Source organism: Neoalteromonas arenosi (assembly GCF_030362855.1).
GTDB lineage: Bacteria > Pseudomonadota > Gammaproteobacteria > Enterobacterales > Alteromonadaceae > Alteromonas_E > Alteromonas_E arenosi.
Window position 1 is genome coordinate 1 of the sequence record NZ_JAUCBP010000012.1, and the last position, 57,671, is coordinate 57,671.

Genomic DNA, 57,671 nt, shown 5'->3' on the forward strand with positions numbered 1-57,671 from the left:
TTAGGCTTAACTCTGCATACATTTGCTTCAGCCGACGATTCTCTTCTTCTAGCTCTTTGAGTCGCTTAACGTCTGATGCTTCCATACCGCCGTACTTTTCTCGCCATTTATAAAATGTCGACTGGCCTATGCCGTATTGACGGCAGATCTCCTGAACAGACAAACCAGCTTCTGCTTCTTTCAAAATCGCCACAATCTGGCTTTCAGTTTTTCTTTTAGTCATCGCAAAACTCCTTTCAAATAGTTTAAAAGAAATTCTACGAGTAAGCTGTTTCATTTTAGGGGGTAGTTACAAACTGCCAATGATGACTAGGATTATTCCTAACCAGTTCCTAAATTCCATATAGTCCTCTATTGTCGCAACGAGAAAATGAGTTTTATTGATTAGGAGCCCTTTGGTCGGTCCTTGTATTCATACGTACCCGTTCTCACTAACTCTACACTATTTGCGTTTAATTCGGCTGAAATCCAAAAGTACTCGGCTTCGAGACTTGAAAAAATGTTTTCTCTTGTAATTCCCTCGAAGTAATCAGATTTGCCCATTGTTTTGCCGATACTCACAGGATTGGAACTAGGGCCATATTCACCCTTTTGAAACGGGCGCAACTCAATACTGATGGCTTGGATCCCAGAAATTCGCACCTCTACAACTTCGTACTTCAAACGGTGTTGAATATCGACTAACTCTACCGCGGTGAAACTCAGTGATTCACGGTCGTATTTAAAATTTTTGTAGTCGACTTCAGGAAAACCCAACGTTATTCGATTCTCAGACATTAGTGGTTAACCTAAGGCCGCGATAGGTGGGCCATCTCAAAATATGTAAATGGCGGTGCCGCATGCGTATATTTGTTCAAGCAGATAAGCTTACTCAGTTTGTTATACATCAGTTTTATTCCTTAGCCACTTTAGGTACAAACCAGCGAGCATGAGAATAGGAAAGGTTAAAATCAAAAGCCAGGAATAAAAGTTTAAAACCTTGGTAAACCAGCCCTGGCCAATTTTCAATTTAAGTGCGGTAAATGTGGCAATAATTAAACCGGGCAATAGCACAACTAAGTTCAAGGTTTGTTGCACGAGAGTAGACGAAACCTCACCAGCAATAATTTTTGGATCTAAAGCCTCAGCGTTGGCTGACACAGAAACAACGTACGCTCCAAGCGCGAACACGAAACTAATAAATGATGCAAAATAAAATAGTGATGGTGCTAATGCAATCATACTGACAATACCAAAGGCGTTGGCTTTCCCCATGCTAAAACAGACCTCCAGACTTAAAGCCTAAATAACCACCAACACAGTAAAAAATAGGTGAAAAAAATAAAGGCGCTAACCCGCCAATATTTGCACCGCTACCAGTATGTGTTAGGACTAAAAATGTTGAGTAGAGAATAAGCAGGATTGAAATTACAAGGAGGCCAATAGTCATACCCTTTAAGGACTTTAAATCTGGACGCAAAGTCAAAATAGCAGAGATACTGGCGAGTAAAAATGGAGCGCCTAGCATCATTAAAAACGCGGCTATTAATTCTCTATAGACTTCATCAGGGATTGCAAAGGCTGATACTGCAAAAGCCAATATTGTTAAAACAATACCTAGTGATCCGAACTTTATTGCAAAGTGTTTTCGCGGCTTGCTTATTTCCATAATCCTGCAATTCCTTTTAATTCTAAGATGTAAGGGAATGACCCAGCGAACCGACTGCTGACGCTTGCTCAGTTTGTTACAACCGATTTTTCATCCGGCATCTAAACCAAATGTAACATTCAAAGAGCGCTAGACCTGAATAACTAATAATAATGACATTACCCATTTCTAGTAATTCAGGCCTTCCGCAAGCCCCACCTGGGCCGGCTATGCCTTCCATAAAAAGAACGTACATGAAAAGAGGTATGTAGGCTAACGAAAAGCCAATTAACGTTGTAACCCAAAGTCGTGACTGTTCGCTGAAGAACCGCAGAGAAAGAGCAACTAGAAATAGTATGATGCCCACAGCCACATCTCTAGCGAAGAGTATTTTATGCTCATCACTTAATCCAACTGGTGGTACAAAGCACGCCAAACTGTCCGCTGACAACAAAAGCGTAAATACGAAAAGGCAAATTTTTAGATGAACGTTCATGCTAATTGATAAGACCCCGATAGGGGGTAATTGCTTGGGCGCGAGAAATTGGGATCCGCATACGCGCAGTTGTCCCTGTGAGCGGAGCGAGTGAGCTTGTTCAGTGTGTTAGGTTTTCTGTTTAACATAACTGACTCCGTAAAAGACAATTGCGCCGACTAAACCACTATACAAGCATATTTTATGTAGAGTGGAAACTGAGATAATACCTAGTAAATCATTGTTTGAGATGAAAGGGTAAAACGGCCGCATATCCGAATGCATTACACTATCAATCACAACATGGCTGAAACAGCCAATAAAGGCACTGACAAAAGCCACTATCCATGAAATGTTAATAGCTGAGGTAAAGTCCAATTTAAGTACTTTAAGGCCTAATTCAGAAAGGTATTTACCACTTAACCCGGCGAAAACTGTTAATAAGGATGCGCCAACGTACGTATGCGAAAATCCATGCAAGTGCCCTTCTCCGGAGAGCAATACAATAAGTGGCTGGATATCCATCACGATTTGCGCCCAGCCAAACACCATAAGACTGAAGCTACCTTGTAGTAGTGACTTTATGAGGATCCCCGGCCCCATATGAAATGGTGTAAAAGGCATAAACGTCCTAGTTGAAACCTATCATCCCGATAAGGGTCGATTACTTGAATGCGAAATTCGCGAAGCCGCATGCGGGGCATTGTCCCAATGGGCGGAGCGAATGAGCTTGAGCGGTGTGTAATGTTTCATTGCTGTTCATTTCGCTGTTCTCTTCTTTGTCTTATATAAGAAGAAAAAAGTAGAAATGTAAATGCAATTGAAAAAAAGCCGCTTAAATATTTTTGAAAATCAGTGAGTACTTTAATAACTTCAATTTTGTGAGTTAGCGTTTCGTGTTGCGCCTCAATGTATGAACGAATCTTGGGGTTTTCCCCGGCAGTTAGCATGATTTCTTCGTATTCTAACAGGCGCTTTGCAGACTCATCTTGAGTAGGCCCCAAGACATCAGCAACGTAAAATAAAATCAAAGCCAATAGTAATGCCCATGTGAAGGGACTTTTGTATAAAAAATTAACTGTGTTCATTTTTCTTCCATGTAATATCACGCTCTAGTCAGCCGAGCCGTTGTTTGGCGTGAGCTGCATATGATTGTTATGTTTCGTGCTTATTATAACTCCTGCTAATGTCATTGAAGCGTAATAAAAAGCTTCTAAAACATTGGTTGAAAAGAGGCTAGTTAAACCAACAGCAAGTGTAACAAGAAGAATTTGCAAATGATTTATTCCAAGGTTTTTGAATCCAAAAAATGAAATCAATGCAAATGCAAACCCCAAATACAACTTGTAATTAAGCGCTTGTTGCATGTTATCGGAACGCTCATCTGAATTAAGATAACTCTCTCTTAGTTCTTCCAAATACTGCATTTCCTCGCCAGTCAAATATCCTTTTTGGGTGATGTCTTGATATTGACGTTGATAGGATGACGCCATCTCCGTTGGAGCAGTAATGGTCAATTCGCGAGAAAATAACGAAAGAAATATCAGAGCCAAACAAACAACACTGAATCGTAGTTTATTCATATGGAGACATAGCGCTCCGATAATGGGTCGTTGCTTGCATGCGAAAATCGCGAAGCCGTATGCGCGGAATTGCTCCAGCGAGCGGGGTGGGTGTGTTAATTGGTTTGTTAGGTGGCATGCGGAGTTACCCATAAAGCCTGCTTTTTTGATAAGTACATTACCCAAGCTCCAACAATGAAGTCTACCGTTGCGCAGAATGGTGCCCACCATGTCGGTGCAACGGTTTCCGTAAACTTAAGAAAATGCAAAACATCGTAGACACCGTGCAGCGCAATAGCGAAACCAACAACGAACAACGATTTAAAAGCCCCATAGAAAGCCACAATGACAAAAATACAAGCAATACCGATTTCTCTTACAACCGAATGGCCAACCATGACTGCGGACACGATGTAAAAGCTAGCGATACAGATAAGAATTAAAGGGTAGAAGCTCTTATCTTTATCGAATTGAGTGACTTTGGCTGAGATTATGAGAACCAAAGAGAGCACAATTCCAATAAAGGCAGCCAGCATAAAATTTTCCTCTACCACTTAACGACCCTATAAGGGCCAGTCGTTTGCATGCGAGAATCGCGGAGCCGCATGCGAGAAACTTTACCAACAAACGGAATGAGTGAGCTTGATCGGTTTGTTAGGTATCGCCTTACACACGGACTATACAATCTCCCGAAGCAAAGATAATTGACTTACCATCAAATTTTACTTCTTCCCAATTTTCAGGTTTTGATGACTCGTTGTCATAAGCCACTTTAAAACACTGATGGATACTTCCTGTTTCAGGTAGCTTGTTAATCAGTGAGCCACCATTAATACCAAATTCTTCGCACAGTTTGATTTGTTTAATAGCATTTTCTATCTGATTTATTTCACCTATGTGCTTAGCTTCTGCTTCAAGCGAGTCAAAAGCTTTTACATCTTTAAGCTGTTTAAGGTGCAGTTCTAAAACTTTGATAGCTGGATTGTCCATGGTGGTACCTAACGCCCCGCATGAAGGGCAGCTAGCTGTGGGCTAAAATCGCATGAAGCGCGAGCCCACAGGTAGATGTCCGCGCGAGCGAAGCGAGTTTTGATGCGATTGTTAGGAGACATTACTATGCACATCCTTGTTTTTTTGACCTATGTAAGTTGCTAGCAATAAACATATAACCGTTACTGGCAACATTAAGAAATCAAATGAAGAGTAAAACAACTCTTTCATTACCGCGAACATTATTAAAGAGCTTACACATAGGCTGACAATGTAAACAGCAAAAGAATGTAAATAAGGCTTTGAATTTACACCTCGTGAGAATAGCCACAAAACAACAAACAAAACCATCTGTCCGACGATGTCAGGACCAATGTATTTTATGAATTCGTTTGAATCAATTCCCAAAAAAGAAACAACTTCTAAGTAGGCGACTATCGCAAAAACGGCTGCAATAATGTGAATGAATGCGAATCCAAAAATCCTTTTTAGTTGCATGATTCCCCTGTCTCCTAACCCCCCGATAAGGGGCAATTGCTTGCATGCGAGAATCGCGGAGCCGCATGCGAGGAATTGTCCCAGCGAGCGGAGCGAGTGAGCTTGATCGGTTTGTTAGTAGGCAACTTTTCTACCGCAAATTTTGTAAACATAACTACTCACAGCAAAATAAATTAAAGAAAACAAACTAAAGCTAAGCCATGAACCGTAGATTAATCCATACCCTTCTTTACTGTTTTCGAAAAACCAGTCAATCAAAACCATAGTTGGCACTATCATAGAAGTTAGTATTAAACCTAACCCAATAAAAGCCTGAAGTTTAAATCTAAGTGTTGAATCTTCACCCAATAAAGCCTTTGCATCAGTCCAAAAAACCATGCATGTACTGATACTGACGATTAGAACACCTAAATGCATAGGCAGATTCATCTGATGCGGCAACTGAATCTCATTAAACCATAAAACGATAACCGCAACTGATAACGCAAATACAATCGATGACAGAGTTAAAGTTACTTTCTTCGTCCTAGACATCCGCTTGCCTACTAACACCCCGATAAGGGGCAATTGCTTGCACGCGAGAATATCGGATCCGCGAGCGAGGAATTGTCCCAGCGAGCGAAGCGAGTTAGCTTGATCGGTTTGTTATATGCCAACTACCTCTACCCCTGATTTTTCATTTAAGTTCATCATAGTCGCAAACTGTACAACCTCATCCAGTGACTCATTTGGATGACTTGTCGTAGTAACCCGTTTTGGGCTTGAGCCATCACCAATAGCTAATTCGTCAATTACATCCTCTATTTTTTCGCAGTCTTCACCGACCACGCAAAAGAGTTCATAACCTTGTTCCAGTAAACTCAAAATTAAATCATCCGTCTCCGAACTGTATTTATTCTTGGAAACTAAAACCACCTTCGAATGTTTCATGGCATATAACACCCCGATAAGGGGCAATTGCTTGCATGCGAGAATTTCGTAGCCGCATGCGAGTAATTGTCCCAGCGAGCGGAGCGAGTGAGCTTGATCGGTTTGTTATGTGACTGCCCGACTACACTACGGAACATAAATTAATCCAACTTCATAGTTGAAGCCTGAGTTTAATGGATAAACACGACCGCTTAAAATCAGGTCACTCACTCCCTCTTCCGAAGTACATAAATCAACAATTAAGTCCCAGTATTCACCTTGCCATTGGTAACATGAACGCTCCCAACATTCCTCACTCAACGGGATTAAACAGCAACCATAATCATCCACATTTTGTCTGTTTAAGTCAGCTAAATCGCTAGATTGAAGAGAAACGTTTGAAGAGGTGCCCAGTAACTCAAAATTACCTTTGGTCAATTGAATGACGATACTGGAAATATCATCTTTCCAGAAACTTGGTATCGAGTGTTCTTTTCCTAGGTCTCTTAATGGCAAGTCCATGTTTAAACATCCTTAAGTCACATAACACCCCGATAAGGGGCAATTGCTTGCATGCGAGAATATCAGATCCGCATGCGAGTAATTGTCCCAGCGAGCGTAGCGAGTGAGCTTGATCGGTTTGTTATATGACACCGTTAAAACAACCTTGCTATTCTTTGCGCAAAACACTTACTGAGCACCGATACTGTCATTGGAACCGCCGCCAAATGAATGTTTATCCGGCTTGTTCTTATCGTCATCTTCGTTTTTGTAGAATAACCAGAGACCTACTGCACCTAACAAAGGGATTAACCAGACAATTAATACTTGCAGACCTTTTTGTATTCGTTCTAAGTCATCCCTTCTACATAAAAAAACGCTGACATAAAGGTTAATGATAAATAGTAGCCCAGCACCAATCCAATAATAAGTCATAGGTTCAACTTCCTTGTGGCATATAACACCCCGATAAGGGGCAATTGCTTGCATGCGAAAATCGCGGAGCCGCATGCGAGGAATTGTCCCAACGAGCGGAGCGAGTGTGCTTGATCGGTTTGTTAGGTTTCATGTGTGTCTATTCCAGAGAAATCGTACTTAACTCTATTTTTTTGGTTGATTGGAAAGGAAATTAGTATTTTTCCATTCTCCAAAGTATCGCCGTTAATCACGAGAAATGTTGCATTATTTAACGCTTCTAACACCGGTTGAGTTGGCAGGTTGTCTGGCGTGATTTTTAGATCAGAAACCTCAGTTACTTTTCCTTTCTTGCCTATTGAAACTGTTGCTTCAAGTGTTCCTGTAGTTTCACTGACTTCCAATAACTCACTAAATTCAGGAGTTGGAAAATACTGCAATGAGTATCCTTCTGGAACAAAAGTGTAACTAGTTGCCAATACCGTCGTCGAGAAAACAGTCAGCAATAAGAGTAATTTCTTCATGTTACCTCCGTGAAACCTAACACCCCGATAAGGGGCAATTGCTTGCACGCGAAAATTTCGGATCCGCGTGCGAGGAATTGTCCCAGCGAGCGGAGCGAGTGTGCTTGATCGGTTTGTTAGGTGCCATGCAAATTACGCCCTTTGATTTTAAAGTATTGATAACAGGAACCTGTAAATAAAGAAAGCCATAACAAGCCGAAAATAATAAGCGCAGTAAGGACAAGTACTAAGCGTTCATCTTGAGTCGCGCTATGTTTAGAAAATGCGACCAATAGTGGGAATGGTAAGGCCGCTATTATCGATGAAAGAATAGTTATTAAAAATGTTGGCCGCTTAACTGAGTTTTGAATAAAGCCAATGAGTGAATGATAGATAATGAACAAGATTAAAATTACAGGAGCAAAAAACAGCAACGATTGATAGCTCTCAGTTGCTTCTGATTCTGTGCGATATAAATCTAAATCTGTGAAAGCAAACAACAGGATTACTACAATACCTGGGAGGAAACTCCACAAGGAAGAGGCAAAAGCAAAACGTTTACTTGGCACTAACGGTTCCCTCCTGGCACTTAACACCCCGATAAGGGGCAATTGCTTGCACGCGAGAATATCGGATCCGCGTGCGAGGAATTGTCCCAGCGAGCGGAGCGAGTGAGCTTGATCGGTTTGTTAGGTGACATTGTTAATAAAACCTGCATTGTGACATTGGTAAGTTCTGAAGCTCCGGAAGTGAATATATAAAATCTTCGACTTTAGAATTCCCAATATTCCGAAATGACAAGCAAGTTGTTGAAATTGAATCGTCTTTTCTGTGTATTGAAATTTCATGGGTGAAGCTACTAACGCAAATACTGTCTAACCCTCCACTACCTTCATTACCAGCGACAATATCTTGATTAGCTAAATTTAGGAGAGTTGTTTTTTGTGCTTCCGTTAAATTTATTTCCATCGAAAATGAAGGTTTCTCGTCAGAACATACCATCCTTTCAAACGTATTGTTTTGAGAATTAAATGAGTCTGAACCATTTCGGTATGAAACATAATCACCATTCATTGCGCATGACGTTATAGATGTAATGCTTATGAAAAGACAAACTCTAATTCTCATGGTGTCACTTAACACCCCGATAAGGGGCAATTGCTTGCACGCGAGAATATCGGATCCGCGTGCGAGGAATTGTCCCAGCGAGCGAAGCGAGTGAGCTTGATCGGTTTGTTATGTTTCCCCACGCTGAAACCTCCACCATATTCGGCTAATCAGAATGGAAGAAATACTTAGAAGACCGCCAATACTTATCGAAAATATACCTTGCCAGAATAGGTAAGTATTCGAAATATTTTTATGCCCCTCAAGTGCGATATACTGTCCCAACGATACAGTGCCATCCAGCACAAAATATAATCCTAATACTAAGAGTGCGGCAGATAGAACATTTTGTACTTGAAGTGAGTTATCTTGATACTGTCCGATTAGCGAAGCAATTCTTGAACGAAATGCAATCAAGCTTATACCTAGGGCTACCTTTAAAGCAGTGAACAAAACCGAACCAATCCATATTGGGTCGTTCGGCGATGTGTAGTCGGTCAATAGGTATGTAAAAACGCCTGCAAAAAATTCTGGCAGCGGTGAGAAGATGAACCAAGCTCCCATAATAGCAAGAGCTGCTTCTACTAAATTTAAACTTCCTTTCACTAAAACTCCCTAAGAAACATAACACCCCGATAAGGGGCAATTGCTTGCACGCGAGAATTTCGGATCCGCGTGCGAGGAATTGTCCCAGCGAGCGTAGCGAGTGAGCTTGATCGGTTTGTTATACGTCATCTGCTCGCTGTTCCTCTTTACCTTCTTTAATCACGAATGCCCAAAATACATAAGCTGAAACTACAATTTCAATCAACACCAATAAAATAAAAGAAACAGTATCATCAGCAAACGTAAGAGTTGTGCCACCTTTCAGTGTGATTTTTGAATTGTATATACCAAGTCCTGCATGCGCTAGTAGAGCGCCAGCGCCAACTATGGTTACATATTTGACTGAATTTTTTCCCAATTGATTTCTCTATTTCAATTTGACGTATAACAATTGCTTCGATTCCCAAGTGGGGCGATATCTTCCGCCTGTTTGGGGTATAAGTTGTTTTGGGTAGTGTAAAGCATAAGTCTGAAGGTACCAAAAAACCAAAGGCTGTAACACTTACATTTCAAAATGGGGGAATTAAAAACCCTGTTTTGGGGCATAAAAATTGTTGCGTTGCAGTAATTGGAAAAACTGCTTATCCGTACAGTACTGTTTTAGAATTAATTCACATACTGTGAGGGCTTTTTAGGACTCATTTTATGCCTTCGCCCTTTCTGCAATTTGTTCAAGAGCAAATGCAACGTAAGCGTTATGCCAAGCGCACTATCGAAAGTTATCTTACCTGGATGGCCAAGTTTATTCGCTTTGCCAACAATCAACATCCAGCTCAAATCGACAAACCGAGTGAGGTGGTTGAACATTTTCTCAGTAGCTTGGTAACTCAGCAAAATGTCGCTGCAAATACTCAGGCACAGGCACTGAATGCTCTAACTTTCTTATATGCTAAAGTACTCGAAAAGCCGCTTGCTGACGATTTGGGTTTCGTAAAAAGTAAACGCCACAAAAAACTACCAGTAGTACTAACCAAGGCCGAAGTGACTCGCTTGTTGTCGTTTGTCCCAAGTCAGCATCATTTGGCGTCAAGCTTGTTATATGGCAGTGGTTTGCGCTTAATGGAGTGCGTGCGTTTGCGTGTAGGTGACATTGATTTTGAGTTTAAATGCCTGCGGATATGGAACGGCAAGGGCGGAAAGCACCGAGTGGTAACCTTATCAGAAAGTTTGCTAGCACCGCTTAAGTTGCAGGTTGAAAAGGTGCGCCAAGTGCTAGCGCAAGACCTTCATTGCCCTCAATACAGCGGCGTTTGGATGCCTAGTATGCTGCGTAAAAAGTATGCAGGAGCGAACAAAACCTTGTATTGGCAGTATTTGTTTCCAGCGGCAAAGCGCAGCATTGATCCTGAAAGTAAACGCTTGCGGCGTCATCACATCGATGAAAAACAAATTCAGCGCGCAATCCGCGTTGCCGCGCACGATGCAGAGATTGAGAAGAATGTTACACCGCATACCCTAAGGCACACCTTTGCAACGCATTTACTATTGGCTGGGGCTGATATTCGTACTGTGCAAGATCAACTTGGTCACTCGGATGTGCGCACAACACAAATTTATACGTATATTTTGCAGCGCGGTGGCAACGCGGTGATGAGTCCTTTGGGTTAACGCATGCCGGTGTTAGAAAAAGTAGCTATAACCGATCTGATAAACGTTAACGCCGTGATTAATGTCGGCAATATCGGCGTTTGAGAAATGACTCAGGCCGAGGCTAAATTGGTGGCGATAATACCGCAGTCCAAGCTCAACGCGGTCTTCAAATTGCAAATGGCTGCCTAATTGGCGATCCATCCATATATCGCTGTCCATTGCAGCCACCCCAATACCCAAACCAAGATAATAGTCTAAATCTTCTGAGCTGGTTATCGCTTTAAACAGGGGAACGGCACTAATAACACTGATACTGCGATCGCGAAAAGGGTCATCCCAGTGGTATAGGTTGGCTTCAAGATCTAACTCAATACGCCACTCATCTGTTAGCGGCCACTGATACAGTTGTGGTTTACCCAGCGTAAATCGCCAGCTATCTGGATGAAGTTTGTTGATGCCCCGGTCTAGCTCCCAGCGCGAGGCAGCCTCACCCCAGGCTAGCCCCATAGACCAATCGGTAGATGATTGATCTGCTGTAGCATTCGCGCAGGATAAATTCGCTGCGATTAGCAGCAGAAGAATTAAATATGTAGTTCTAGCAGCCCTATGCGTCACGCTCTACAGCCGTGTGCGCTAGGGCAATCAAGGCTTGCTTGTAATCGCTCTCAGGCACTGGTGCCAACGCGGCAATTGCAGCGTCAGCTTCAGTTTCCGCTAATTGGCGGGTATAGCTCAATGCGCCAGTAGCGTTAATTACTCCTAAGATTTTATCGAAATGCTGCATGCCATCACCGTTTTCAATCGCTGAGCGGATGAGCTGCGCATCGTCTGCTTCGCTATTCCACATCGCATATAACAAGGGCAGAGTAGGTTTGCCTTCGGCTAAATCATCACCTACATTCTTACCCATTGTAGCTGCGTCTGCGTCATAATCCAGTACGTCGTCAATCAATTGAAATGCGGTACCCAAATGGCGGCCATAGGTTTGCATCGCTAGCTCAACACTTTCATCTTGTTCAGTAAGCACTGCCGCGAGTTGTGTGGCAGCTTCGAACAAACGTGCCGTCTTGCTATAAATCACGTCTAAATAGCGTTCTTCAGTGGTATCTGGATCGTTGCAGTTCATTAACTGCATCACTTCGCCTTGCGCGATGCGGTTAGTGGCATCAGAAAGAATATCCATCACGCGCATACTTTGTAGACCCACCATCATCTGGAACGCACGCGAATACAAAAAATCACCCACTAACACGCTGGCTTGATTGCCAAATAGCTCATTGGCCGTCTCACGTCCACGGCGCATCGTCGACTCATCTACAACATCATCATGCAGTAGGGTTGCGGTATGAATAAATTCAATGATCGCCGCTAGGCTAATGTGTTCTTGACCTTGTATGCCGAGCGCGCGTGCACTTATAACGGTCAATAACGGGCGCAAGCGTTTACCGCCCGAGTTGACAATGTAGAACCCCAGTTGGTTGATCAGAGCAACATCCGAAGACACTTGCTCCTGGATCAGTGCATTAACGGCTAACATATCGTCGTTAGCCAGTTGTTGAATGGCGTTTTTATCCATGCGTGATACAACAAATCTCGCTTGTATTAAGTGGCAGCAATTTTACAGAAATGTGAGTGGGTATCCAGTTGTGTTTGATGACAAAAAACACTTTTAATGTTAATTTTGTTATACAGGTAAAGTTAGCTAAGTCGCTCAATTCCTGCCCGTCAGATGACTATTTTGTTTGTCCTAAGGGCGGAAAAAAGCCGTTTATTCTCGTTTTTGCAGTAAGTGTTGTAAAAATAGCCATTTTTATCAGAATAAGTCTTGCCAGTAATTCCCAGATCACGTACAATCCGCGCCCTGTTTTTGTAATCAGCGCAATAGAGCGCAGAGCGGAGTAATTTATGTACGCGGTTTTCCAAAGTGGTGGTAAACAACACCGTGTGGCCGAAGGTCAGACCGTTCGTCTTGAAAAAATCGAAGTAGCACCAGGCGAAACGGTTGAGTTCGAAGACATCTTAATGGTAAGCAATGGTGATGACGTTAAAATCGGCACACCTTCAGTAGCGGGTGCTAAGGTAACAGCTGAAGTTGTTACGCACGGTCGTGGCGAAAAAGTAAAAATCGTCAAGTTCCGTCGCCGTAAGCATTCACGTAAGCAAATGGGTCATCGTCAGTGGTTCACTGAAGTGAAGATCACAGGCATTAGCGCATAATAGGAGCACGAACACATGGCACACAAAAAGGCTGGTGGTAGTACCAAAAACGGTCGTGATTCAGAAAGTAAACGCTTAGGTGTTAAGCGTTTCGGTGGTGAATCTGTACTTGCAGGTAACATCATTGTTCGTCAACGTGGTACTCGTTTCCACGCTGGTGACAACATGGGTATCGGCAAAGACCACACTCTATTCGCATTGGCTGACGGTAAAGTTCAGTTTGAAGTGAAAGGTCCAAAGAATCGTAAATACGTAAGCATCGTTGCTGAGTAATATTTGTGATTGATTGAAAAACCCCGCTTCAGGCGGGGTTTTTTTATGCGGTATTTACATACCCAAATAGCAAAGTAAGATGTGGTTAATTACACTTAAAAGCTCCGGCCCTGTAACGCTAGTAGCAGTTGGCGGCACGTGGTAAAGCTAGGCTTTGCAAATCTAAGTTAAGTAACAATAGAGATAATCATGAAGTTTGTAGATGAAGCGGAAATTCGCGTAGAAGCGGGCGATGGTGGTAATGGCACCATTGGTTTTCGCCGTGAAAAGTATATTCCCCGTGGTGGCCCTGATGGTGGTGATGGCGGCGATGGCGGCAGCGTTTTTCTGGTTGCCGATGAGAACTTAAATACGCTGATTGATTATCGCTTTGAGCGTTTCCATCGTGCCGAGCGTGGCCAAAACGGGCAGGGCAGTGACTGTACTGGTCGTGGTGGTGCAGACTTAGAGTTGCGCGTACCCGTTGGTACTCGAGCGACTGATGTCGAAACGGCAGAAGTGTTAGGTGACTTAACCAAACACGGTCAGCGCCTGAAGGTCGCACAAGGTGGCTTTCACGGTTTAGGAAATGCGCGTTTTAAAAGCAGTACAAACCGTGCACCGCGCCAAAAAACCAATGGTACACCGGGCGAAATTCGCAACTTAAAACTTGAGTTGATGTTGCTTGCTGATGTGGGTTTATTGGGTATGCCGAATGCGGGTAAATCGACCTTTATTCGCGCGGTGTCAGCTGCTAAACCAAAAGTGGCTGATTATCCATTTACAACACTAGTGCCTAACTTAGGCGTAGTGCGCATGGATTCGCAAGAGAGTTTTGTAATTGCCGATATCCCAGGGCTAATCGAAGGTGCCGCAGAAGGCGCAGGCTTGGGTATTCAGTTCTTGCGCCACTTAGAGCGTTGTCGGGTGCTCCTGCACTTGGTTGATTTGATGCCTGTTGATGGCAGTGACCCGGTGGATAATGCCCGTGCGATTATCAACGAGCTAGAAAAATACAGCCCTAAGTTGGCCGCCAAGCCACGTTGGTTAGTGTTTAACAAAATCGATTTGCTACTCCCCGAAGAAGCTGAAGAGCTAACCGCGAAAATTAGTGCTGAGTTGGGGTGGGAAGGTGAATATCATCAGATCTCAGCATTCCAAAAACTCGAAACGCAAACCCTGTGTCGCAAAGTCATGGACTTCTTACAAACACTGCCCGCGGAAGATGAGGTAGATGAAGAAGAAACAGACTTTAAATGGGATACCTACCACAAAAACACCATGGAACAGGTGGATTTTGATGACGATGATGACGATTGGGATGACGAAGATGATCACCCTAATGTGGTATATACCAAAGAGTAAAACCATCGTTCAATTCGATAGCGGATGAATGCAATCCGCTATCGAAAATTTCTCCCGACTCGGGTACTATCTGACCCCATCTACAGCAAACAACAGCAATCCGTCGTTATGCGAATTTCTATGATAGCTGCTATGACTCCGGCGCGAGTTATCGGCGCTAACAACGCTATGCCATGGCATCTACCTGCCGATCTTAAGCACTTTAAAGCGGTAACGTTAGGCAAGCCTGTGATCATGGGGCGTAAAACCTACGAGTCGATTGGTCGTGCATTACCGGGCCGTGAAAATATCGTGATCACCAGTCAGGCCGATTACACCTTGCCTGATGCTACCATCGTACATAGCTGCGAAGCGGCAATTGAACACGTTGAGCAGCAAGGTGTTGATGAAGTGATGATCATTGGTGGTGGGCGTATTTATCAAGACTTTTTGCCCCGCGCTAAACGGCTGTATTTAACCTTTATCGATGCTGATGTCTCTGGTGATACCTTTTTCCCCAATTACACCAAGGACGCTTATTGGCGTGAAGTTGCCAGTGAGGAGCGTCCCGCCGATGAGCGCAATCAGTACGATTTGCGTTTTGTGACCTTAGAGCGCGTGTAAAAACGCGCCTGCATACGTATGCTATGCGAATCTTGTTGCGCGAGTGAATTCCCTCGGTAGGATGGTTAACAACTTGTTAACGACTCCTGTTGGGGGTTCAAATGTCGCGTATCAAACCCGTTAGTCTAAGCGTTGCCGCTGCACTATTACTGAGTGCCTGCTCAAAAGCGCCCGAGCCAAATCCCATTGATCAACCGCCTGAGTGGGCGAAAAGTGCTATTTGGTATCAAATCTTTGTTGAACGTTTCAACAATGGCGATACGTCAAACGACCCAACCATAGCCGACTTACAAGGTGGTTATCCGGGCTTTGTACCCGATTCATGGCAAATCACGCCATGGACGCAAAACTGGTACGCACCGGATCCCTACTTTGCAGATGTAAAAGGCAAAATTGATACTGGCGGTTATCCCATCGAGAACTTTGAGACGATGACTAGTCTGCGTCGTTACGGCGGTGATTTACAAGGTGTGATTGAAAAGCTCGACTATATTAAAGCGTTGGGTGTCAATGCGATTTATTTTAATCCACTCAATGACTCGCCATCGCTGCACAAATTTGATGCGCGTCACTGGCGTCATATCGATGTGAACTTTGGTCCCGACCCCGAAGGTGACAAAGCGTTAATTGCACAAGAGGATCCAGCCGATCCCTCTACTTGGGTAATGACCTCAGCTGACCAAATGTTTGTAGAGCTTATTGCTCAAGCGAAGCAGCGCGGTATTCGCGTGATCCTCGATTATTCCTGGAATCATACCGGCAATACCTTCTGGGCGTGGCAAGATGTACTGGAAAACCAGCAAGACTCACAATATGCCGATTGGTATTGGGTCGACCAATTTGATGATCCTGCCACCCCTGAAAACGAGTTTTCTTTCCACGGCTGGTTCGGCGTAGCGCAAATGCCAGAGATTAAAGAGACGGTGCGCGTTGACCACTACGATGGTATCGAAGTCTTTGAGGGGCAACTGTATTCCGAAGCCGCTAAGCAGCATATCTTTGCCGTAACGAAACGCTGGCTTGATCCCAATGGTGATGGCGATCCGTCAGATGGCCTCGACGGGTACCGGTTAGATGTAGCAGCCGAAGTCCCTTTGGGGTTTTGGCGTGAATACCGTGAGTTTGTGCGCTCAATTAATCCTGACGCCTATCTTATTGGCGAAATTTGGTGGGAGCAGTGGCCCAATACATTGATGGATCCGGCGTCCGTATTGCAGGGGGATATCTATGATGCAGTAATGAATTACCGTTGGTATCGCGCAGCGCGGAGTTTTTTTGCGCAGCCAGAAGATAAACTCAGCGCGACAGAGTTAGTTGACCGTCTAAATGAACTCCAACAAGGCTATCCAGAGGCGTTTGGTCTTGCCATGATGAATATGTCAGCCAGCCATGACACGCCGCGTTTGTTAACCTCGTTCTACAATGACAATCGATACAAGTTCAATGCTAAGGCGTTGCCCGATAATGATTATAAAATTGGCAAGCCAGATGAACTGACTTACCAACGAGTAAAAGCCTTCTTGGCCTTTCAGTTTACCCAGCCCGGCGCTCCACAGATTTATGCGGGTGATGAAATGGGCATGTGGGGCAGTGACGATCCGCATAATCGCAAACCGCTGATTTGGCCGGGCATCGACTTTGATGACGAATCAGGTCACCCACATGGCAAGGAGCGCGCACCGGACAAGGTTGAATTTGATGCTGAGCTTCATGCGTTTTATCAATCGTTAACTCAGCTTCGTGCACAAAATCCGGTGTTAGTTGATGGTGCTACAGACTATTATCATGTTGATGACGACAAACAAATCCTAGCCTATGCGCGCACCAATGAAGCGGGTGAGCGAGTGTATGTAGCGTTTAATATGGCGTTTAGCGTCCAGCCAATGCCATTACCTTTGGGATTTATGGCCGATACTAAAATACGTCTATGGCAGTCTGACGCACCAGAGGTACGCGAGTTTGTAACGCAACAACCGATCAGTATGCGCCCCTTTACCGCATCAATCGTGATTATGCCTTAAGACCCAGTGGCGAGTCTTGGTCGCGTAACCTCAAGGCTTGCCAGCCAGTCTCTGGCTTCTTGCTCATTAAAAAAGCACTCACGCTTAAAGTTAGGGGCGGGCTGTGGGGAGACTTTCTTCAAAATGACGTCCGCTTCCAAGCTACTTGAAAAGCAATAGGCTTGAGCGAACATGCCTTGTTGTAAGGCAAAGCTGGTCATTGATTGTAATACCGGAATACTATCGGGCGTCGGTAACCAGTCGTGGGTACATACCAGTGCCGCAAACGGTTGACCGTCAAAATGCCGCAAAATCATTTGTTCAAAATTAACTTTAAAGGCAAGTGATCGCTCTACATTCCAACCATTGTATGCATGAATAATAAGAAGGTGTGACTCAACATCCAGTGTGTACTCACCGTGAGCAATAAATTTAGACGTCGACATGTTTGGCGTGTCCTTCTGCTCTGTTCCCTTACTTACAATTTAGTCATTAATGGCCATATCGCCAGTTTTTCGCCGCTTTATTCGATCAAAGTCTCAGCGGGAACGGCTACTTTACGGTTCTTCCATAGGGTAATACTGTAGGTGTAAGCGTATATTGCACTGAACAGGATCGACGGCGCCACGGTTAGCCATAAGTTCGGCGTGTGATTGAGTACGTTAACTCCAATTACGAAAAGCGATTGAACGGTAATCGGGAGTATTGGCGCAAACATCACACCGGGTAAACACGAGCCGGCTGCTTTTTGCGCCGAATAATCCAGCGCGTGATTCATCGCTTGGCGCATCGCACTGGCTTGGCGTGTTGGGCTGTGCACCGCGCAGAGCACCGGCACCATAAAGGTAAGTGCCAAGCACTTATTGGCAATGCGTTTATTGCTGTATTCCAGCATAAGGGTAAAAAACAAGGTGACCAGCCCACTGTAAGCGCCTTGTACCAAGGCACTTTGCAATGTCATTGAGGGGTCAATATTGGGCCCACTGTTTGCCCAGTAGGCCCATGCGAAGTAAAAAACAAAGGCAACAATGCCTGATAGTATTAAACGTAATGTCGATTTCACGCAGTAGTTTGGTTGAATAACGCTTCCAGATTCAGCCCTTGGTGGCCAAGCATGTCGCGCAACCGGCGCAATGCTTCGACTTGAATTTGTCTAACCCGCTCACGCGTTAGACCAATTTCAGCGCCGACATCTTCTAGCGTTGATGGCTCATACCCCAATAGACCGAAGCGACGCGCTAAAACTTCCCGTTGTTTAGGATTTAATTCGCCTAACCAGCGCACAATGCTTTGTTTGATATCACTGTCTTGCAGGTTTTCTTCAGGGCTGTACTCAGTGTCATCGGCAATGATGTCGAGTAAGGCTTTGTCGCCATCGCCACCTATTGGGGTATCAACTGACGTGATCCGCTCGTTCAACCGTAGCATTTTACTCACTTCTTCGATCGGGCGATCAAGTGCTGTAGCAATTTCTTCTGCGGTTGGCTCGTGGTCGAGTTTTTGTGATAGTTCACGCGCTGTGCGCAAAAATACATTGAGCTCTTTTACCACGTGAATCGGCAAGCGAATAGTACGCGTTTGGTTCATGATGGCGCGCTCAATGGTTTGTCTTATCCACCATGTCGCATAGGTTGAGAAGCGGAAACCGCGCTCTGGGTCGAACTTTTCAACCGCGCGAATAAGACCGAGGTTACCTTCTTCAATCAAATCGAGTAGGGCTAATCCGCGGTTGTTGTAGCGTCGCGCGATTTTAACTACTAGACGCAGGTTGCTCACGATCATACGCTTACGTGAGGCTTCATCACCTTTTAACGCTTTGCGCGCGAAGTAGACTTCTTCTTCTGCGGAAAGTAATGGTGAAAACCCTATTTCACCCAGATATAACTGAGTGGCGTCTAGCGTTTTAGTGAATTCTTCGGTGTTAAGAGAATTGTCGTCGCTGCTTTTCTCGGCGTCAGCCGCTTGGATGTCAGCGTCGTTCGGTTCTGCTACTGCTACGTCTGAATCGACAGCGTCATTATTGACGGTATCAGTGGCGCTTTCAGGTTCGATTACAGCGTTATTAGTTTGTCCCACAACTGCACTCCTAATTGTTTAGATCCGGTTTAGCTCCTCTGTCTCTTAGAATTATTATTTATTGTTATTATTGGCGGGGAAGATAGCGCATCGGGTCAAGTGACTTACCTCGATAGCGAACCTCAAAATGAAGCTTGACCGAATTGGTACCTGTGCTTCCCATGGTGCCTATTTGTTCGCCCGCATCTACCCATTGTTGCTCTTCGACTAGAATGCGGTCGTTGTGTGCATATGCACTTAAAAAAGTATCTGTGTGCTTGATGATCACTAAGCGACCATAACCACGCAATGCTTCACCGGTATACACCACTTTTCCCGACGCAGCGGCAACGATTGGCGTGCCACTGGCATTTTGAATATCTACACCTTTATTACCCGATTCAGCACTACTGAACCGACCAATAATTTCGCCTTCTGCAGGCCACACCCAGCGTTCTACGCTAGTCGGAAATTGGCGTCTAACTTCCTGCCGGTTAACATTTTTTTCACTTTCACCATACGCCTGGTCCGCGGGCGGGTCAACAGGTGTTTGGTCAGAAACTGTACTGGTACGACCAGGTGGCGGTTTAGGTCTGGGGGCAGGGGCTGTTTTGACTACTGGTGGTGCAGTTGGTGCGGTTAGGCGTAACACCTCGCCTGGGTGGATCGTGTAAGGAGCGGAAAGATTATTGAAGCGAGCGATATCGCGATAATCGTTGCCGCTGTACCAAGCGATGGCAAATAGTGTGTCACCGGCTTGAACCTTGTAAGTATCCTGTCCGAAGCGGTCAGGTTCTTCGGCGATAGTCATATCTAAACTCACCACCGGTGCCGGGCCGGTGGGTGAACTACTACAGGCAATAATGCAAGTACTTATGACACATAGCGAAATCCAGCGCTGTATCACTTTGTCCATGCGTTACCTCTTCACTGCCATTGGTTAGGCGCTAACATTATATGACTCAACTATGCAATTGCACCTGCGACCAAGGGCACAAAGCGCACCGATTCGACTTCTTCGGTGATCAGTTCACCATCTTTGCGGTCGATACACAATAGGGTTTGCGCGTCATTACCTACTGGGATGATCAAGCGTCCACCTTCGTTGAGTTGTGCGGTGAGATCTTCGGGCAATGTACTGGCCGCAGCCGTCACAATAATGGCATCAAAAGGGCCCTTGCTCGCCCAACCTTTCCAGCCGTCACCATGCTTCATTGAGATATTGTGTAAATTGAGATGGTTCATGCGGCGTTTTGCTTGGAACTGTAGCGATTTGATGCGTTCTACTGAAAAAACTTGCGCAAATAATTGGGCTAAAATAGCCGTTTGATAACCTGAACCGGTACCGATTTCCAACACGCTATTGGCACTGTTGGGTGCCGCTAATAACAACTCTGTCATACGCGCAACAATGTAGGGTTGGGAAATGGTTTGTCCCTGCCCAATGGGTAAGGCGGTATTCTGGTAGGCTTTGTGCTTTAGCGCCTCCGGTAGAAAGTATTCGCGTGGTGTTCCTGCTATGGCATTTAACACACGGTTGTTGGTGATCCCTTCTTGAACCAATAGTTGGGCCAATGCGTCACCTTTGCGCGTAGTCGATCTCATGGTAAATCTTTTTGTGTTTGTTGTAATTCTTGTTTAGCTATTGTCCGGCTTCAGCGCGTTTTGTTCAACCACTCTTTCATATCATCTAAGCTTTGATAGGCTGTCATATCAACGCTTAACGGTGTGATTGAACAATAGCCTTGCGCAATCGCATAAAAATCAGTGCCTTGGCCGGCGTCTTGTTCATCACCGACTGGCCCATACCAATATATATCGCGTCCAAAAGGGTCTTGGTCTTTGACCATGGTTTCAGCGCGGTGGCGGCGACCTTGCCGGGTAACCTGGATTCCCGCGAGATTTTCCCACGCAACATTGGGTACATTGACGTTTAAAATTTGATTTGCAGGTAGTGGGTGCACGCGCAATTGTTCAACAATATCGAGCACAACTTTAGCCGCTGTTGCAAAATGTTCACCGGTTTTACTGGTTAAGGATACGGCTATTGCCGGTAACCCCATGTAACGACCTTCGGTTGCTGCAGCTACTGTGCCGGAGTAAACCACATCGTCGCCTAAGTTGGGGCCGTGATTAATGCCTGAGATCACCAGCTCAGGATCTTCTTCGAGAAAACTGTTCACACCCAAATGCACACAGTCTGAAGGTGTACCATTGACGGCGTAAAAACCATTACTCATTTTTTGGATCCGCAGCGGCGAATGCAGCGATAGGGCGTTACTTGCGCCACTGCAATTGCGATCCGGCGCAATCACCGTTACGTCATGACGCGTTATCAAGTGTTCATACATGACCTGTATGCCCTCGGCATAAACCCCATCGTCATTACTCAGTAAAATTCTCATTTACTCACCCTCGTCAATGTGGAGTACTTCGCGTAAAACAGCCGTGGCATAACAGCCTGCGGGTAATTCAAACTGCAAGCGGCAGTCGCCATCACTAAACTCATATTGCAAGTGTGCAGGTTTTACCATAACCGCTCGGCGTTCCTGCTTTAAGCCCAATTCAGCTAAACACGTCACAATGTCTTGATAGTCATTTAAGCAAGCGGCTTCAAACGCTAACGCGGCATCGGTAGTTGGCAAAATATCACGACCTACCAGCGGCGCAGTGATCGACACATCACCGCTCGCTAGACGCTTGGCGAGTTCCAAATCATCATCGCTGGCGATAAAAAAGCTGTTGGAGCCACTGAGCTGTAGCGCATCGCCGTGTAAAACTGTATTGAAGTAACCTGCGGCTATGCGCTCACTGACCATTTGATTGAACAGCCAACTGCGTAGTGCTGAAATAGCCATCGAGCGTTTATTGCGATTGCGAATGGCTTCGCCTTGCAGCATGCGCTCGGCCAACATCAGGTTGCCGCCAACGTTCAATCGTCCCTCAGCGTCGCGTCGCACACCAAAGCGCTGCTCGGCGTAATAGTTGGGGGCACCTTGCTCCGCGACTTGCTCTAACCGTCTAGCGATGTCATCAGAGTCGCTGACAGCGCGCAGACGGATGGTAAATTGATTGCCTTTGAGGTTACCGGTGCGCAGTTTTTTGTTATGTCGCACGGTATACATGATGCGCGCTCCGTCGAGCGAAAATTGCTGCCAGTCGGGGTCAGTTTTGCCCGGTAAATGCACGCCAAACCACTGCTGAGTTAAGGCAAACTTGTCTTTGCGCCCAGCGTAAGTGACTGCTCGCAATGGCACATTGCAGAACTTTGCCAGTTGTTCCGCGACGAAAGCGGTATTGAGTTCTTGTTTTTCCAGCCACACATAGATGTGCTCACCTTCGCCAGTCGGTGTATAGCCGAGGTGCTCAGTAACGATAAAGTCGCTGGCGTGCTGCTTGAACCGTCCTCGTCCGAGTGGACTGCCGTGCAGATACTGCCATTGTGAAGTGATTAAGCGAGTCACTTGCGTTGCTCAATAAGCACTACTGCGTGACAAGCAATGCCTTCTTTGCGCCCGGTATAACCGAGCTTTTCGGTCGTAGTCGCTTTGACATTAATGCAATTCATTGAGGTTTTGAGGTCTTGCGCAATGTGGTTGCGCATGGCGTCTATATGCGGTGCCATTTTGGGCGCTTGGGCCACAATGGTAATGTCAGCATTAACCAGCGAGTAGCCGCGCTGTTGTAATAAGCTCACAACGTGGCGCAAAAGATTGCGGCTATCGGCATTTTTATAGGTGCTGTCGGTATCGGGGAAATGACGACCGATATCGCCCATCGCCGCTGCACCTAGCAGTGCATCGCACAGTGCATGCAGCACAACATCACCATCGGAGTGCGCTAATAAACCTTGGTCAAAGTCGATGGTAACTCCACCGAGCACAATAGGCCCTTCACCGCCAAATTTATGTACATCAAAACCATGACCTATGCGCATATTAATCCTCGTTGTGTGCTTTGTCAGAAACGGCCTGCATTGCCGTTAAGTAAAACGCGGCCAAGTCTAAATCCGATGGCGTTGTTACTTTAATATTAGTTGGACTGCCGTTGACCAACTTCACGTTGTGACCCATATGCTCCATAGCGGACGCTTCATCAGTGATGGGGTGACCATCAGCCAGGCCTTGTTCTATTGCCTGGGTGAGTTCACCAAGGCGAAACATTTGCGGTGTTAAGGCATGCCATAACAACTCCCGCGGCACTGTGGTATCAATGCTCGGGCCACTGTTGTGACGCGCTTGCTTCATTGTATCGCGCACCGGGAAAGCCAATATTCCGCCGGCATACGCCTGTTCACGTATGGCGAGGAGTGACTCGATATCTGCAGTGGTTATGCAGGGACGAGCCGCGTCGTGGACCAGCACCCATTGGTCTGCTTGATAACCTTTGTTGGTAAGTGCCTGCAAACCACATAGAACGCTATTTACTCGCTCGGTCCCGCCGTCAACACGCGTTACCCGAGAAGCATCAAGCGTTTTTAGTGAGCCAAAGTACTCGTCTTCAGGACTGATCACCAGAATGATTTCACCAATCGAAGGGTGCTTGGCAATTTGCGCCAAGGTCTGCTCGAGCAGTGTTTTGCCTCCTAGTGACAGATACTGTTTAGGGCGGTCTGCTTGCATACGCTTGCCCACTCCGGCAGCGGGAATTACAACGGGCAAAAGCTCATTCATGGTTATTGTTCGGCAGGTAATATTCGGTAAAACGTCTCGCCTTGTTTGATCAAACCCAGCTCGTTTCGAGCGCGCTCTTCAATTGCTTCAAGGCCTATTTTTAAATCATTGATGTCAGCTTTGAGCAGATCGTTACGCTGCTCTAGGTTGGCATTTTGCTGGACCTGTTGATCGATCTTTTCCTGCATCGCCCACAAGTCGGGAATACTGTGCTTGCCAAACCACAAGCGGTACTGCAGGGTACCGAGCAGAATAAGCAAAATAGCAGGGACCAATTTATTGCGCGACATCAATACATTCTCTCACGGAGTTATCGTTATTATGCCGCGAAAATACGCGTATTCAAAGGTTAGCCACCGATTCGGTTCTTTAAGCGATCAAATAGCTTGTTCTTTTGGTCGTCTATCACGTTATTCAGCTCGGCTTGTAACAGCTCTTCGAGTGTGCTGGCATCGCCGGTAGCGAGCGCTTGCCAGTCCACCGTTTGTGCCAATGCCATGTTGGTTTCACCCAGTTGATCAGCGGCTTTGGCGTTGAGTTTATTGCGCAGCTCTGCCAATTTACCTTGTTGGTCGCCAGTTAAGCTGGTGGTAATGGCTCCAATAAGCTGCCGGTCAAGATCAGAGCGCAAAGAAAAGCCAGGGTTTTGAATATCGCCGTTAAAGCCCACCTGCATCGCAAGGCTCGAAATATCGTCGATCGCGTCCGCTATTGCTGAAGTGAAATCGTCGTTACCTGAGGCCGTCAAGGCCAACTGCGCCAAGTTGATGTCACCTGTGCCGCTGAGCTGGTTATCCGTAATCGTTAGATTACCTGTAGTGGTTAGTAGCGCCTTGACGATTTGGGCAGTAATACGCTCACTGTCAGATATGGGTAAGTCATCGAGGTTAACGCCTTGAATATTCCACTGTTGCGCAGCATCGATCCCTTGCTCGTCCAAGATGAACTGCCCTGAGGTTGAAAACAACTCCCACAAAGAGCCTTTGGCGGCGTCAATGGTAAATGTAGTCGCAGCGTCTATTAAGCTGTGCTGATCGGTAATATTATGCCACTCACTCAACACCGACTCGCCTTCAAACACAACTGAAGCTCGCGCTTTCTTAATCCAAACATTGGGTAATCCGTCGAGGTTTACAACCACTTGCGGTTCTTCGCTGGCATCGCCACTGAGCATCGGTGCAATAGTTTGTAAAGCCAGCGTGAGATATTGCGTGTATTGCGCGGCTTTTTCGCCAAATAAACTTTGCGTGACATGCGACAACGCTGCTTGATCACCGGCGATCAATCCTTGTAATAGCGCGTAATCTTCAGCCGGTGCGTTCTTGAGCAAGGTCGCCGCATTTTGAAAATCAGCCTTAGCTGCGCTGGCTGATGCACGAAATGCATCAATCTTCTGTTTATCTGCCAGGATTTTGGCCTTTAACTCGTCGAACTTTTCTTTTGCGGTAAGAAGCTCTTGTGGATTGCTGTAGTCAGTGTTCTTCAGCGCTTCAATTTCAGCCTTGTATTGTTCAATTTGCTCTTTACTTGGCAGTGCTTCGTACTGTTGCTTTAGTGTTTCGCCATGCTCAGCGTAGACCGCTTGGGCTTCTTCAACGGCCTTTGTCGTTTTAAGTGGTGAATTTGCCAACAGTTCATCGACACTGGGAAGGTCTTCAGCACTAGGAAAGCCAAAACCACTATTGGGGTCAGGTTGGCGTAGAACTACGCCAGGAGAAGTTCGCGGCTGGCCAAATGCGATACCATCGACAATAAGCTCTTCTGCAATGAGTTTGGAGCTGAGTAATGGCATTAACTCCACTTCTGCGAAGGCTTGTTCAAACTGTACCTTGTTTTGATTGGGTGCGGCAGGGTCAGTGACTTGAACTTCGCCTAGCGTAATACTGGCGGGAAACAAGCGGTGCTCAACAAAGCCAATATTAACCTCAGCCCCGTGCGCCTTGGTCATTTCTCGCTCGGCAAATGATTTGATAATGCTGTTGGCAAATAGAAAATAGCCGACGATCAAAACCAGCAAAATAATCAAAATGGAATTACGCAACGTCTTCATAACTGTCCCTAACAATGGAATGCATTACTTTATATGTTTAAGCCTAGCGAAAGTTATCCAACTACACCATTAAATTTGCGCAGCGCAATTCAATAGGCTCTCAGGAAAAGTCAGGTAATTACTTATAGAATCGGTGCTAATGCAAGATTTCTCTTAGAGTAATCAGAAGTTGACAGTAAACCCTCTACAGTTGCATTTTTTCCCTTTTTTTCTAACCTCATCGGCGGTATCGTGGCGCCTTTTACGATTGTGCGGTTTTCGACCGTTCCTTTTGGCAACCAACATGAGGCGCATATGCTGTTTTCAGACCAACTTTGTGCAACCACGCCACTACGTCAGGCAATTCGAGATTACCATCGTATTGACGAAGATAAGGCCATCGACTTTATCTTGCCTGAGGCGGAAATCAACATGCGGGCACGTAGCCGGGCATGGGAGCGAGCGCGTAAGCTCGTGTTGCGGATCCGCAAGGAGCAAGAAGGTCACGGCGGAGTGGATGCGCTGTTGAACGAATACTCGCTGTCTAGCAGTGAAGGCGTTGTGCTGATGTGTTTGGCTGAAGCATTACTGCGTGTACCAGACAAGAAAACTCAAGATTCATTAATCCGCGATAAGCTTTCCAAGGGACAGTGGGCGCCGCACTTGGGTAACAGCGATTCTATGTTCGTCAACGCATCGAGCTGGGGCTTATTGTTAACTGGCAATATGGTCAACTATGCGGATAAATCTAAAAGTGACCAATTCAACTTATTGAAGAAGACGATGGGCCGCATGGGTGAGCCAGTGATCCGTCGCGCGATGAATATTGCTATGAAGGTGATGGGTCGCCAGTTTGTGATGGGTGAAACCATTGAGGCGGCATTAAAACGCGCCGTTGAAAAAGAAAAGCAAGGCTATGCGTATTCTTACGACATGCTCGGTGAGGGTGCGCGCACTAGCGCCGATGCGGATCGCTACTACGCGGCATACGAGCAGGCTATTCATGCAATCGGTAAGGTGGCAGCCGAACGCGGTCCGCGTTTGAGCCCTGGTATATCGGTTAAGTTGTCAGCTATTCATCCACGCTATGAACTGACCCACCGCGATCGCGTAATGGCGGAAATTCCACCGCGCTTGCTCCAGCTTTGTTTATTGGCCAAACAGTACAATATTGGCCTAACCGTTGATGCCGAAGAGTCTGAGCGGTTAGATATTTCTTTGGACATCATTGAAACGGTATTCCGCAACGATCAGCTCGGTGACTGGACGGGCTTTGGTTTAGCAGTTCAAGCCTATCAAAAGCGTGCGATCCACGTGATTGAGTGGTTGCGCGACCTTACGTTAACGACTGGGCGTAAAATGATGGTGCGTTTGGTCAAAGGTGCCTACTGGGACAGTGAAATTAAGCTAAGCCAGCAAAATGGCGTCGAAGATTACCCGGTGTTTACGCGTAAATCATCCACTGACGTGTCCTATCACGCCTGTGCGAACCGCCTGTTGGCCTATCGCGATACAATCTACCCGCAATTTGCCACACACAATGCCTATACTGCGTCGGTAATCATTGAACTCGCCGGTGGCGACCACTCAGGATTCGAGTTCCAGTGTTTGCACGGCATGGGCGATACCCTTTATGACAGTGTCGTTAAAGAGGAAAATATCCAATGCCGTATCTATGCACCTGTGGGCGACCATGAAGACCTACTTGCTTACTTGGTGCGCCGCTTATTAGAAAACGGTGCCAACTCGTCTTTTGTAAACGCGATTATCGATGAAAGCAAGCCGGTCGAAGCCTTGCTTGAAGATCCTGTTGAGCGCACTCAACGCCTTGATGAGCGAGTTAACCCGTCGATATTGATGCCTGATGAACTGTACGCACCGAGTCGTGTTAACTCGCGTGGTATTGATATTAGCGATTTCAATCAAATGATCCCGCTAAAGCGCGGGGTAGAGCGCTTTACTCAGCAATATACACTAGCAGAAAACGCAGTGCCAGAAGGTGCTGTGGCGGTGCGCAACCCGGCTAATTTAAGCCATATCGTGGGTTATCACACCTACGACACACCCGAGCAGATGCAAGCCAAGCTCGATAAAGTGGCGCAAGGTTTTGGCCAATGGCATCTAGAGCCGGTAGAAAAGCGCGCTGAAATACTCAATTTAATTGGCGATGCGTTGGAGCGTCACCGTGATGAACTGGTTGCATTGTGTATTGCTGAAGCAGGCAAGGTAACCCAAGACGCGATTGATGAAATCCGCGAAGCCGTCGATTTCTGTCGCTATTATGCGGTAGAAATTCAGTCGGTATGTAAAGACGAACGCTTGTTGTCGCGTGGTGTGGTATTGGCCATCAGTCCATGGAATTTCCCATTGGCGATTTTCTTAGGGCAAGTGGTTGCAGCGCTTGCTACGGGCAATACCGTGATTGCGAAACCAGCAGAGCAAACCGCAATAATTGCTAAACGTGCAGTGGAAATCATGTACACCGTGGGCTTGCCTGAAGATGCATTGCAGTTAGTGATTGCGACCGGTGCCCCAGTGGGTGAAACCTTACTGCCTGATGAACGCATCAATGCAGTAATGTTTACCGGATCTACGCAAACGGCGACATTGATTGCCCGTACGTTGGCTAAACGCTCGGGTGCACAGGTGCCGTTGATCGCAGAAACGGGTGGTCAGAACTGCATGATTGTTGATTCTACTGCGCTGCCAGAACAAGTCGTTGATGATGTTGTGCACAGTGGCTTCCAAAGCGCCGGTCAACGCTGCTCAGCACTGCGCGTAATGTTCGTGCAAGACGAAATCGCTGATGATGTGATAGCCATGCTCAAAGGCGCATTGCAAGAATTGCACATTGGTGACCCGAGTGATTTGGCCACTGATGTCGGTCCGGTTATCGATAAGAAGGCACTGGCCAACCTAACTGCGCACACTGAAAAAATGCAAGGTGCAGCGACTTTGCTGTACCAATCAGAACTGACGCCTGAGCAAGTTGAACAGGGCTACTTCTTCCCGCCGACCTTGTACCAAATTGACGGTTTACATGTGCTCGAAAAAGAAGTCTTTGGTCCATGTGTGCACGTGGTGCGTTACAAGGCGAATCAACTCGACAATGTGCTCGAACAAATCAATAGCTTGGGCTACGGCTTGACGATGGGGATTCATTCACGCATTGAAGAGCGCGCCAACGATATCGCCAATCGCGCAAAAGTTGGCAACGTGTATATCAATCGCAATATGATCGGCGCTATCGTCGGCGTGCAGCCTTTTGGTGGTCGCGGGCTATCGGGCACGGGGCCGAAGGCAGGTGGTCCCAACTATTTACCGCGCTTAATGCTTGAACGTCAAACGCCGGCAGAAATCTGGTATGCCTCAGACAGTGGCAAAATCGATTTCGGCTCAGAAGATGATCATTACACTGCAGTTGAAGAGTGGATGAGTAACGCCGCCAAGGCCGATGAAACTTGGCGCAATATGTCACTAAATGATCGCTTGTCATTGTTGCGTCAAATGTTAGCCCAGTTGGCGGCTGATGATGTCAGTAATCGCTATCTGGATGACTTGGACACTACGTTAGCTAGTGCGCGCCGTCAGTTGACGCAAATTGAACGGATGCTGAAGAAAAACACGCAGCTGCCCGGACCAACGGGTGAGTACAATGAGCTGCGTTTAGAGCCGCGCGGGGTTATCTTAGGTTATGGCGATACCAGTGTGACCTTCGAGTACTGGGTATTGTCTTTGGTCACAGCGTTGGCAACAGGTAATACTATGGTGGCGGTAGTTTCAGATGCGTTTTATGCAGAAATTGAAGCCATTCGCGGTTACTTGATTGAAGCGGGCGTGCCGGCCAATGTGTTGCAAATCGCGCGTACCCAACATTTGACTCAACTGTTGGGGCATCCATCACTGAATGCCGTTGTGGTCGATAGTAATAATGCGCACAATGAGTTCTTCTGTGCGCAATTGGCGAAACGCGAAGGACCGATACTACCGGTGATCACGTCTGAATATATGGATAACTTGATCATCCGCCTGATGACTGAAAAGACCATCAGTATTGATACCACTGCCTCAGGCGGAAATACGTCATTGATGACACTAGTGGATGATGATTAATTACATCCACTGGTCGTTGCGACGACGTTTTTTGGGTAAGTAGGTAATTAGAATACCCAGCAAGATAGATACCGCGGCGACAATACCGCCGCGGGTAAACCATTCCATCATCGCCGATTGATCGGCTTCGTCTACGCGTTGCTGTAAATCAGAGGCCAACAGCACGCTTTCTTCAAGCTCTGTGGCCAAGCGCTGATTTTGTTGGGTCAATGTGGTGTTATCATTGCGCAGGCGCTGGTGACTCTCTTGTAACGCGCTCAGCTGTTGAGTGAGCTCTGTAACCTGTTGTTGCAACGCGGGTACCTGTTCTCGAAGCGTGCCGGTGGTTGAGATATACTGCGCTTCAATCCATCCCTCGCGACCTTCCGGGTCGGTCATCTGAACAAACTCTGGCTCACCTTGGCGGTCAGTTATTTCAATGGCTGTGCCGGCTTGAATCGAGCCGATAATACGGTAGTTTCGACTGGGCCCCGTGTGAATAAAAACAGTCAAATTATCGCTGACATGAGCACCTTCAGTTTGTGCCTGTAGCTGCCCACCACCAAGCATCAGTAGGACAGTAACTACTGCTGTGGCTAAAAACTTAGATTGCATAAAATCTCTGGCGTTGTACGCATTTTCCTTCAATGTCTCTGATGGTATTCGATGGCGAAGCGATTGCCAAGTGCAAGGGGCCAGAGTATGGTTATGCGCGAGACTATTTTGTAGAAAAGGACAGTTGTGAATAACGAACTGGAAATGAAGTTTGTCATCAATGGCGAAGGGCATAGTGCATTTAAGGAGTTGTTGCCTAAAATCGCAAACCTGCTCGGAGAAGAGGGCAATATTGATGTCGATTATCAGCGCAAACAACTGACTAACCAGTACTTTGATACAGAAGATTTTTTCTTTTCCAAGCACAAGTTCGGCTTTCGCGTGCGCGGCTGTAATGGCGAGTTTGAGCAAACCTTAAAGACTCAAGGGCTCACGGTTGGCGGTTTGCATCAGCGCGGCGAATACAATGTACCGATAGAAGGCGCACAACCCGACTTGACCCTTTTTGACACTGTGTCTTGGCCTGATAATGAACGCAGTGATGCACTGAATAGTCGACTAGTTGAGCGCTTTGCGACAAATTTTCAGCGTGACCAATATCAGCTCACTATCGGCGATGACGTGTTAGAAGTAGTATTTGATAAAGGTGAAGTCATTACCGACAACGATTCAATGCCCATAGACGAAGTGGAAATTGAGTTAAAGCACGGCGATGTCAAACGCGTGTTCCAGTTAGCACGCATTCTGAACCAACACTTATCGCTGCGTTTGAGCGATACCACTAAAGCTGCGATGGGATACACCTTGATGGGTGAAGCGCGTTGGACGCGTAAGCCGCTGCCTGAATACTTACCACTGCAGGCCCACTGCACGACGGAAGATGCATTTTGTGCCGCCGTCGCCTGTGCAGTAAGTCACTGGCAGCATCACGAGCAGGTGTATATGGCGACTAATGGCCTGAAGTATCTTGATCAAGTTAATGAAGGCTTGTATTTGCTCATGCAAAGCGTGTCGTTGTATTTACCTGTGTTGCAGTGTGGACCATTGCTGAACTTACATAAACGGTTAATCAGCTATTCGCGCAAATGGTTATGGTTAACAGAATTGCACAATATCCGTTTTCTTCGCGCTAAACGGGGACCTTTTAGCCACTATTTAAATGAGCACGACTCCCTGATGAGCTATTTGCAGGGCCGTAAAATGGGGTTGTTGCAAGGGCGCTCACCAGAGGCGCTGTTTTTCGATAGCGAAGCCAATGAAATCAAAATCTTGACCAGTGAAATTATTTATTTCAAGCCTTGGCGAGCTGAAGCTCACGGCGCTGAAAAGCCCGTTTTAGAACACGCCAAAGGCTGGTTGTCACAAGGTTGGCAAAATGCCATGCAGAGTCTTGCGCAACCAGAGCCGCTGACTCAAACCCATTACATTGCCACTGAAAACATCTTGCGCCAGGCCTTAACTCATGGCTTTTTACTGGCCGAGTTGTTTAGCGATCAACGTGGGGAATTCCGAGCACCTTGGCTAGATATTCTGATCGGTGTAGAGGAATTAAAAGCGCTAATAACACTGAAAAAGTTACTCACTGATGCGGAATTTGATGAAGACACTGAACTTAAGAGCTGGACCGCCGATAAACTTAAGAGTCTATTGCACGTAATCGAGCGTACCCGCGGGGTTGCTATACAACTGGAAGCTTATTGGTAAACACATGGCAGAATTGCTGGAATTTATCACCTTTATACTATTCGGCCTTTGGGCCGCATTAATGGTATTTGCATGGGTGCGATTTGAGCGTCTGCCGCATGGTAAGTTGTTATACATTTTTGCTTGGTGCTGGCCGTTTATGCTGTTTGAGGACTTGCTTCGGTTAACCGGTAATATCCCTTGGCTTACACCTCTCGTTGGCGCCTTCTATTTTGTCCCAGTATTACTGATGGTCGGCATTGTGCTGATGGTCTATCCGCGCTTAATGGCTAAACCACTGCGTTGGCGCAGCGCCATGTGGGCTGGCGTCGGGATTATTGTTGTCTGCCAGATCCCAATACTGATTTTATCAAATAGTGATAAATTACTGTTACTGACCCAACAGCCCAATGGCCAACCGTTAGCAAACTTGCCAATCTATTTGGCTTATTGGTTATCCGGCTTATTTATTCTTGCAATGGGGGTTAAGTTGGTCGAAGTCATGCAGGTCTACCAGCGCACATTATCCGAGCAAGTCGTCGATGTCAGTTATTATCAAGTCCCGGCGATAGTCGGCCTCACCGCGACGCTGGTAGGAATAGGATTTGCGGCTATTATCCTGACGACTATCGTCGCGTTTGACTTTATCCAATTTGGCTACTGGCAAACTACCATTCACTTTAGTTATGCGGCAGTGTTCCTACTGGTGCTCATTTTACTCCTGGAAAAGCGTCGTTATTCGCCAATGCCATTTGATTTAGAGCGTCTGGACAGTCGACAAGGGGATGAGCGAATTTTACGTGAAGTATTAGCTCGCGCCGAGAAAACCATGATTGACCGCAAGGCTTATAAAGTCATCGGTTTGCGGATCAAGCAATTGGCAGATGCTGCCGAGGTCGATCCGACTAATTTAGCCGTGGCTTCACATCGCTTGCTGAATCGCAATTTCAGGGCATTTGTTTATCACTACCGTCTTGAGTATGCCAAAAAAGTACTGATGCGCAGTGATACTAAGGTGTCTTCAGTGGCTCGCCGCCTGGGGTTCCACTCGGAGAAGTTCTTAAGCGATATGTTTGTTAAGTATATTGAAGTTATGGGAGTAAAAAACAGCAGTGAGTTTGACGACCCACTTGATGGTCCCTTGGACAACCCATTTACCGACCCAACACCTAACATTAGAGCACCAGATACCGCCGCAAAAGAATAACGGGAACGCGCCTGTTAGTATTCAAAGAGATTAATTGGCACTAGCTGTGCAATCGAGTGTATTTCTCGGCGAGTTGATCGAGCGTTTCGGCATGTGCCGGATCTGATTCGATACAATCCACTGGACACACTTTAACGCAACTTGGCGCATCGTAATGACCCACACATTCGGTGCAACGGTCAGCATCAATAGTGTAAATTTCCTCACCCATTTCTATCGCTTCATTGGGGCATTCGACGGGACACAAATCGCAGTTGATACAATCTTCTGTAATTAACAGAGCCATTGCTAATCTCCACGGTAAATCAATCATTAATGCCATAAGAGTAGTTGCATAGCGCTACTGGGGTTTTGATATGTATCAATTAACGCACACAAGAGCACAGTGTTAAGCGCTGCCGAAGTGATTGTCGAGGATCTGCTGGGTAAAGCTTTTGCGCAAATAAAAACCACGCGGTCGCGTTTTAATTAAACGTCCATCTGCGCCAATCGCGTCAGTGACCTTGCTGCCATCAGCGGCTTTGGGACGTAGCTGCAGGTATTGACCGTGGCGCGCAGTTATTTGTTCGATTTCGCCCAAACTAATGCGCTCCATCAGTTCTTCCCAATCAGCGCGAAGTTGTGCCAATTGTTCATCACTGGGTTGCCACAGTATAGGTGTGCCTATCTGACGCTGTGCAGGGGGAATTTCACGCTCGCCATCAATGGGGATCCACAGTACACAGTGCAGCTTATTGCGCACGTTACTCGCTTCCCAGTCGATGCGTTCCTGACCCAGTAACGGCGCGTAACATACATAGGTTGTTTCACTGGGGGTACCTGTCGCACTGAGTGGCAGGGTTTTTAGTTCTACCCCTAATTCAGGAAAATCCTGTTCGGGCTTTGAGCCAGCGCTGGCACCCAGCCATAATTCTAGCAATTGACCGCTAAAGCCTTTTTGACGACGAAAATCGCTGGGCATTTCAATTCCTGCCAGCGCGGCTAGGTCGCCAAGTGACAGGCCTGCCAGCTGATTAGCCCGTTGCCATAATTCTTCAATAGATTGCGGTGGTGTACTCGCAGGTTGCATAAAACTACATTGACCAGAATAACTAATTGCCGCTAATGCTATGCAATTAGTCTCGTTTATGGAAGAATGATTTCATTGATAATTTACACACGCACTTTGGAGTATCCGTGATAGATGCAGACGGATTCCGTGCGAATGTTGGTATCGTTATTTGCAATCGCAATGGCCAAGTTTTTTGGGCTAGACGATACGGGCAGCATTCTTGGCAATTTCCGCAAGGCGGAATAGACGACGGCGAAACACCTGAACAAGCTATGTTTCGCGAACTGTACGAAGAAGTTGGGTTAAAACAACAAGATGTTGAAATTCTGGCTTCAACGCGTAACTGGGTTCGCTACAAGCTTCCGAAACGACTGATTAGACAAGGTTCTAATCCGGTTTGTATTGGCCAAAAACAAAAGTGGTTTTTGTTGCAGCTGCGCTGTGACGAAGGTGACGTTGATGTATTGAAAACAGGTCATCCAGAGTTTGATGACTGGCGCTGGGTGAGTTATTGGTATCCGGTTCGCAATGTTGTGTCTTTTAAACGCGATGTTTACCGTCGGGTGATGAAGGAGTTTGCGCACGTGGCAATGCCTGTAAATAACAAGCAGAATTTCAACCAACAACGCCGCCGCCGACAACGTCGCAACTGATCTAAACTTCGGTGTGGTTCGCGCTTGTTTGAGCGCGACTGCGCATCCAACACGGGACCTTATGCTTACAACGCTCAAACGCATAGTTCAGGAAGTTAACCAAATCCCTGTACTCGATGACGCCATCGGGCACTTGGTTAAACGCGTTAAAGAAACCATGTCGGTTGATGCTTGTTCCATGTATTTGGCCGATTACGGTACACAACAGTTAACCCTTGTAGCGACGGAAGGTTTGGCCAAGAGCGCTATTGGTGTAGTCAAAATTGGTTTTAACGAAGGTTTGATTGGACTGGTCGGGCAGCGTGAAGAGCCACTCAATATTGATGACGCACACCACCATCCGCGGTTTAAACACTACGACGAAGTACACGAAGAAACATTTAATGCCTTTCTTGGCACACCGATAATTCACCAGCGTAAAGTTCTTGGCGTTATCACTTTGCAGCAGGAGGAGAAACGCCGTTTCAGCCAAGACGAAGAAGCGTTTTTAGTGACACTCGCCGCGCAAATCGCGCTAGAGATCACCAATGCTGAAATTCGCGGTTCGTTGCGAGCGCAAAATCATCAAAATAAAGCGATTAGTCAAAAGAACCTGCGTGGCGTGGCAGGCTCGCCAGGCTTGGCGATGGGGATTGGACACCAACCGAATATTAAGATTGATTTGGCCAGCTGGCAGGTGCGTCGCACCGATCAAATCAGTGTGGCAATCGAGCAATATCGCCAAGCAGTAGAGCGCACACGCGCGGAAGTCGACAATTTATCTACTAGCCTTGAAGGCAGTATCCCTGAGGATGTTCGCTCAATTTTTCAGTTGTATCACCAACTGTTAGATGCCAATAGTTTGGGACGCGAGGTTGAGGCCAAAATAAAGCAACAAGAATGGGATGCAGGCTCTGCGCTCAAACTGGTCGTGGAAGCCTACGCCGCGCGCTTTGCTAATATGGAAGACCCATATATGCAAGAACGGGCTATTGACATCATCGATTTGTCTAACCGGATATTGCGCAACATCGTCAGCGTCAAAGATGGGACAAATAAGCACAGTGCACGCACCGTTACAGAAGCTTCTATTCTGTTAGCTGAGGAAGTCACTGCACCGATGCTGGCGGAATTCCCGCGTCAATATTTGGCGGGCATTATTTCTATCCGTGGTTCAAATAACAGTCACGCGGCGATTTTGGCGCGCGCCATGGGCGTTCCTGCGGTAATGGGCTTGGATAAAGTTTCGCCAGAACTACTTGACGGCAAGTCAATCTTACTCGATGGATATTCGGGCGAGGTGATCATCAATCCGCAACGCGCCATTAAAGCTGAATTCGAACAACTCATCGCTGAAGAGTCAGAGTTGGCTGAGCGGATTGAATCGCATGCGAACAAACCCTGTGTGACTACTGATGACCAGCCGATTACGCTGTTGGTCAACGCCGGCTTGTCAGCTGAACTTGAGCTTCAGCAAATGCAGGGGGCAGGCATTGGTCTGTACCGCACCGAAATTCCATTTATGTTGCGCGAGCGCTTTCCGTCTGAATCAGAGCAATACGAGCTCTACTTGCAAATCTTGCAAAGTGCACCGCAGCAGGAAATTACGCTACGTACGTTGGATGTTGGGGGCGATAAACCCTTACCTTACTTTCCAATTAATGAAGAAAATCCTTTTTTGGGATGGCGCGGTGTCCGATTAACCTTGGATCATCCGGAAATATTTTTGGTCCAAGTACGGGCGATGTTGCGCGCCAGTGCAGGCTTGCACAATCTGCATATTCTGCTGCCAATGATCACCTCAGTAAGCGAAGTTGACGACGCTAACCGTTTGATTAATCAGGCGTATCATGAAGTCAGTGAAGAATTAAAGAGCCTGCCACAGGGCATTCAACGACCGCGTGTCGGCGTAATGCTTGAAGTACCTGCGGTGATCTATCAAATCGCGCATTTAGCCAAGAAAGTCGATTTTTTCTCGGTGGGTACCAATGATTTGACTCAATATTTATTGGCGGTGGATCGCAACAATGCCCGTGTGGCTGACTTGTATAGCAGCTACCACCCGGCAGTATTAAATGCGCTATCGAGTATTGCCCAGCAGTGTCATTTGGCCAATACCCCAGTGACGGTGTGCGGTGAGCTAGCTGGCGAGCCTGGCGGTGCTATTCTGTTAATGGCGATGGGGTATCGTAAACTCAGTATGAACGCGCACAATATTCGTAAGATCAATTGGGTCATTCGGCATGCAAACATTGCTGAGTTGAATTTTTTGCTGCCCGATGCGCTGGCTTGTCAACACCCTAGTGAGGTTGTGTGTTTGGTGAATGATTATCTCAACAGCAAAGATCTCGGTGGTCTAACGCGGGCGGGGCTGTAATTAATGTCCCAGCTGAGGTAAGCCGTGGACGTATTGTTCATTTTAGTCATTAGCTGTTTGTTGCTCGGCGGAGTCGTCGGCGTCATGGCCGGGCTACTGGGGATTGGTGGCGGATTAATCATAGTGCCGGTATTGACATACTTACTGGCTGAATTACTCCAGATCGCACCACAGGAGACCATTGTAATTGCAATCGCCACCTCACTGTCGACCATTATTTTTACGGGGATATCCTCAGCTCGAGCGCATTACCGCTTGGGTAATTTACAACGACATATTATTGTTTGGTGTGGCTTTGGCATAGGACTTGGAGCGATTGTTGGCGCTCAGATTGCCAGTGCGATTCCCGGTACTGCATTAAAACTAATTTTTGCCTGCTTAGTAATTGCTATCGCCTTGTACATGTTGTTTGGCCGTCGGGTTGAGTCTGACAACAGTGCGACCAAGCCCAAGCTCGCAACAATTGGCATTACTACCGGTACGCTTTCGGCATTAATGGGAATTGGTGGAGGTGCATTATTAGTACCTGCGCTGATTTGGTATCGTGTTAACATACGTCAAGCAATTGGGTGTGCGGCCTTCAGCGGTATCGTCATCGCTGTTTTTGGCAGCAGCAGTTTTGTCGTTTCAGGTTGGGATTATGGTCAGCTGTCACAGGGCTACCTGGGTTACATATACTGGCCCGCAACACTCAGTATCGCGGCAACATCCGTTTTTACCGCACCAATGGGTGCTAAATTAGGTCAACAAATGAACACGCAACTATTGAAAAAAATATTTGCTGTGTTTTTAGTGATAGTCAGTATTCGCATGCTTTGGGGATTATAAGTGCAAGAACAGCAGTATTGGGTATTTCCGCAGATTGACCCAGTGATTTTCGAATTAGGGCCAGTAGCAGTACGCTGGTATGGATTAATGTATTTAGTTGGCTTTGTTGCCGCTTTCTTTTTAGCTAAGCGCCGTTTAGATCGCGTTGGTTGGAATAAGGACCAGCTTAGCGACTTTCTGTTCTGGGGATTCCTCGGCGTTATCATTGGTGGCAGGATCGGTTATGTGCTGTTTTATCAGTTTGATTACTTTTTGTCCGATCCCTTGTATCTATTTAAGATCTGGACCGGCGGTATGTCGTTCCATGGCGGTTTGCTGGGGGTAATTACTGCCATTTGGTTGTACGCGCGGAAAATACAGATGCACTTCCTCACCCTTGGAGACTTTGTTGCGCCGTTAGTACCCATTGGTTTAGGGGCCGGGCGTTTGGGCAATTTTATCAATGCTGAATTGTGGGGGCGTGAAACCGACGTTGCATGGGCTGTGATATTCCCCGGTCAAGAAGTTGCGCGCCACGCTTCGCAATTATACGAATTCGCATTAGAAGGTGTGCTGTTGTTTTTAATTCTGTGGTTTATGTCAGCTAAGCCCAAGCCACGCGGTGTTATTGGCGGGATGTTCTTACTCGGCTATGGCGCTTTCCGTTTCATCGTTGAATTTTTCCGTGAACCGGATGATCATTTAGGGCTTTATTCTTTTGGATTGTCACAAGGTCAGCTATTATGTGTGCCGATGATTTTATTAGGCCTTTGGCTGATTTTCAGTGGTTATAAAAGAGGCCTAATCGATACCCCCAATGCAGTGAAAAAGGCATAGCAAGTCAATGCAGCAATATCATGAATTAATGCGTCATATTCGCGACAATGGTGTGCGGAAAGACGATCGCACCGGCACCGGTACTTTAAGTGTGTTTGGCTATCAGATGCGCTTCAATTTGGCGAACGGTTTTCCGTTAGTCACGACGAAGAAGTGCCATATGCGCAGTATTATTCATGAGTTATTGTGGTTTCTACAGGGCGAAACCAATATTGCGTATCTTACTGAAAATGGTGTTTCGATCTGGGACGAGTGGGCTACTGATGAAGGTGAACTCGGTCCTGTTTACGGTAAACAATGGCGCAGTTGGCCCGGACTCAATGGCGAAGTGATTGACCAGATTGCTGAAGTGGTCGAGCAAATCAAAACGAATCCTGATTCACGTCGTTTAATTGTCAGTGGTTGGAACCCCGCAGTGCTGCCCGATACGCAGTACTCACCGAAAGAAAATGCAGCAATGGGTAAGCAGGCACTACCGCCATGCCATACATTATTCCAGTTTTATGTATTAGAGGGTAAGTTGTCTTGCCAACTCTACCAGCGCAGTGGTGATGTGTTCTTAGGCGTACCATTTAATATTGCCAGTTATGCCTTACTGACCATGATGGTGGCGCAAGTGTGTGACCTCGAGTTGGGCGATTTTGTCCACACACTAGGCGATGCTCACCTGTATGTTAATCACTTGGAACAAACTGACCTACAATTATCCCGAGAACCGTATCCATTGCCTACAATGAAGATAAATCCTGCCGTTAAGGATATATTCGGCTTTAAATATGAGGACTTTGAATTGTGCAACTACCAAGCGCACCCGCATATTAAGGCTCCGGTGGCTATTTAATAACAAACGAACGTTGAACAGAGACAGGTACGAATGACAACGAATGTTTTGATTTGCGACGACTCAGGCTTTGCGCGGCGCCAAATGGCTCGCTCAATACCCGATGCCTGGGATGTCAATATCAGCTTCGCCGAGCACGGCAAGGACGCTATTGAACAGATTAAGGACGGCAAAGGCGATGTACTGTTTCTCGACTTGAACATGCCGGTTATGGATGGTTACCAAACCATGCAGTACATTCGCGATCACGACTTGCCGTCACTCGTTATCGTCGTGTCTGGCGACGTCCAGGCCGAAGCGCGCAATCGCATGGTGGCAATGGGCGCACTCGATTTTATTCGCAAGCCTATCGACAATGAAAAGCTAACCACTATTTTGCGTCAGTATGGCCTCTACACTGGGGCGCCAGAGGCTACCGGGAAAAGTGGTCAAGCCCCCATCGATGCCGCTCAAATTGTAGCGCCTAAAAAAGAAGACCGGATTGATGCGTACCGCGAATTAGTCAATGTGGCGATGGGCCGTGCGGGTGAGAGCTTAGCCAGTTTGTTCGATGAATTTATTGATTTGCCGATCCCGAATGTCAATGAGCTAGAAACGACCGAGCTGCATATGGCGATCGCAGAGATCCATAGCAACACCTCTGTTTCAGCGGTATCAAAAGGCTTTATTAGCGCGGGTATTGCTGGCGAAGCCTTGGTCATTTTTAACGATAGTAATTTTGCCAATATTGTTGAGCTACTCAAATACGATGAATCCGAAGTGACCGAAGCACTAGAGCTTGAGGCATTGATGGATGTATCGAATATTTTGATCGGTGCGTGCTTGAATGCCTTATCAGAACAACTCAACGTCAAGCTGAGTCACAATCACCCGATTATCCTTGGCCGTCATCGCAATCTTGATAATCTGCTGCAATCGACGATTTCACGCTGGAATAAGGTAATGGCGATTGAAATTGGCTATTCGATTAAGAAACACGATATTCAATTCGACTTACTGTTATTGATCCCCGGACATGCCATGGAACAAGTGTATACGCGCTTAGTTAACGCAACAGAAGGACGTCATGCATGAGTGATAGCAGCCAAAAAGCACTAGCCGAAATGCATTGGCAGTACGATCTACTGGGTTCCATTGAAGTCGGCATTGTCGTTATCAACCGTGATTTCACCGTTGAAATGTGGAACCAGTTTATGGAAAACCACAGCGGCAAGTTACCCAGTAGTGTAGTGGGTAAATCGTTGTTTGACGTGTTTCCTGAAGTCGATAAAACCTGGTTATTACGCAAAGCGCAGCCCGTTTTCGATCTGCGCACACCGGCATTTTTGATATGGGAACAGCGCCCATACCTATTCAAATTCACGACCAATCGTCCGATCACATCGAGCTCTGATTTTATGTATCAGAACGTCACGATTTTTCCGCTGGCGACGCTAGGCGATAAAATCGAGAAAATCTGCATTATGGTTTACGACGTGACCGACCAAGCGCTCGGGCAAATAAATATTGAACGCCTGAATGGTGAGCTTGAGGAGATGAGTCGTATTGATGGTCTGACACGCTTGTTTAATCGCCGCTATTGGCAGGAAACCTTTGAGCGCGAGTTTAAACGCGCCAAGCGTTACGATGAAACCTGCACAGTGTTGATGCTCGATATTGATCACTTCAAAAAGGTCAACGATACCTATGGGCACCAAGCGGGTGACAAAGTTATCCAAGCCTTAGCTGATGTCATCCGCGATACTATCCGTGAAACGGATTCGGCTGGTCGCTATGGCGGTGAGGAATTTGCAATTTTACTCCCTGATACTGACGCTGCGAGTGTTGGTTACGTAGCTGAGCGCTTGCGCAAAGCGGCAGAAAAGAAACAGGTAAAGCACGAAGATCACAAAATTGACTTCACCATTAGTGTCGGTGCTGCGCAATACCACGAGCGTCATCAAACGGCTTTGGCGTGGTTAGAACATGCCGACCAAGCGCTTTACCAGGCGAAAGAGAATGGCCGTAATCAGGCGGTTATCCAAACCGATTAGATAGTATGACGCTGAGCTTCCAGCGCATTGATCTTGTGTCGCAAGGTATATAAGAACAACAAACTGGGGATCACCATCAGCGCTGTTATTACGAAGAACAGCTGCCAGTTGCCGTCCAAACCATCAACGATAAAGCCACTACTCGCTGACAACATCGTTCGCCCCATCGCGCCCAAAGAGGCCATCAATGCGTATTGGGCGGCTGAAAAGGTTTTGTTGCACAGCAATGAAATAAAGGCCACTAATGCCACCGTACTCCAAGCCGCCGTAAAACCATCAATGATAATGGTGGCGATAAACAAAGGCTTACTTGGACCGACTTCGGCGATCACCGAGAACATTAAGTTACTCGCCGCCATGGCGATACCGGCGATCATCAAGCCGCGGTAGATTCCGTAGCGCATATTCACTAGCCCACCGATTACCGAGAAAATGATCGTTACCCACCAGTTTAACAATTTCGAAAGGGTGCCGATTTCGGTGTTAGAGAAGCCAATTTCCTTGTAAAACACAATACTCATTCGTCCCAGGAACGCTTCACCAATTTTGAACAGTACAATAAACAATAACATCGACAGTGCCAGTTTCACGCCATTGCGGCTAAAGAAGTCTCTAAAGGGCTCTACCACGGTTACGGCTAGCCACGCCAAAACTTGTTTAAACAGTGCCCCTTGCTGCTCGCCTAGCGCTGCTTTATAGCGGGCTTCGGCGATAGATTGCTGGTGCTCTCGGTCAGTTTCTGGCTCTTTCACTAACCATACAATGATGTGAAGAACTAACATCAAAACGGCCAGCACAAAATACACGTCCTGCCACTGCCAGCCTGGCAAATCGGCTAAGAAAAACGGAATTGCGCCCATGCCGCCATACCCCGTCCACCAACCAGCCGTCGCGGCGGCTGCACCGGCACTGAGTTTTTCTTTTTCTGTATCGCCAATGATATCGATACGGAACGCGTCAATGGCAATATCTTGAGTGGCACTGGCAATGGCGATCAGCAGGCCGGAGAGTGCGATATACCATAGACTGTGTTCCAGTTGTAAAAACGCCATGCTTAGACAGCTAACGATAACCCCCCATTGGGTCAGGAATATCCAGCTACGCCTCTGACCAAAGTGGTCATGCAGCAACGGTAGTTTGATCCGGTCGAGCAATGGTGACCACAAAAAGTTGACTGAATAGGCTGCGAACAACACGCCAAATAAGCCGATGGAACTGCGCGAGATATCGCCGTCTTTCAACCACGCAGAAAGGGCTGAGCCGATCATCACCCAAGGTAAACCACTGGCGATACCGAAACAAAAAATTACCGCGATGCGTTTGTCAAAATAGGCTTTTAAGGCATGTGAATATGAGGTGGATGAAGTGGCCAAGCCAAGACTCTCGTGCAACCAACAGACTTGGATAAGGTATCAGAGATTAGCGCAAATATCTGCACTCAATTACGGCCGGATACCGATGCAATCGAATGGACATAATCCACGACCATCGAGATAGTGTAAACAGTTGCTCAATTCGTCGTGCAGGATTGGGTCACTGGCCAGCTTAGCTTCAGGCCAATAGTGTAATTGATGCAGCACATGCCAGAACACACGCTCTTTTTGACTGTAGGGTTCGGCGTGATCATTCACTTGGGTCCATTCTTCGAGGGTATCCCAGAAAAACAATTGCAATTCGGAGTGCGGTAAATCACCACGCCAAAACGCGCTGAGGTAAAACCCCAGCTGTTGCGATTTTTGGTCGATAAATGACGGTACTTGCACCACACAGCACTTATGTAAATGACAGTTACTAAAATTATAGTAGGGATTTGTAGAATTACCCATGCAGACTGCACTTCAGTAGTGCATAGCCAGAAAAGGCATTGAATTTTATTTGAATATTACCAACCGAGCGAGGTCATCCAGCCATACATTTCTTTACTCATTGCACGGTATTGAATGACGTTGTATTCCGTGCCGACAATATCGCGCTGTCGGTAGTGGATCTTCAATGATGTAACGGCGCTGATACGGCGCTGCTCGGCCGTCATAACACTCCAGCGATTATCCCATTCACTGGTTAAGTCGAGCACCGGAAAAGCCGTGCTGGCCAGCTGTTCGGGAAGCGCGGCATTGAGCTCAGGTTCCGGCCAAAAAGGACCGGCGACTACCAGCCCGTCGGGTTGGAGTAAACTACCCTGCTGATATAAGCGAACTACTCCAGCGGCATTAATACCTTGCGTAATTAGCAGGCGATATCCTGGGGTCGCTTGTGTTGCGGCAAAGGCCGCATCAATGCGTTGACTCAACGCTAGGGCATAACGCGTAAGTACTTCTTCGTTGAAGCTACTCAATGCGCTGCGCGCATTAATGTCGTCGGGTAGCGCAATGTTTTCAGGCGGTGCCGTGCCCATCGGTGGTGCGGGCATGACTAAAGTAAACCAGCCCCAACTATTCAGATCATCGACGATAGTACTGAAACCATGGTCGCCAAATAAGCCATGCTGAGCGGGGATTAGCAAGATCGCAACCCCACGAGTGAGCGGCACAGTGGCAGGAGATGTCGCTACTGGGATTTGCTCTGTGCCAGCAAGGACAAGATTAAATTCGCTTTTATCAAGGCGCTGCTGAGCATCAGTGGTGAGCAACTCAACGCTAGAGAGGGATTCTTGCGCTGTCATTGGCATACTTATCCATGTACTCCAAATGAGCACAATTAATCGGCTAATGCGGCTGTACTGTTTGCAAACCTGAGAAATCAAGCACTCTTTACTCAATCGTTAGCTATGCACAATATATCGGCGCAGCAGCCAAAAACTAAAAGTTTAAGGGTGGTTAACCTGAATAAATGCCTGATGCTGATGGTGCAATGCCGAATCCGGCTCGTCTGCGAACGAATGCGGTAACTCAAATCGCATCGGCTCACCGCTAGCTGGGTGACTAAATTCAATAGATTCGGCGTGCAGCAATAACCGATCAGACACACGTAAAGCATCATCATGGGCATACAAACGGTCGCCTAGGATTGGATGTCCAATGGCTTGCATGTGCACGCGCAACTGGTGCGAGCGCCCGGTAATTGGCTTAAGCTCGACAAGAGTGCTATAGGTATCGCGAGTAAGGACCTGATAGTGGGTGGTTGATGGCTTGCCGTTTTCGCGGTCGACCATTTGTTTCGGACGATTGGGCCAGTCGCAAATAAGTGGCAATTCAATTACGCCTTGTTCCTGCTCGGGATGACCATATACGCGGGCAATGTAGCGTTTGTTCACAAGACGCTGCTGAAATTGACGCGACAATTCGCGATTCGCGGCTTTATTTAGTGCCATTAATATGATACCGCTAGTCGCCATGTCGAGTCGATGTACTACCGATGCCGTAGGGAACACGCGTTGGGTGCGGGTTTGTAAGCTGTCAAAGTGTTGCTCGGCGCGCCCCTTTACACTCAGCAATCCGTTGGGTTTTGCCAGCACCAAGACATCCTCATCGCGATACAATAAGGTCAGGTATGGCGTCATTGGTGGCTGGTAGTTAAGAAGCACCATTACGGGTTATTCACCAATAATCGCAGAGCATCCAGTTGTAACTGTGCACCTTGCATTGCGCTATCGAGCTGATTCATTTGGGTGCGAATAAAATCGATTTCTTCTTGGCGTATAGATGGATTGTGTTTGGCCAACGCCATAAGTCGATGGGCTTCCTCGCCGAGCACGCTATGCATGCTTTGAATCGCATCGCGTTGGATGTTATTGGCCACTTGATGTGCGTGTTTTTCGGCATTTTCCAAATTTTGCATGATTGCGGGTTTCAGTGCCGTCAGCAGTTTATTGGCGACTGCTCTATTGACGTTGAACAACGGCTCGGGGGCCAGTTCACAGATTTGGCCCTTGGCATCAATCGCAATACTGATCGGGGTTGGTGGAAGATAGCGCGTCAGTTGTAATGCTTTGGGAGCTTGTGCAGCTAACACAAAACTCGCCTGCAGGTAGTATGCCCCAGTGGGTAAATCCCGTGACTTAATAAAGGCCACGCTGCTTTTTCCCAATACATCAGTGAGCACCATATCCATCGCATTGTGCACTAAAGGATGATCCCAACTGATAAACTGCAAGTGTTCTAAACTGGCTGCTGTAGAGCGTCGGTATGTGACTTCCATACCTTCAGGATCGAGGCCTGGCAATTGACTAACCATAGACTCTGTAGGCATCAATACATAGCTGTTATGGTCTTTCTCATCTTGTTGTACACCCAGTGCATCAAGCAAGCGATTCATGAAGTTAGGCAGCTCTGCTGACACATCTTGATGGGCGATATCTTCAAGCAGTGGCTCAATTTTCCCTTGTCCGGCAGCATTCATCTCTAATAGCTTATCGCGGCCTTGCTCTAACTGCTGACGATATTGGTTGTTCAAAGCTTGGGTATGGCTGACTAGCGCCTCTATTGCAGTCGCATCATTAGGCGCAAGTAGACAACCGACTAACTCTGTTTGGGTCTCTTCAAATACCCGGGTACCGGTGGGGCAGGTAGATGCAAATGCATTCAAGCCTTGGTGATACCAATCAAACAGCACGTGTTGAGCAGACTCGCTGAAGAAGGGCACATGGATTTGAATATCGCGCTGCTGACCGATTCGGTCTAGTCGTCCTATGCGTTGCTCCAACAAGTCTGGGATCAGCGGTAAATCAAATAGGACGAGTTGATGGGCAAACTGGAAGTTACGTCCCTCACTGCCAATTTCGCTACAAATTAATACCTGTGCTCCTTCTTCGTTCTGGGCGAAGTAGTGCGCGGCTTTATCGCGTTCGAGCAAGCTCATGCCTTCGTGAAAAACCGTTTGGCGGATCCCTGTTTTAATCCGTACATGCTCAGCCAACTGCTGCGCGGTAACAGAGCTGGCACATATCACTAGTACTTTCTCGGGTTTACAGGCAAGCAAATGTGCCAAGAGCCAATCAACCCGTGGGTCGTTTTCTAACCAAGTATCGAAAACTTCAGGCTGTTGTTCAGGGTGTAAGCGAGTATAGATGTCGGCATTTTCTTGTTCAAACAGACCTTGATAAATAGTCGGTAACTTTTGTGGATGTGCGTGCAATTGACGCTCAGGAAAGCCTTGAATAGCGGCCCGGCGGTTACGAAATAACAAACGGCCAGTACCGTGCTGGTCAATTAATGTATCGATTAATGACTCGCGCTGCGCAGCATCGGTAAAGTCGGTTTTTGCAGTTAACCATTCACCAGCTACGTCAGTTAAGCGTTGAATTTCTATGGCGTCCGGTATTCTGTGTGCAAGTAGCGGTTCAACAGCTTGAGCGAGCTCACCGTAATGGCGTTCTTCCTCAAGAAAGGCCTGATAATCGTGGAACCGCGCTGGGTCAAGCAAACGCAAGCGCGCAAAATGACTTTCATGGCCCAATTGGTCGGGGGTGGCGGTTAACAGTAATACACCTTTAGTGGCTTGTGCTAGCTGCTCCACCGCGAGATATTGCGCTGATGGTGCATCTTGTTGCCACTGCAAATGATGGGCTTCATCAACCACCATCAAATCCCACTGGGCCGATATGGCTTGTTCGCGGTGCTTAGTATTCTCGGTTAAAAAACTCAAAGAGCACAACACCAGCTGTTCTGTTTCAAACGGATTTTGCTGTTCGCCATCTTCCTCAGCGATAGCCTCGCAGCGACTGGCATCAAATACGGCAAAAGATAAATTAACCCGTCGCAACATCTCTACTAACCATTGATGCACTAAGCTGTCAGGGACGACAATAAGCACGCGCTGCGCACGACCAGTGAGCAATTGCTGGTGGATGATCAGCGCTGCCTCTATGGTTTTGCCTAAGCCCACCTCATCGGCAAGTAATACTCGCGGTGCATAACGCTGACCGACTTCAGCAGCAATGTGCAACTGATGTGGGATAAGTTCGATACGCGCCCCGGCTAGTCCTAGAGTTTTTGCGGTTTGATGCTGATGTTGATAACGCCAGCACTCGTTGCGCAAATCAAACCACTTGGGATCGTCAAGTTGTCCACTGAGTAAGCGCTTTTCCGGCTGATTTAAGCGAATGTTGTGATCGAGTTGGGTTTCATGCAATTGTGCATCTTGTTTGGTATCTTCACGCAAGCCCACATACCGGACTACGCCGCTGTGCTCTATGACTTCGCTAATACTCAGTTGCCAACCTTCTTCGCTCTGCACGGTATCGCCAACGGCGAACAGCAGGCGCGTTAACGGTGCACTGGCAAGTGCATAAGTACGCTGTTCATCCGTTGCGGGAAATAGAATATCAACGCTACGCGCACTCACGGCAATAATCGCACCGAGTCCTAGATCAGGTTCTGTATTGCTGATCCAGCGCTGTCCGACAGCGAACGGTTGATGACTTGCCATGTAACAAACTCCAGTGTAGTTGCAAAATTTCCGGGGGCGGTATTGTAGCGATAAGTGTAGCAAAGTCACTGTAATTCGACCGCTGAAAGACAGTGAAACACAATTAATTAAAAAAGTTGGTGCGAAGCGCTGCAAACTTTACTAAGGTGGTGCTAACTATGTTAAAAAACCAACATAGCAAGCGATGCAGGAAGACGTTTCCCTGACGCTTACTGGCATCGTCCTCGATCGTGCAAACAGCAGCGTGAGTCGCTGTTAACTGGAGTAACGGATGCCAAGAAAAAAAGCGCCCACCACCAAGATTTATGTTTTAGATACAAATATTCTGCTTCACGAACCATTGGCGTTTCTCTCTTTCAAAGAAAATGATGTCGTTGTACCTATGACGGTACTGGAAGAGCTCGATTATATTAAAGACAGCAAAAAGGATGTTGCACGCGACGCGCGGGTCTCGATTCGCGCAATGGAGGATTTACTCCATGACGCGACACCGGAAGACATGATTCAAGGCGTTTCCATGGCAGGCATGACGGCCGGCGAGTCAGCGCCAACCGGCACGTTGTCAATTTTTACTGATTTAACCATGGATGCCTCTCAGCAGGTATTTACCAGTAACGAGAATGATAACCGCATCATAAACGTTGCGTTACATTTACAAAAAGCGCGAGCACCTCGACAAGTCGTGCTAGTTACCAAAGATATTAATATGCGCTTAAAGGCAAAAGGTGCTGGCCTTGCTCATGTTGAAGACTATCGAACAGACCAATTGATAAGCGATATCAAATACTTATCCAAGGGTTATCATACCTTTGAGGGTGATTTTTGGAGTAATGTTAAATCTGTCGACAGTCGCACTGAGGGCCGAGACACGATTCATACGATACCGCGCAAGGTGTTACCAGAGGCGTACATCAATGAGTTTTTGCTTGATGAAACGGGGCACTTTGCTGGCTTGGTGGAGTCCATGGACGATGAAACGATGGATGTGCTGGACTTGGGCTATGAGCGCTTAATGGGGCGTCACGCGTGGGGCATATCACCAAAGAATATCGGTCAGGCGTTAGCGCTGCATGCGTTACTTGATCCACATATTGACTTGGTGGTCCTCACGGGGCCTGCCGGTTCGGGGAAAACGTTATTAGCATTGGCTGCAGCGTTGGAAATGACGGTAGAGCGCAACATGTACGATAAGATCATCGTTACGCGCAGTACCCCAGAAATTGCTGAGTCTATTGGTTTCTTACCGGGCACTGAAGAAGAGAAGATGGCTCCGTGGTTGGCAGCGATCACGGACTCACTGGAGGTGTTACACAAGAATGACGAGAACACTAAAGGCTCGATGAATTACATCATGGAAAAAGCCAACATCCAGTTTAAATCGGTGAACTTTATGCGCGGCCGCAGTTTACAAAACGCAATAGTGATCCTCGATGAGTCGCAAAACCTGACGGCGTCACAGTTAAAAACGATTATTACCCGCTGTGGTGAAGGCACTAAATTGATTTGTGGCGGAAACTTGGCCCAAATTGATAGCAATTACTTAAGTGCGGTTACGTCGGGTTTGACTTATATCGTTGAGAAATTTAAAAACTTCTCCGGCAGCGCTACTATCAACTTAGATGGCGTGGTGCGCAGTCGCTTGGCGGAGTTTGCAGAAGAGCAACTGTAGTTATCCGTGTACGCTGGCTAGAGTGTGTGTCAACAACAGGAGAGTGTTGTGGGGTTTGACCTTTGCTGATTAAAAAGCTCAATGACTACAGGGCGTCTGTGTTAGTGGTTGATGATGAGCCCATCAATACTGAAATCTTGGCCAATGCCTTGGTGCAAAAGTATTGGGTTCATCAAGCGGCCTCTGGTAAACAAGCCTTGGATTTTGTTCGCAAACGTCCGGTCGACCTTATCTTACTCGATATTCGCATGCCGGATATGGATGGTTATGAGGTGTTACGCGAGCTCAAGCGCGATGCCAGTACTGACTCCATTCCTGTGATTTTCGTCACTGGCCAAGACTCTACTGAAGATGAGCTCCGGGGTTTAAAGCTAGGTGCCGTCGATTATATTCGCAAGCCCTATAAAATCCCGTTGGCGCTCGCCCGGATCAATGTGCATATCGATTTGAAGGTGAAAAGCGATATCTTAGCGCATGTAGCATCCGCTGATGGATTAACTGGAATTGCTAATCGCCGAACCTTCGATGAGTCTCTGGTTAGCATCCATGAACACTGCATGGGTGAACGCTCTAATTACGGTGTGGTGTTAATTGACATTGATTTCTTTAAACAATACAACGACACCTATGGCCATGCTCAAGGTGATGATGCGCTAAAGAGTGTGGCCAGTACCTTGTATTCGGTGGCGCAGCGCACGGATGATATTGTCGCGCGCGTCGGTGGAGAGGAATTTGCGTTGATATTGCCAAATGTCGACAAGAAGGCACTGCAGGCTTTGTGTGAAAAGATCCACCGAGCGATTGCTGCTTTAGGCATTGAGCACAAGGCATCTGAAGTCAGCAATCGGCTTACCGTTAGCGTTGGCGGTGTGTTATGCGCGCCACAAGCTGGTAACTCACCAAGTGTAATCTATCAACAGGCCGATCAAGCGCTCTATGCAGCGAAAAACCAAGGCCGAGACACCACCGTAATGGGCGAAGATTAGTTAACTTGTTGGGTAATGGCAGCCTGAATCGATTGTGTGGTGTACTGACCTTGTTGGATCGCCAGTAAACTTTGCTGGCCAATTTCTCCTAGCGGCATCAGACTTGGGCCGGTCGGCTCCATAAGTATATAGGGCAAGCCTTCAATCATTATTCTTTGATCTTCATTACCCGCAGTTAAACTAATCGCCAACAAGGCATGATTGCGCAAAAATACCATCCGCATTGGTACTTTGGGAAGAAAGGCGCGAATTATCGCTGCGGCTAAAACTGTCTTGCTATCGCAGTCGCCGATATTTTGATTGAGTAAGGTGATAGGGGGCAAAAAGCCTGAACCATTGGTGGATACTCGATCAGTCAATGTCGAATAGGGAATGGACTGCAACCAGCCGAGCATTAAATTAATATATTCGCGCGCATCGCTGTCGCGGTTGAGCTTTTCATAAATCGCTTGCGAGAGCGGAATCAGTGCACGAGTGCTTTCATCGATATAGCGCAAGTGATCGGGTTTTATCGCATTTTGGTTTAAACGCGTTTGGTAGCGCTCGTAATAATTTTTATATAAGTACTCATCATAAGCTTGCTGCTCGTGTGCGCGCATCGCTTGCTGATATTCAGCAATTTTTTCTGGGAAGCGGCTGCTGACCGAAATATCAATTAATTCGCCATTGGGTTTAATGTCGATTCGCACTTGTTTGGGATCGTAGGTTCTTGCGTGATGGAACAAAGACACGACCACGTGACGCTGCGCGACCGACGGTTGGTAACTGCGCTGAGTCGTGGGCAAGCGCGCGATGGCACTTTGTTCAAGGGTAAACGATAGGTCCTGTGACTGACGATCTTGGTCTAACCACGCATACGCGTACGCGACACCATCTTGTGTGGCATTGCGTGAAAAACTCTGTTGTTGAGCGTATAAAGCAAATGATGCGAATAACGCTAAACTTGCAACGAGTCCTTGCTTAATTGTGTTTCTGCGCATGGCTGATACCAGTTCAATTGCTCATGTAAAGCAACTACTCCTCCAACAATAATCAATGTTGGGGGCTTAATGTCAACCTGTTCTGCACATTTTTCAATCGTTTCTAGGGTACCTGTTACCACGCGCTGATTGGGAAGTGTTGCTGACTCCACAAGTGCGATAGGTGTTGTGGACGCTAATCCGTGGGCAATTAACTCACGGCTGATGATAGGCAAACCCGTTAGGCCCATGTAAAAAACAATCGTTTGTTGCGGTTGCGCCAAGGCTGTCCAGTTTAAGTCAATGCTGTCATCTTTTAAGTGCCCCGTCGCAAACACCACCGACTGTGCATGGTCGCGATGAGTCAGTGGAATACCTGCATAAGTTGCAGCGCCTGTGGCGGCAGTGATCCCCGGCACTACTTCAAAGCCAATGTTGTGCTCAAGCAGGGTTTGTATTTCTTCGCCTCCACGGCCAAAGATAAACGGATCGCCCCCTTTCAAGCGCACAACACGGTTGCCTTTTTGTGCTTCGCTAACCAGCAATTGATTTATTTCATCTTGCGGTAAGGTGTGCTTACTTTTTGCTTTGCCAACGTAAACTTTCTCTGCATCACGGCGGACCATTTCCAGAATAGCCGGTGAGACCAGGCGGTCGTACACCACTACGTCGGCTTTTTGCATTAAGCGCAATGCTCTAAACGTCAAAAGATCAGGATCACCGGGGCCGGCACCGACCAAATACACTTGGCCTTCAACTCGCTGCTGCTGTTGGTAGTTGTTCAGCAGTGCGTCGAGTTTTTCCGCCGCTTGCTTGTCACGACCTTGAACAACGTGTTCGGCGATATCGCCATCTAACACTTCCTCCCAGAAGTAACGTCGCTCAGTAACGTTGGCTAATGCAGATTTAACTTTATCGCGAAAGCGTTCCGAAAACTCGCCTAAACGGCTCACACTTTGCGGAATAACGCTCTCGAGCTTTTGGCGTAAATAGCGCAACAATACCGGTGCAACGCCCCCGGAACTCATTGCGATGAGGATCGGCGAGCGATCCACAATGGACGGGGTTATGAATTTACACAATGGTGTATTGTCGACCACATTGACTAAAATCTGCTTGCTGTGTCCTAAGTCATGCACATGTTGATTGACCTCTGGGTCATCAGTGGCAATAAAGACCAAATTTTTATTGTTTAAGTCGTCGTCTTCAAACTTGCGCAACAGCACCGTTACACCGTGCTGTGCACATAACTCTTCGACGGTGCGGCAGCACCACGGTGATACCAAGGTCACCTTTGCGTGCGTTTTTAGCAATAGTTCTAGCTTGCGAGCAGCGACCTCGCCACCACCCACGACTAACGCGTGAGTGTGGTCGGTATCAATAAAAACAGGAAAGTACTGCATTGTGTGGTTTAGTCGAATTTAGGCTTACGACGTTTGTCCGAACCACCTTTTTCATTGCGGCGCTTGCTGCCTTTGCGCGGTGGTTCATCTGACCATTCACGCATATTCAAGCGTTGTCCGGCCACCCTTGTACCTTTTAGCGTTTCGCGCGTGTCAGCAGGCATACCTTTGGGTAAATCAACCGTACTGAACGTATCGTAAATTTCAATCGCGCCAATGTGTTTACTACTGATATTGGCTTCGTTGGCTATTGCACCGACGATATTACCTGGCTTAACGCCGTGTGAGTGGCCTACTTCGATGCGGTAACGTTGTTTGTCAGCGTCTGGCTTACTATTGCGCGGGCCTTGGCTACGACGCTCATTACGACCACCTTTGCCATCACGCCCATCACGACGTTCATCGCGCTTTGGCTTACTGTGTAAATCTGGTCGATCAGACTCTTTGAGAAGCAATGGTTCGTCGCCTTGAGCAAGTTTTGCTAATGCGGCTAACAAGCGCTCTGGAGACGCTTCAGTTTGCTCTTGAATGCTGTCGATAACCGGCAAGAACTGCTCAATAGAATCGTCTTGCAGTGCGTCCATCACACTGGCTTGGAAGCGTGTTAAGCGCGATTCGTTGAGCTCGTTTATAGACGGGATATCCATCTTTTCGATCGGCTGCTTGGTGGTTTTTTCAATCGAAAACAACAAGCGCTTTTCACGATAGTTAATAAACAAAATCGCGTCGCCCTGACGTCCCGCTCGACCTGTTCGGCCAATCCGGTGCACATATGACTCTGAATCGTACGGAATGTCGAAATTGATGACGTGACTGACGCGCTCAACATCAAGACCACGAGCAACCACATCTGTCGCAACGAGGATATCTATCTTGCCTTGTTTAAGACGTTCTACGGTGCGCTCTCGCGCATTTTGCGGAATATCGCCATTCAATGGCTCTACGTCATAGCCGCGTGCGGATAACTTTTCTGCCAATTCAACCGTAGCCGTCTTGGTTCGCACAAAGATAATCATGCCATCAAAGGCTTCCACTTCCATGATCCGGGTTAATGCTTCCAGTTTGTGATGCCCAGCTACTTGACAATAACGTTGGCGTATCGTGCTTGCCGTGCTTACCTTAGAGGCAATTTTTACTTGTTTAGGATCTTTGAGGTAGCGTTTAGTGATCTTGCGAATAGGCTCTGGCATTGTCGCCGAGAACAGGGCCGTTTGGCGTTCTTCTGGCGCATGGCTCAGAATGTGTTCTACGTCGTCGATAAAGCCCATACGCAACATTTCATCAGCTTCATCGAGTACTAAGAACCGTAACTCGTGAAGTTTTAGTGTGCCGCGTTTTATATGGTCAATAACGCGTCCTGGTGTGCCCACCACGACATGTACACCGCGTTTTAGCTGTCTAATCTGGTTGTCGTAGGATTGGCCACCATAGATAGGTAATACTCGGATTTTCTTTGAAAAACTTGCGTATACTTGGAAAGCTTCTGCAACTTGGATCGCCAACTCACGGGTTGGTGCCAATACGAGTAGTTGGGGTAACGTCGCTTCAAGGTCAAGCTGAGCGAGCATAGGCAGCGCAAAAGCCGCAGTTTTGCCTGTACCGGTTTGGGCCTGGCCGAGTAAATCATGTCCTTGCAGAAGCAGTGGAATGCTCTCCGCTTGGATTGGTGATGGTTTTTCGTACCCTACTTTTTCAAGGGCCTTAAGAATTGGTTCGGGTAGTGCTAAGTCGCTAAATGTCAAATCGACGTTGGTAGTCATGCTGTATCCTGAAATTGGGCGGGTAAAATGCTCATCAGCTTGGCGCGCCCATCAAGAAGTGCCGTTGGATGGTTCAACAATCACCGCTTGAGTGTTGCAAAGCGTATAGTATATTCGATAACCTGAGCCTATACCATGTAATCTAAAAAATTACACCAGATTGCCGGCTACTTAGGCATCATTACAGAAAGGACTTACCATGAGCTTATTCGCAAATTTAGGTCGCAGTAGCTTCGTACTCGTTACGATAGTGTGTTTACTGTTGACAGTCGGTTGCAGTCAAAAAACCAGCGAAGAGTATCTCGCCGCTGCGCAGCAATTGATCGCAGAAGATAAGCCCGAAGCGGCTATCGTTGAGTTAAAGAATGCCATTCAGCAAGACCCTCAAGCATCCGCACCGCGTTTCGAGCTCGGTAAGCTCTATTTACAATTGGGTGATTATTCAGGTGCAGAGAAAGAACTTCAGCGAGCCCTAGAGTTAGGTCACCCCGCAGCTCAGGTCGTTCCGCAGTTGTCTCGTGCACACCAGCGAGCCGGTTCGTTTAATGCGCTGGTTGACGTTGACCATCAAATGGCGGAGTTAACTAGTGCCGAGCAAGTTGAAATAGGCTTTTTCAAAATCCAATCGATGCTAGAGCTTGACCAGCTCGACGAAGCCAAAGCGTTGATTGAGGAACTACTTGCGCTGCAAACCAGTTCGATTTATCAAGATTTAGTGGCGGTAATTAGTACTGTATTACAGGATGATTTAGCCACGGCAACCGAGTTAGCCAAGGAAGCGCGCGACAAGTCTCCGCTTAACCAAGATGCGCTGATAATGCTTGGGCGCTTGTATTTGCAACAACAACAGACGGATTTGGCCATTGAGGCTTACAGCGATTACTTGAGTAAATATCCCAAAGACTCGAACACTAAATTTATGTTAGCGGCGATGCTTGTCGAACTGGGTCGCACCGAGGAAGCCGACCGCTATGTAGATGATTTGCTCAAAATCAGCAAAGACAACCCAATGCTGAACCAACTCAAAGGTATTATCCTGACAGAGCAGGGCAAATATGAAGCTGCCTATCGGCGACTCAGCCGCGCCATTGATGCGGGACGCAATGATCCCATCTTGCGTTTAGTCGCCGGCTTTGCCGCCTTTCAGCAAGGCGATTATGAAGCGGCAAACCTGCATCTATCACTTATCGCATCGTCTTTGCCCGATAACCACCCGGGGATTAAGTTACTCGCTGCCAGTCAATTACAGTTGGGCCTTGCCGATGATGCAACGGCCTCATTGCAACGCTTACAAACGGAAGACAGTAGTGATGCGGGGTTGTTTTCGCGGGCGGGTTACGAATTGGTAAAAGCCGGTAATCTTGCCGACGCTCAGGAAATGTTACAACGCACCCAACAGCTCGGCGATGGGGCCGAAGATCTCTTGCGTATGGGCTTATTGCAATTATCGTTGAATCAAATTGAAGGGATCATTAATTTGGAGCAAGCGGTGGCTCAGGCGCCGGATTCAGCGACTGCCCAGTCGACGTTGGCGACAGCCTATTTATCGACCAACCAAATCGATAAAGCCGCGGCCCTGGCCAGTGATTGGAAAGCTGCTGCACCTGATGCTCCACAGCCGTACGTTTTAGCCGCTGAAATCGCCGTTCGCAACCAAGACATTGAAACTGCGCGTAGTGAGTTCCAGCAGGCGCTTGCCCTTGCCCCTGAAGAACCCAGTGTGTTGTTGGCGTACGCACGATTCTTGGCGCAACAAGGTGATTTGGCTGAAGCGAAGGCGCAGATAGATCGCGTACTTTCCACACAACCCAATGATCAGGCCGCATTGGCATTGCAGTATTTAGTCGAGCGGGAGCGCGGTGATACCGCAACAGCGCTGCGCAATGCACAGGCGCAATTGAGCGCAAACCCCAATAACGACGAACTACGGGTGTTAGTCGCGCGGATGTATGCGTCAGAAGGACAGTTCGACACAGCGTTAACGACACTTGAGCGAATCAACCCCGACCGACAAACGCCACGAGACTTTTGGCGCTTAAAAGGCCAAGCGCTTATTCAGGGCGGGCAAATTAATGCAGCAGAAAGCCACTACGAACAATGGTTAGATTTATTCCCCTATGACAAAGATGCTGCGTTAGGTCGTTTGTTATTACTCGATTTGTCCGGCGACTTTGAGCGCGGGGTTGAGGTCACCCAGACATTTTTGAGTAAACGCCCAGATGCACAAGTTGTGGTCCTCCAAGCGCATTTTTATAGCTTGATTGGAGACGTGGAGAGCAGCCGTGCATCGCTGTCGCAACTTGCCGAGACTGCGGCGAATAACCCGTTTGTAAAGGCAATTATCGCGCGTAACTTTCTATCAGAAGGTGAGTACGCGCAAGCCATCGAACCCGCAATGGGCGCTTACACAGAGAAACCCGGTTTGCGCAACCTGTTG

Annotated in this window: 60 protein-coding genes (1 of these 60 running past the window's edge); 19 read left to right on the forward strand and 41 right to left on the reverse strand. The window is 47.2% G+C overall.

What is annotated here, in order from left to right; all coding sequences use genetic code 11:
* The 17 genes from QTP81_RS13625 to QTP81_RS13705 all read right to left on the reverse strand — a co-directional run.
* On the reverse strand, window positions 1–223 hold a 223-nt coding region (locus QTP81_RS13625), incomplete at its 3' end, for a transposase (RefSeq protein ID WP_289366276.1).
* Window positions 224–384: 161 nt separating this feature from the next.
* Complete coding sequence (locus tag QTP81_RS13630) at window positions 385–777, reverse strand: hypothetical protein (protein ID WP_289366277.1); 393 nt, start codon at window positions 775–777, stop codon at window positions 385–387.
* 102 nt (window positions 778–879) lie between these two features.
* Window positions 880–1,254, reverse strand: a complete 375-nt coding sequence (locus tag QTP81_RS13635; protein ID WP_289366278.1) for a hypothetical protein — start codon at window positions 1,252–1,254, stop codon at window positions 880–882.
* 1 nt (window position 1,255) lies between these two features.
* Window positions 1,256–1,648: a hypothetical protein gene (locus tag QTP81_RS13640; RefSeq protein WP_289366279.1), complete on the reverse strand. Its 393-nt coding sequence runs from the start codon at window positions 1,646–1,648 to the stop codon at window positions 1,256–1,258.
* A gap of 583 nt (window positions 1,649–2,231) precedes the next feature.
* On the reverse strand, window positions 2,232–2,726 hold the full coding sequence (locus tag QTP81_RS13645; RefSeq protein ID WP_289366280.1) for a metal-dependent hydrolase: 495 nt from the start codon (window positions 2,724–2,726) through the stop codon (window positions 2,232–2,234).
* A gap of 125 nt (window positions 2,727–2,851) precedes the next feature.
* A complete protein-coding gene (locus QTP81_RS13650) occupies window positions 2,852–3,190 on the reverse strand; it encodes a hypothetical protein (RefSeq protein ID WP_289366281.1) in 339 nt (112 codons plus the stop codon).
* Window positions 3,191–3,214: 24 nt separating this feature from the next.
* On the reverse strand, window positions 3,215–3,685 hold the full coding sequence (locus QTP81_RS13655) for a hypothetical protein (protein ID WP_289366284.1): 471 nt from the start codon (window positions 3,683–3,685) through the stop codon (window positions 3,215–3,217).
* A gap of 107 nt (window positions 3,686–3,792) precedes the next feature.
* Window positions 3,793–4,200 carry a DUF6010 family protein gene (locus tag QTP81_RS13660; protein WP_289366285.1) on the reverse strand — a complete coding sequence of 136 codons (408 nt, stop codon included), beginning with the start codon at window positions 4,198–4,200 and terminating at the stop codon, window positions 3,793–3,795.
* Between the two features lie 130 nt (window positions 4,201–4,330).
* Complete coding sequence (locus QTP81_RS13665) at window positions 4,331–4,654, reverse strand: hypothetical protein (protein WP_289366286.1); 324 nt, start codon at window positions 4,652–4,654, stop codon at window positions 4,331–4,333.
* A 612-nt stretch (window positions 4,655–5,266) separates the two neighbouring features.
* Entirely contained in the window at window positions 5,267–5,686 is a 420-nt protein-coding gene (locus QTP81_RS13670) for a hypothetical protein (RefSeq protein WP_289366287.1), read from the reverse strand.
* A 111-nt stretch (window positions 5,687–5,797) separates the two neighbouring features.
* A complete protein-coding gene (locus QTP81_RS13675) occupies window positions 5,798–6,082 on the reverse strand; it encodes a DUF7684 family protein (protein WP_289365654.1) in 285 nt (94 codons plus the stop codon).
* A gap of 126 nt (window positions 6,083–6,208) precedes the next feature.
* Complete coding sequence (locus tag QTP81_RS13680; RefSeq protein ID WP_289366289.1) at window positions 6,209–6,583, reverse strand: DUF7668 domain-containing protein; 375 nt, start codon at window positions 6,581–6,583, stop codon at window positions 6,209–6,211.
* A gap of 168 nt (window positions 6,584–6,751) precedes the next feature.
* Window positions 6,752–7,051: a hypothetical protein gene (locus QTP81_RS13685; protein WP_289366291.1), complete on the reverse strand. Its 300-nt coding sequence runs from the start codon at window positions 7,049–7,051 to the stop codon at window positions 6,752–6,754.
* Window positions 7,052–7,119: 68 nt separating this feature from the next.
* On the reverse strand, window positions 7,120–7,500 hold the full coding sequence (locus tag QTP81_RS13690) for a hypothetical protein (protein WP_289366292.1): 381 nt from the start codon (window positions 7,498–7,500) through the stop codon (window positions 7,120–7,122).
* A 116-nt stretch (window positions 7,501–7,616) separates the two neighbouring features.
* Window positions 7,617–8,048, reverse strand: coding sequence for a hypothetical protein (locus tag QTP81_RS13695; protein WP_289366293.1), 432 nt, complete (start codon window positions 8,046–8,048; stop codon window positions 7,617–7,619).
* Between the two features lie 667 nt (window positions 8,049–8,715).
* A complete protein-coding gene (locus QTP81_RS13700; protein WP_289366294.1) occupies window positions 8,716–9,192 on the reverse strand; it encodes a hypothetical protein in 477 nt (158 codons plus the stop codon).
* Between the two features lie 118 nt (window positions 9,193–9,310).
* A complete protein-coding gene (locus QTP81_RS13705) occupies window positions 9,311–9,550 on the reverse strand; it encodes a hypothetical protein (RefSeq protein ID WP_289366296.1) in 240 nt (79 codons plus the stop codon).
* Window positions 9,551–9,837: 287 nt separating this feature from the next.
* On the opposite strand from QTP81_RS13705, the gene QTP81_RS13710 reads away from it, so the two are divergent.
* A complete protein-coding gene (locus tag QTP81_RS13710; protein ID WP_289366297.1) occupies window positions 9,838–10,800 on the forward strand; it encodes an integron integrase in 963 nt (320 codons plus the stop codon).
* A 12-nt stretch (window positions 10,801–10,812) separates the two neighbouring features.
* On the opposite strand, the gene QTP81_RS13715 is transcribed toward QTP81_RS13710, so the two are convergent.
* Window positions 10,813–11,289 (reverse strand): acyloxyacyl hydrolase, encoded by a 477-nt coding sequence (locus tag QTP81_RS13715; RefSeq protein WP_289366298.1) that lies wholly within the window; start codon window positions 11,287–11,289, stop codon window positions 10,813–10,815.
* A 97-nt stretch (window positions 11,290–11,386) separates the two neighbouring features.
* Window positions 11,387–12,358, reverse strand: a complete 972-nt coding sequence (ispB, locus tag QTP81_RS13720) for an octaprenyl diphosphate synthase (protein WP_289366299.1) — start codon at window positions 12,356–12,358, stop codon at window positions 11,387–11,389.
* A gap of 329 nt (window positions 12,359–12,687) precedes the next feature.
* Between ispB and rplU the strand changes: the two genes are divergently transcribed.
* From rplU to QTP81_RS13745, 5 genes are all read left to right on the forward strand, one after another.
* Complete coding sequence (gene rplU / locus QTP81_RS13725; protein WP_289366300.1) at window positions 12,688–12,999, forward strand: 50S ribosomal protein L21; 312 nt, start codon at window positions 12,688–12,690, stop codon at window positions 12,997–12,999.
* Between the two features lie 15 nt (window positions 13,000–13,014).
* Entirely contained in the window at window positions 13,015–13,272 is a 258-nt protein-coding gene (gene rpmA, locus QTP81_RS13730) for a 50S ribosomal protein L27 (protein ID WP_100643728.1), read from the forward strand.
* A gap of 189 nt (window positions 13,273–13,461) precedes the next feature.
* Window positions 13,462–14,616 (forward strand): Obg family GTPase CgtA, encoded by a 1,155-nt coding sequence (gene cgtA / locus QTP81_RS13735; protein WP_289366301.1) that lies wholly within the window; start codon window positions 13,462–13,464, stop codon window positions 14,614–14,616.
* Window positions 14,617–14,736: 120 nt separating this feature from the next.
* Complete coding sequence (gene folA, locus QTP81_RS13740; protein WP_289366302.1) at window positions 14,737–15,219, forward strand: type 3 dihydrofolate reductase; 483 nt, start codon at window positions 14,737–14,739, stop codon at window positions 15,217–15,219.
* 101 nt (window positions 15,220–15,320) lie between these two features.
* Window positions 15,321–17,240: a glycoside hydrolase family 13 protein gene (locus QTP81_RS13745; RefSeq protein ID WP_289366303.1), complete on the forward strand. Its 1,920-nt coding sequence runs from the start codon at window positions 15,321–15,323 to the stop codon at window positions 17,238–17,240.
* Here QTP81_RS13745 and QTP81_RS13750 read toward each other — a convergent pair.
* The 11 genes from QTP81_RS13750 to QTP81_RS13800 all read right to left on the reverse strand — a co-directional run bounded on the left by QTP81_RS13750 (window position 17,237) and on the right by QTP81_RS13800 (window position 25,997).
* Entirely contained in the window at window positions 17,237–17,665 is a 429-nt protein-coding gene (locus QTP81_RS13750) for a hypothetical protein (protein ID WP_289366304.1), read from the reverse strand. The genes QTP81_RS13745 and QTP81_RS13750 overlap by 4 nt on opposite strands.
* Before the next feature lie 77 nt (window positions 17,666–17,742).
* A complete protein-coding gene (locus tag QTP81_RS13755; RefSeq protein WP_289366305.1) occupies window positions 17,743–18,282 on the reverse strand; it encodes a hypothetical protein in 540 nt (179 codons plus the stop codon).
* The gene (rpoS, locus tag QTP81_RS13760; protein WP_289366306.1) at window positions 18,279–19,295 is read right to left on the reverse strand and encodes an RNA polymerase sigma factor RpoS; all 1,017 of its coding nucleotides are present in this window, start codon (window positions 19,293–19,295) and stop codon (window positions 18,279–18,281) included. Before rpoS ends, QTP81_RS13755 begins: the two co-directional genes overlap by 4 nt.
* A 67-nt stretch (window positions 19,296–19,362) precedes the next feature.
* Window positions 19,363–20,190 (reverse strand): peptidoglycan DD-metalloendopeptidase family protein, encoded by an 828-nt coding sequence (locus tag QTP81_RS13765; RefSeq protein ID WP_289366307.1) that lies wholly within the window; start codon window positions 20,188–20,190, stop codon window positions 19,363–19,365.
* 50 nt (window positions 20,191–20,240) lie between these two features.
* A complete protein-coding gene (locus QTP81_RS13770; RefSeq protein WP_289366308.1) occupies window positions 20,241–20,879 on the reverse strand; it encodes a protein-L-isoaspartate(D-aspartate) O-methyltransferase in 639 nt (212 codons plus the stop codon).
* A 50-nt stretch (window positions 20,880–20,929) separates the two neighbouring features.
* On the reverse strand, window positions 20,930–21,679 hold the full coding sequence (gene surE / locus QTP81_RS13775; protein WP_289366309.1) for a 5'/3'-nucleotidase SurE: 750 nt from the start codon (window positions 21,677–21,679) through the stop codon (window positions 20,930–20,932).
* The gene (truD, locus tag QTP81_RS13780) at window positions 21,680–22,738 is read right to left on the reverse strand and encodes a tRNA pseudouridine(13) synthase TruD (RefSeq protein WP_289366310.1); all 1,059 of its coding nucleotides are present in this window, start codon (window positions 22,736–22,738) and stop codon (window positions 21,680–21,682) included.
* Window positions 22,735–23,211: a 2-C-methyl-D-erythritol 2,4-cyclodiphosphate synthase gene (gene ispF, locus QTP81_RS13785; RefSeq protein WP_289366311.1), complete on the reverse strand. Its 477-nt coding sequence runs from the start codon at window positions 23,209–23,211 to the stop codon at window positions 22,735–22,737. Before ispF ends, truD begins: the two co-directional genes overlap by 4 nt.
* A 1-nt stretch (window position 23,212) precedes the next feature.
* The gene (gene ispD, locus QTP81_RS13790) at window positions 23,213–23,947 is read right to left on the reverse strand and encodes a 2-C-methyl-D-erythritol 4-phosphate cytidylyltransferase (RefSeq protein ID WP_289366312.1); all 735 of its coding nucleotides are present in this window, start codon (window positions 23,945–23,947) and stop codon (window positions 23,213–23,215) included.
* A 2-nt stretch (window positions 23,948–23,949) separates the two neighbouring features.
* Entirely contained in the window at window positions 23,950–24,237 is a 288-nt protein-coding gene (gene ftsB, locus QTP81_RS13795; protein WP_289366313.1) for a cell division protein FtsB, read from the reverse strand.
* A 59-nt stretch (window positions 24,238–24,296) separates the two neighbouring features.
* Window positions 24,297–25,997, reverse strand: coding sequence for a TIGR03545 family protein (locus QTP81_RS13800; RefSeq protein WP_289366314.1), 1,701 nt, complete (start codon window positions 25,995–25,997; stop codon window positions 24,297–24,299).
* A 294-nt stretch (window positions 25,998–26,291) separates the two neighbouring features.
* Here QTP81_RS13800 and putA point away from each other — a divergent pair, with 294 nt between their 5' ends.
* On the forward strand, window positions 26,292–30,089 hold the full coding sequence (gene putA / locus QTP81_RS13805) for a bifunctional proline dehydrogenase/L-glutamate gamma-semialdehyde dehydrogenase PutA (RefSeq protein WP_289366705.1): 3,798 nt from the start codon (window positions 26,292–26,294) through the stop codon (window positions 30,087–30,089).
* Here putA and QTP81_RS13810 read toward each other — a convergent pair whose 3' ends face one another.
* The gene (locus QTP81_RS13810; protein WP_289366315.1) at window positions 30,090–30,683 is read right to left on the reverse strand and encodes a TIGR04211 family SH3 domain-containing protein; all 594 of its coding nucleotides are present in this window, start codon (window positions 30,681–30,683) and stop codon (window positions 30,090–30,092) included.
* Window positions 30,684–30,809: 126 nt separating this feature from the next.
* Here QTP81_RS13810 and QTP81_RS13815 point away from each other — a divergent pair, with 126 nt between their 5' ends.
* Window positions 30,810–32,327, forward strand: coding sequence for a CYTH domain-containing protein (locus QTP81_RS13815; RefSeq protein WP_289366316.1), 1,518 nt, complete (start codon window positions 30,810–30,812; stop codon window positions 32,325–32,327).
* A 4-nt stretch (window positions 32,328–32,331) separates the two neighbouring features.
* Window positions 32,332–33,513 carry a helix-turn-helix transcriptional regulator gene (locus tag QTP81_RS13820; RefSeq protein ID WP_289366317.1) on the forward strand — a complete coding sequence of 394 codons (1,182 nt, stop codon included), beginning with the start codon at window positions 32,332–32,334 and terminating at the stop codon, window positions 33,511–33,513.
* 40 nt (window positions 33,514–33,553) lie between these two features.
* On the opposite strand, the gene QTP81_RS13825 is transcribed toward QTP81_RS13820, so the two are convergent.
* Together QTP81_RS13825 and mutH are read right to left on the reverse strand one after the other, a co-directional pair.
* Window positions 33,554–33,799, reverse strand: a complete 246-nt coding sequence (locus tag QTP81_RS13825; RefSeq protein WP_289366318.1) for a YfhL family 4Fe-4S dicluster ferredoxin — start codon at window positions 33,797–33,799, stop codon at window positions 33,554–33,556.
* A 102-nt stretch (window positions 33,800–33,901) separates the two neighbouring features.
* Window positions 33,902–34,582 (reverse strand): DNA mismatch repair endonuclease MutH, encoded by a 681-nt coding sequence (gene mutH, locus QTP81_RS13830; protein WP_289366319.1) that lies wholly within the window; start codon window positions 34,580–34,582, stop codon window positions 33,902–33,904.
* Window positions 34,583–34,689: 107 nt separating this feature from the next.
* Here mutH and rppH point away from each other — a divergent pair, with 107 nt between their 5' ends.
* The 7 genes from rppH (at window position 34,690) to QTP81_RS13865 (ending at window position 42,091) form a co-directional block, all read left to right on the forward strand.
* Window positions 34,690–35,217 (forward strand): RNA pyrophosphohydrolase, encoded by a 528-nt coding sequence (gene rppH, locus QTP81_RS13835; RefSeq protein WP_289366320.1) that lies wholly within the window; start codon window positions 34,690–34,692, stop codon window positions 35,215–35,217.
* Window positions 35,218–35,278: 61 nt separating this feature from the next.
* Window positions 35,279–37,573 (forward strand): phosphoenolpyruvate--protein phosphotransferase, encoded by a 2,295-nt coding sequence (gene ptsP, locus QTP81_RS13840; protein ID WP_289366322.1) that lies wholly within the window; start codon window positions 35,279–35,281, stop codon window positions 37,571–37,573.
* A 24-nt stretch (window positions 37,574–37,597) separates the two neighbouring features.
* Window positions 37,598–38,401, forward strand: a complete 804-nt coding sequence (locus QTP81_RS13845; RefSeq protein WP_289366324.1) for a sulfite exporter TauE/SafE family protein — start codon at window positions 37,598–37,600, stop codon at window positions 38,399–38,401.
* On the forward strand, window positions 38,402–39,217 hold the full coding sequence (lgt, locus tag QTP81_RS13850; RefSeq protein WP_289366326.1) for a prolipoprotein diacylglyceryl transferase: 816 nt from the start codon (window positions 38,402–38,404) through the stop codon (window positions 39,215–39,217).
* 7 nt (window positions 39,218–39,224) lie between these two features.
* Window positions 39,225–40,058, forward strand: a complete 834-nt coding sequence (locus QTP81_RS13855; protein WP_289366328.1) for a thymidylate synthase — start codon at window positions 39,225–39,227, stop codon at window positions 40,056–40,058.
* Between the two features lie 33 nt (window positions 40,059–40,091).
* The gene (locus QTP81_RS13860; protein ID WP_289366330.1) at window positions 40,092–41,132 is read left to right on the forward strand and encodes a response regulator; all 1,041 of its coding nucleotides are present in this window, start codon (window positions 40,092–40,094) and stop codon (window positions 41,130–41,132) included.
* Window positions 41,129–42,091, forward strand: a complete 963-nt coding sequence (locus QTP81_RS13865) for a GGDEF domain-containing protein (protein ID WP_289366331.1) — start codon at window positions 41,129–41,131, stop codon at window positions 42,089–42,091. The genes QTP81_RS13860 and QTP81_RS13865 overlap by 4 nt, the downstream gene beginning before the upstream one ends.
* On the opposite strand, the gene QTP81_RS13870 is transcribed toward QTP81_RS13865, so the two are convergent.
* From QTP81_RS13870 to rapA, 5 genes are all read right to left on the reverse strand, one after another.
* Window positions 42,088–43,464: an AmpG family muropeptide MFS transporter gene (locus QTP81_RS13870; protein ID WP_289366333.1), complete on the reverse strand. Its 1,377-nt coding sequence runs from the start codon at window positions 43,462–43,464 to the stop codon at window positions 42,088–42,090. The two genes, QTP81_RS13865 and QTP81_RS13870, sit on opposite strands and share 4 nt — an antisense overlap.
* A 69-nt stretch (window positions 43,465–43,533) precedes the next feature.
* Complete coding sequence (locus QTP81_RS13875; protein ID WP_289366707.1) at window positions 43,534–43,854, reverse strand: hypothetical protein; 321 nt, start codon at window positions 43,852–43,854, stop codon at window positions 43,534–43,536.
* A gap of 119 nt (window positions 43,855–43,973) precedes the next feature.
* Window positions 43,974–44,759 carry a DUF3530 family protein gene (locus tag QTP81_RS13880; RefSeq protein ID WP_289366335.1) on the reverse strand — a complete coding sequence of 262 codons (786 nt, stop codon included), beginning with the start codon at window positions 44,757–44,759 and terminating at the stop codon, window positions 43,974–43,976.
* Between the two features lie 138 nt (window positions 44,760–44,897).
* The gene (gene rluA / locus QTP81_RS13885) at window positions 44,898–45,617 is read right to left on the reverse strand and encodes a bifunctional tRNA pseudouridine(32) synthase/23S rRNA pseudouridine(746) synthase RluA (protein WP_289366336.1); all 720 of its coding nucleotides are present in this window, start codon (window positions 45,615–45,617) and stop codon (window positions 44,898–44,900) included.
* Entirely contained in the window at window positions 45,617–48,457 is a 2,841-nt protein-coding gene (gene rapA, locus QTP81_RS13890) for an RNA polymerase-associated protein RapA (protein WP_289366338.1), read from the reverse strand. The genes rluA and rapA overlap by 1 nt, the downstream gene beginning before the upstream one ends.
* Before the next feature lie 271 nt (window positions 48,458–48,728).
* On the opposite strand from rapA, the gene QTP81_RS13895 reads away from it, so the two are divergent.
* Window positions 48,729–50,126 (forward strand): PhoH family protein, encoded by a 1,398-nt coding sequence (locus tag QTP81_RS13895; protein WP_289366339.1) that lies wholly within the window; start codon window positions 48,729–48,731, stop codon window positions 50,124–50,126.
* 62 nt (window positions 50,127–50,188) lie between these two features.
* On the forward strand, window positions 50,189–51,112 hold the full coding sequence (locus QTP81_RS13900; RefSeq protein WP_289366340.1) for a diguanylate cyclase domain-containing protein: 924 nt from the start codon (window positions 50,189–50,191) through the stop codon (window positions 51,110–51,112).
* Here QTP81_RS13900 and QTP81_RS13905 read toward each other — a convergent pair.
* From QTP81_RS13905 to QTP81_RS13915, 3 genes are read right to left on the reverse strand one after another with little or no spacing between them, the layout of a single operon-like run.
* Entirely contained in the window at window positions 51,109–52,092 is a 984-nt protein-coding gene (locus QTP81_RS13905) for a hypothetical protein (protein ID WP_289366341.1), read from the reverse strand. The two genes, QTP81_RS13900 and QTP81_RS13905, sit on opposite strands and share 4 nt — an antisense overlap.
* The gene (cysG, locus tag QTP81_RS13910; RefSeq protein ID WP_289366342.1) at window positions 52,050–53,474 is read right to left on the reverse strand and encodes a siroheme synthase CysG; all 1,425 of its coding nucleotides are present in this window, start codon (window positions 53,472–53,474) and stop codon (window positions 52,050–52,052) included. The genes QTP81_RS13905 and cysG overlap by 43 nt, the downstream gene beginning before the upstream one ends.
* 8 nt (window positions 53,475–53,482) lie before the next feature.
* Window positions 53,483–55,234, reverse strand: coding sequence for a DEAD/DEAH box helicase (locus tag QTP81_RS13915; RefSeq protein ID WP_289366344.1), 1,752 nt, complete (start codon window positions 55,232–55,234; stop codon window positions 53,483–53,485).
* 199 nt (window positions 55,235–55,433) lie between these two features.
* On the opposite strand from QTP81_RS13915, the gene prsT reads away from it, so the two are divergent.
* A protein-coding gene (prsT, locus tag QTP81_RS13920; RefSeq protein ID WP_289366346.1) for an XrtA/PEP-CTERM system TPR-repeat protein PrsT crosses the window boundary here: on the forward strand, window positions 55,434–57,671 show its 5' portion. Its footprint extends 546 nt past the window's final position; the window shows 2,238 of its 2,784 coding nt (coding positions 1–2,238); the start codon lies at window positions 55,434–55,436; its stop codon lies off the right edge, out of view.

What these genes read in the sequence shown, in the direction of transcription:
- surE (WP_289366309.1), bottom strand. Translation starts at nt 21,679, where the DNA reads ATGAGAATTTTACTGAGTAATGACGATGGGGTTTATGCCGAGGGCATA.
- QTP81_RS13800 (WP_289366314.1), bottom strand. Translation starts at nt 25,997, where the DNA reads ATGAAGACGTTGCGTAATTCCATTTTGATTATTTTGCTGGTTTTGATC.
- ptsP (WP_289366322.1), top strand. Translation starts at nt 35,279, where the DNA reads ATGCTTACAACGCTCAAACGCATAGTTCAGGAAGTTAACCAAATCCCT.
- ispF (WP_289366311.1), bottom strand. Translation starts at nt 23,211, where the DNA reads ATGCGCATAGGTCATGGTTTTGATGTACATAAATTTGGCGGTGAAGGG.
- QTP81_RS13715 (WP_289366298.1), bottom strand. Translation starts at nt 11,289, where the DNA reads ATGGGGCTAGCCTGGGGTGAGGCTGCCTCGCGCTGGGAGCTAGACCGG.
- QTP81_RS13825 (WP_289366318.1), bottom strand. Translation starts at nt 33,799, where the DNA reads ATGGCTCTGTTAATTACAGAAGATTGTATCAACTGCGATTTGTGTCCC.
- QTP81_RS13770 (WP_289366308.1), bottom strand. Translation starts at nt 20,879, where the DNA reads ATGAGATCGACTACGCGCAAAGGTGACGCATTGGCCCAACTATTGGTT.
- cysG (WP_289366342.1), bottom strand. Translation starts at nt 53,474, where the DNA reads ATGCAGTACTTTCCTGTTTTTATTGATACCGACCACACTCACGCGTTA.
- QTP81_RS13645 (WP_289366280.1), bottom strand. Translation starts at nt 2,726, where the DNA reads ATGCCTTTTACACCATTTCATATGGGGCCGGGGATCCTCATAAAGTCA.
- QTP81_RS13750 (WP_289366304.1), bottom strand. Translation starts at nt 17,665, where the DNA reads ATGTCGACGTCTAAATTTATTGCTCACGGTGAGTACACACTGGATGTT.
- rapA (WP_289366338.1), bottom strand. Translation starts at nt 48,457, where the DNA reads ATGGCAAGTCATCAACCGTTCGCTGTCGGACAGCGCTGGATCAGCAAT.
- ftsB (WP_289366313.1), bottom strand. Translation starts at nt 24,237, where the DNA reads ATGTCGCGCAATAAATTGGTCCCTGCTATTTTGCTTATTCTGCTCGGT.
- QTP81_RS13745 (WP_289366303.1), top strand. Translation starts at nt 15,321, where the DNA reads ATGTCGCGTATCAAACCCGTTAGTCTAAGCGTTGCCGCTGCACTATTA.
- ispD (WP_289366312.1), bottom strand. Translation starts at nt 23,947, where the DNA reads ATGAATGAGCTTTTGCCCGTTGTAATTCCCGCTGCCGGAGTGGGCAAG.
- QTP81_RS13855 (WP_289366328.1), top strand. Translation starts at nt 39,225, where the DNA reads ATGCAGCAATATCATGAATTAATGCGTCATATTCGCGACAATGGTGTG.
- QTP81_RS13865 (WP_289366331.1), top strand. Translation starts at nt 41,129, where the DNA reads ATGAGTGATAGCAGCCAAAAAGCACTAGCCGAAATGCATTGGCAGTAC.
- QTP81_RS13810 (WP_289366315.1), bottom strand. Translation starts at nt 30,683, where the DNA reads ATGCAATCTAAGTTTTTAGCCACAGCAGTAGTTACTGTCCTACTGATG.
- putA (WP_289366705.1), top strand. Translation starts at nt 26,292, where the DNA reads ATGCTGTTTTCAGACCAACTTTGTGCAACCACGCCACTACGTCAGGCA.
- QTP81_RS13765 (WP_289366307.1), bottom strand. Translation starts at nt 20,190, where the DNA reads ATGGACAAAGTGATACAGCGCTGGATTTCGCTATGTGTCATAAGTACT.
- QTP81_RS13680 (WP_289366289.1), bottom strand. Translation starts at nt 6,583, where the DNA reads ATGGACTTGCCATTAAGAGACCTAGGAAAAGAACACTCGATACCAAGT.
- QTP81_RS13895 (WP_289366339.1), top strand. Translation starts at nt 48,729, where the DNA reads ATGCCAAGAAAAAAAGCGCCCACCACCAAGATTTATGTTTTAGATACA.
- QTP81_RS13685 (WP_289366291.1), bottom strand. Translation starts at nt 7,051, where the DNA reads ATGCAAGCAATTGCCCCTTATCGGGGTGTTATATGCCACAAGGAAGTT.
- QTP81_RS13670 (WP_289366287.1), bottom strand. Translation starts at nt 5,686, where the DNA reads ATGTCTAGGACGAAGAAAGTAACTTTAACTCTGTCATCGATTGTATTT.
- QTP81_RS13675 (WP_289365654.1), bottom strand. Translation starts at nt 6,082, where the DNA reads ATGAAACATTCGAAGGTGGTTTTAGTTTCCAAGAATAAATACAGTTCG.
- rluA (WP_289366336.1), bottom strand. Translation starts at nt 45,617, where the DNA reads ATGGTGCTTCTTAACTACCAGCCACCAATGACGCCATACCTGACCTTA.
- rpmA (WP_100643728.1), top strand. Translation starts at nt 13,015, where the DNA reads ATGGCACACAAAAAGGCTGGTGGTAGTACCAAAAACGGTCGTGATTCA.
- rplU (WP_289366300.1), top strand. Translation starts at nt 12,688, where the DNA reads ATGTACGCGGTTTTCCAAAGTGGTGGTAAACAACACCGTGTGGCCGAA.
- QTP81_RS13905 (WP_289366341.1), bottom strand. Translation starts at nt 52,092, where the DNA reads ATGCGCAGAAACACAATTAAGCAAGGACTCGTTGCAAGTTTAGCGTTA.
- QTP81_RS13650 (WP_289366281.1), bottom strand. Translation starts at nt 3,190, where the DNA reads ATGAACACAGTTAATTTTTTATACAAAAGTCCCTTCACATGGGCATTA.
- folA (WP_289366302.1), top strand. Translation starts at nt 14,737, where the DNA reads ATGATAGCTGCTATGACTCCGGCGCGAGTTATCGGCGCTAACAACGCT.
- QTP81_RS13820 (WP_289366317.1), top strand. Translation starts at nt 32,332, where the DNA reads ATGGCAGAATTGCTGGAATTTATCACCTTTATACTATTCGGCCTTTGG.
- cgtA (WP_289366301.1), top strand. Translation starts at nt 13,462, where the DNA reads ATGAAGTTTGTAGATGAAGCGGAAATTCGCGTAGAAGCGGGCGATGGT.
- QTP81_RS13630 (WP_289366277.1), bottom strand. Translation starts at nt 777, where the DNA reads ATGTCTGAGAATCGAATAACGTTGGGTTTTCCTGAAGTCGACTACAAA.
- ispB (WP_289366299.1), bottom strand. Translation starts at nt 12,358, where the DNA reads ATGGATAAAAACGCCATTCAACAACTGGCTAACGACGATATGTTAGCC.
- mutH (WP_289366319.1), bottom strand. Translation starts at nt 34,582, where the DNA reads ATGCAACCTGCGAGTACACCACCGCAATCTATTGAAGAATTATGGCAA.
- QTP81_RS13655 (WP_289366284.1), bottom strand. Translation starts at nt 3,685, where the DNA reads ATGAATAAACTACGATTCAGTGTTGTTTGTTTGGCTCTGATATTTCTT.
- QTP81_RS13640 (WP_289366279.1), bottom strand. Translation starts at nt 1,648, where the DNA reads ATGGAAATAAGCAAGCCGCGAAAACACTTTGCAATAAAGTTCGGATCA.
- QTP81_RS13660 (WP_289366285.1), bottom strand. Translation starts at nt 4,200, where the DNA reads ATGCTGGCTGCCTTTATTGGAATTGTGCTCTCTTTGGTTCTCATAATC.
- QTP81_RS13915 (WP_289366344.1), bottom strand. Translation starts at nt 55,234, where the DNA reads ATGACTACCAACGTCGATTTGACATTTAGCGACTTAGCACTACCCGAA.
- QTP81_RS13860 (WP_289366330.1), top strand. Translation starts at nt 40,092, where the DNA reads ATGACAACGAATGTTTTGATTTGCGACGACTCAGGCTTTGCGCGGCGC.
- QTP81_RS13880 (WP_289366335.1), bottom strand. Translation starts at nt 44,759, where the DNA reads ATGCCAATGACAGCGCAAGAATCCCTCTCTAGCGTTGAGTTGCTCACC.
- QTP81_RS13690 (WP_289366292.1), bottom strand. Translation starts at nt 7,500, where the DNA reads ATGAAGAAATTACTCTTATTGCTGACTGTTTTCTCGACGACGGTATTG.
- QTP81_RS13710 (WP_289366297.1), top strand. Translation starts at nt 9,838, where the DNA reads ATGCCTTCGCCCTTTCTGCAATTTGTTCAAGAGCAAATGCAACGTAAG.
- QTP81_RS13635 (WP_289366278.1), bottom strand. Translation starts at nt 1,254, where the DNA reads ATGGGGAAAGCCAACGCCTTTGGTATTGTCAGTATGATTGCATTAGCA.
- QTP81_RS13665 (WP_289366286.1), bottom strand. Translation starts at nt 4,654, where the DNA reads ATGGACAATCCAGCTATCAAAGTTTTAGAACTGCACCTTAAACAGCTT.